At 67.0% G+C, this 44,073-nt stretch carries 35 protein-coding genes and 1 other annotated feature; of the genes, 10 read left to right on the top strand and 25 right to left on the bottom strand.

Going from position 1 to position 44,073, the window contains the following annotated elements; translation table 11 throughout:
* The coding region (locus Q4F91_RS04415) for a hypothetical protein (RefSeq protein ID WP_303334935.1) at positions 1-551 on the bottom strand (551 nt) is incomplete at its 3' end.
* A gap of 46 nt (positions 552-597) precedes the next feature.
* Between Q4F91_RS04415 and Q4F91_RS04410 the strand changes: the two genes are divergently transcribed.
* Positions 598-723, top strand: coding sequence for a hypothetical protein (locus Q4F91_RS04410; RefSeq protein ID WP_303334933.1), 126 nt, complete (start codon positions 598-600; stop codon positions 721-723).
* On the opposite strand, the gene Q4F91_RS04405 is transcribed toward Q4F91_RS04410, so the two are convergent.
* The 9 genes from Q4F91_RS04405 to Q4F91_RS04365 all read right to left on the bottom strand — a co-directional run bounded on the left by Q4F91_RS04405 (position 720) and on the right by Q4F91_RS04365 (position 14,233).
* Positions 720-863 carry a hypothetical protein gene (locus Q4F91_RS04405; protein ID WP_303334931.1) on the bottom strand — a complete coding sequence of 48 codons (144 nt, stop codon included), beginning with the start codon at positions 861-863 and terminating at the stop codon, positions 720-722. The two genes, Q4F91_RS04410 and Q4F91_RS04405, sit on opposite strands and share 4 nt — an antisense overlap.
* Positions 864-869: 6 nt before the next feature.
* Positions 870-4,202 carry a cellulose synthase subunit BcsC-related outer membrane protein gene (locus Q4F91_RS04400; protein ID WP_303334929.1) on the bottom strand — a complete coding sequence of 1,111 codons (3,333 nt, stop codon included), beginning with the start codon at positions 4,200-4,202 and terminating at the stop codon, positions 870-872.
* 5 nt (positions 4,203-4,207) lie between these two features.
* Entirely contained in the window at positions 4,208-5,425 is a 1,218-nt protein-coding gene (gene bcsZ, locus Q4F91_RS04395; protein WP_303334926.1) for a cellulose synthase complex periplasmic endoglucanase BcsZ, read from the bottom strand.
* A complete protein-coding gene (gene bcsB, locus Q4F91_RS04390; RefSeq protein ID WP_303334924.1) occupies positions 5,422-7,758 on the bottom strand; it encodes a cellulose biosynthesis cyclic di-GMP-binding regulatory protein BcsB in 2,337 nt (778 codons plus the stop codon). The genes bcsZ and bcsB overlap by 4 nt, the downstream gene beginning before the upstream one ends.
* Before the next feature lie 90 nt (positions 7,759-7,848).
* Entirely contained in the window at positions 7,849-10,515 is a 2,667-nt protein-coding gene (bcsA, locus tag Q4F91_RS04385; protein ID WP_303334923.1) for a UDP-forming cellulose synthase catalytic subunit, read from the bottom strand.
* Positions 10,512-11,261 carry a cellulose synthase operon protein YhjQ/BcsQ gene (locus Q4F91_RS04380; RefSeq protein WP_303334921.1) on the bottom strand — a complete coding sequence of 250 codons (750 nt, stop codon included), beginning with the start codon at positions 11,259-11,261 and terminating at the stop codon, positions 10,512-10,514. The genes bcsA and Q4F91_RS04380 overlap by 4 nt, the downstream gene beginning before the upstream one ends.
* Positions 11,258-11,473: a hypothetical protein gene (locus Q4F91_RS04375; RefSeq protein ID WP_303334919.1), complete on the bottom strand. Its 216-nt coding sequence runs from the start codon at positions 11,471-11,473 to the stop codon at positions 11,258-11,260. Before Q4F91_RS04375 ends, Q4F91_RS04380 begins: the two co-directional genes overlap by 4 nt.
* 72 nt (positions 11,474-11,545) lie before the next feature.
* Entirely contained in the window at positions 11,546-12,331 is a 786-nt protein-coding gene (locus Q4F91_RS04370; RefSeq protein WP_303334917.1) for an ABC transporter substrate-binding protein, read from the bottom strand.
* Between the two features lie 216 nt (positions 12,332-12,547).
* Positions 12,548-14,233 (bottom strand): diguanylate cyclase, encoded by a 1,686-nt coding sequence (locus Q4F91_RS04365; protein WP_303334915.1) that lies wholly within the window; start codon positions 14,231-14,233, stop codon positions 12,548-12,550.
* 1,973 nt (positions 14,234-16,206) lie between these two features.
* On the opposite strand from Q4F91_RS04365, the gene Q4F91_RS04360 reads away from it, so the two are divergent.
* On the top strand, positions 16,207-17,682 hold the full coding sequence (locus Q4F91_RS04360; RefSeq protein ID WP_303334913.1) for a flavocytochrome c: 1,476 nt from the start codon (positions 16,207-16,209) through the stop codon (positions 17,680-17,682).
* A gap of 93 nt (positions 17,683-17,775) precedes the next feature.
* Here the strand turns inward: Q4F91_RS04360 and Q4F91_RS04355 are convergent, their stop codons facing one another.
* Genes Q4F91_RS04355 through Q4F91_RS04345 form a run of 3 tightly spaced genes read right to left on the bottom strand, consistent with a single transcriptional unit; the run spans position 17,776 to position 21,627 of the window.
* The gene (locus tag Q4F91_RS04355; protein WP_303334911.1) at positions 17,776-18,393 is read right to left on the bottom strand and encodes a response regulator transcription factor; all 618 of its coding nucleotides are present in this window, start codon (positions 18,391-18,393) and stop codon (positions 17,776-17,778) included.
* The gene (locus tag Q4F91_RS04350; RefSeq protein ID WP_303334909.1) at positions 18,386-20,203 is read right to left on the bottom strand and encodes a sensor histidine kinase; all 1,818 of its coding nucleotides are present in this window, start codon (positions 20,201-20,203) and stop codon (positions 18,386-18,388) included. Before Q4F91_RS04350 ends, Q4F91_RS04355 begins: the two co-directional genes overlap by 8 nt.
* Positions 20,200-21,627: an FAD-dependent oxidoreductase gene (locus tag Q4F91_RS04345; RefSeq protein WP_303334907.1), complete on the bottom strand. Its 1,428-nt coding sequence runs from the start codon at positions 21,625-21,627 to the stop codon at positions 20,200-20,202. Before Q4F91_RS04345 ends, Q4F91_RS04350 begins: the two co-directional genes overlap by 4 nt.
* 299 nt (positions 21,628-21,926) lie before the next feature.
* On the opposite strand from Q4F91_RS04345, the gene Q4F91_RS04340 reads away from it, so the two are divergent.
* From Q4F91_RS04340 to Q4F91_RS04330, 3 genes are all read left to right on the top strand, one after another.
* Entirely contained in the window at positions 21,927-22,469 is a 543-nt protein-coding gene (locus Q4F91_RS04340) for a hypothetical protein (RefSeq protein WP_303334906.1), read from the top strand.
* Positions 22,470-22,474: 5 nt separating this feature from the next.
* Positions 22,475-23,560 carry a hypothetical protein gene (locus tag Q4F91_RS04335; protein WP_303334905.1) on the top strand — a complete coding sequence of 362 codons (1,086 nt, stop codon included), beginning with the start codon at positions 22,475-22,477 and terminating at the stop codon, positions 23,558-23,560.
* A 107-nt stretch (positions 23,561-23,667) separates the two neighbouring features.
* Positions 23,668-24,777: a metallophosphoesterase gene (locus tag Q4F91_RS04330; RefSeq protein ID WP_303334904.1), complete on the top strand. Its 1,110-nt coding sequence runs from the start codon at positions 23,668-23,670 to the stop codon at positions 24,775-24,777.
* 70 nt (positions 24,778-24,847) lie between these two features.
* Here the strand turns inward: Q4F91_RS04330 and hisIE are convergent, their stop codons facing one another.
* The 11 genes from hisIE to Q4F91_RS04275 all read right to left on the bottom strand — a co-directional run bounded on the left by hisIE (position 24,848) and on the right by Q4F91_RS04275 (position 36,525).
* The gene (gene hisIE / locus Q4F91_RS04325; RefSeq protein WP_303334903.1) at positions 24,848-25,468 is read right to left on the bottom strand and encodes a bifunctional phosphoribosyl-AMP cyclohydrolase/phosphoribosyl-ATP diphosphatase HisIE; all 621 of its coding nucleotides are present in this window, start codon (positions 25,466-25,468) and stop codon (positions 24,848-24,850) included.
* 2 nt (positions 25,469-25,470) lie between these two features.
* Complete coding sequence (gene hisF / locus Q4F91_RS04320) at positions 25,471-26,247, bottom strand: imidazole glycerol phosphate synthase subunit HisF (protein ID WP_303334902.1); 777 nt, start codon at positions 26,245-26,247, stop codon at positions 25,471-25,473.
* A gap of 172 nt (positions 26,248-26,419) precedes the next feature.
* Complete coding sequence (hisA, locus tag Q4F91_RS04315; protein ID WP_303334901.1) at positions 26,420-27,157, bottom strand: 1-(5-phosphoribosyl)-5-[(5-phosphoribosylamino)methylideneamino]imidazole-4-carboxamide isomerase; 738 nt, start codon at positions 27,155-27,157, stop codon at positions 26,420-26,422.
* 2 nt (positions 27,158-27,159) lie between these two features.
* The gene (gene hisH / locus Q4F91_RS04310; RefSeq protein WP_303334900.1) at positions 27,160-27,762 is read right to left on the bottom strand and encodes an imidazole glycerol phosphate synthase subunit HisH; all 603 of its coding nucleotides are present in this window, start codon (positions 27,760-27,762) and stop codon (positions 27,160-27,162) included.
* A gap of 2 nt (positions 27,763-27,764) precedes the next feature.
* Positions 27,765-28,850: a bifunctional histidinol-phosphatase/imidazoleglycerol-phosphate dehydratase HisB gene (hisB, locus tag Q4F91_RS04305; protein WP_303334899.1), complete on the bottom strand. Its 1,086-nt coding sequence runs from the start codon at positions 28,848-28,850 to the stop codon at positions 27,765-27,767.
* Positions 28,850-29,971, bottom strand: a complete 1,122-nt coding sequence (gene hisC / locus Q4F91_RS04300) for a histidinol-phosphate transaminase (RefSeq protein WP_303334898.1) — start codon at positions 29,969-29,971, stop codon at positions 28,850-28,852. Before hisC ends, hisB begins: the two co-directional genes overlap by 1 nt.
* Positions 29,971-31,287, bottom strand: coding sequence for a histidinol dehydrogenase (gene hisD, locus Q4F91_RS04295; RefSeq protein ID WP_303334897.1), 1,317 nt, complete (start codon positions 31,285-31,287; stop codon positions 29,971-29,973). Before hisD ends, hisC begins: the two co-directional genes overlap by 1 nt.
* A gap of 67 nt (positions 31,288-31,354) precedes the next feature.
* Positions 31,355-32,254, bottom strand: a complete 900-nt coding sequence (hisG, locus tag Q4F91_RS04290) for an ATP phosphoribosyltransferase (protein ID WP_303334896.1) — start codon at positions 32,252-32,254, stop codon at positions 31,355-31,357.
* A 75-nt stretch (positions 32,255-32,329) separates the two neighbouring features.
* Positions 32,330-32,490, bottom strand: a sequence feature (His leader region).
* Positions 32,491-32,791: 301 nt separating this feature from the next.
* On the bottom strand, positions 32,792-33,760 hold the full coding sequence (locus Q4F91_RS04285; protein ID WP_303334894.1) for a hypothetical protein: 969 nt from the start codon (positions 33,758-33,760) through the stop codon (positions 32,792-32,794).
* 263 nt (positions 33,761-34,023) lie between these two features.
* A complete protein-coding gene (locus Q4F91_RS04280) occupies positions 34,024-35,157 on the bottom strand; it encodes a hypothetical protein (RefSeq protein ID WP_303334892.1) in 1,134 nt (377 codons plus the stop codon).
* A gap of 138 nt (positions 35,158-35,295) precedes the next feature.
* On the bottom strand, positions 35,296-36,525 hold the full coding sequence (locus Q4F91_RS04275; RefSeq protein ID WP_303334890.1) for a hypothetical protein: 1,230 nt from the start codon (positions 36,523-36,525) through the stop codon (positions 35,296-35,298).
* 316 nt (positions 36,526-36,841) lie between these two features.
* Here Q4F91_RS04275 and yddG (Q4F91_RS04270) point away from each other — a divergent pair, with 316 nt between their 5' ends.
* The 4 genes from yddG (Q4F91_RS04270) to Q4F91_RS04255 all read left to right on the top strand — a co-directional run bounded on the left by yddG (Q4F91_RS04270) (position 36,842) and on the right by Q4F91_RS04255 (position 42,477).
* Positions 36,842-37,825, top strand: a complete 984-nt coding sequence (yddG, locus tag Q4F91_RS04270) for an aromatic amino acid DMT transporter YddG (RefSeq protein WP_303334888.1) — start codon at positions 36,842-36,844, stop codon at positions 37,823-37,825.
* Positions 37,826-38,031: 206 nt separating this feature from the next.
* On the top strand, positions 38,032-40,194 hold the full coding sequence (locus Q4F91_RS04265; RefSeq protein ID WP_303334887.1) for a flavocytochrome c: 2,163 nt from the start codon (positions 38,032-38,034) through the stop codon (positions 40,192-40,194).
* A 137-nt stretch (positions 40,195-40,331) separates the two neighbouring features.
* Entirely contained in the window at positions 40,332-41,288 is a 957-nt protein-coding gene (gene yddG, locus Q4F91_RS04260) for an aromatic amino acid DMT transporter YddG (protein WP_303334885.1), read from the top strand.
* 250 nt (positions 41,289-41,538) lie between these two features.
* Positions 41,539-42,477, top strand: coding sequence for an AEC family transporter (locus Q4F91_RS04255; protein WP_303334883.1), 939 nt, complete (start codon positions 41,539-41,541; stop codon positions 42,475-42,477).
* A 21-nt stretch (positions 42,478-42,498) separates the two neighbouring features.
* On the opposite strand, the gene Q4F91_RS04250 is transcribed toward Q4F91_RS04255, so the two are convergent.
* Entirely contained in the window at positions 42,499-43,419 is a 921-nt protein-coding gene (locus Q4F91_RS04250; protein WP_303334882.1) for a LysR family transcriptional regulator, read from the bottom strand.
* Positions 43,420-43,566: 147 nt separating this feature from the next.
* Between Q4F91_RS04250 and Q4F91_RS04245 the strand changes: the two genes are divergently transcribed.
* Positions 43,567-44,073 (top strand): DMT family transporter (locus tag Q4F91_RS04245; protein WP_303334879.1); only part of this gene is annotated, 507 nt, incomplete at its 3' end.

The following is a 44,073-nucleotide window of genomic DNA, read 5'->3' as shown; positions in this document are numbered from 1 at the left end:
TCGAGCGCACGGCGCTTGACGCTCTCGGCGGTGCGGCTCCCCGGGAAGATCTCGGGGGGAGTGAAGTCCCTCAGGTCGAGCCCGATGTGACGGAAGTCGGCGATCAGCTGCGTCTCGAGGTCCTGCTTGGCGATCGTCTTGTCGCGCTCGGGACCCGGGTCGATCAGACAGACCACCGTGCCGGGGCCGCCGGCGCACGCCGCGAGCACGGGCGTGGGGAGCGAGGTGGTAAGAAGCCTGTTCGCCACGAGGTTCGCGAGCAGACCCTGCACGCTGTCGGGCTGGTCAACGAGGCGGATCACCGCGGGCCAGGCGCCCTGCGGTGAGGCAAAGAGCATCCTCGTCACGGCGGCGAGTTCCTCGCCGTTGTCGGTCGAGGGCAGGAGCTCGAGCAGGATCGTGCGGTCCGTGAGCATCTCGACGCTGCCGCAGACCATGTGATCTCTGGAACTGCGGAGGCGCACATTCGCGCACCGGATGCACATCCACTTCGTGATGTCGCCGAACTTCAGCCGGTACCAGGAGGGAGCCTGAGCGGCGCCCGAGCACATGAGCCTGCGGAAGAACTCGCGGAAGCGGATGTCATCGGGATGCGTGATGCGCCCCCCGAACTCCTTTGCGCCGTCGAAGAGCTCGGTCGGCCCGAGCCCGAAGAGTGCCTTGAGTCCCTTTGAGACGTGGTACTTCTGCGAGGCAAAGTCGCCGAAGAAGTACTCGACCTAGGTCGCGTTCGACGGAACGCAGGCGCGGATGGCGGAGAGCTGTCCGCTTTCACGGGCGAGCGCCACGAGATCCCTCGCCGCGCCGAGTTCGTCGGCTCCGGCTCCGGAGAAGCTCTCAAGAAACCGTTTGACATTCTGCATCTGCGTTCACCACTCAGAGTAAGGAATCGGTGCGACCGGCGGGAGCGGAAGGTCCCCGGCCCAGTCATCAAGGTACCAGCGCAGCCAGAGCGTGGCCACGAGGGGCACGTACCCGTCGGCGTGCTGGTACTCGGCCTCGCCGCCCACGACGACGCGGCGGCTGAGGCGGTGTTCAAAGGCGCCGCGCAGCGTGAGCCCGATGCCGGTCGAGCTTTCCGCGGCGTCGCGCGCATAAAGGTCCTGGATCGCGGGCATTCCCGCGCGCAGCGGATAACGGTCACGCTCGGGCGACGTCGAGTGCGAGACACCGAGACGCCCCTCGAGTATCCACGACCAGTCGTCGGTGCGGCGTGCGTCGGAGAGGGAAAGCCCCGCCGAGAAATACCGCTCGGGCGAGAAGTATCCGCCCTGACCATAATAGTAGTCCGACAGGTCCTTCCCGAACCCCCAGTACATCACCGAGAGTCCCGCGGTCGTCTCGCGGTTCGGCAGATCCACGAGCCGGCGGTACCAGCCCGCCATCGCCTGCACGGCATGGTTGTCGGCGACGTTCTTGCCGTCGAGCTTTTCGTACGAGACGAAGGCCCAGAAGCCGTTCGCGCCGCCCTCGTCGTGCGACCACGAGAGGCGCCCGCCCGTGCGCATCACGCCGCCCCAGGTCCAGCCCGTGCCGGGGTCGCGCAGTCCCCCGTAGGAGAGGAGCGACGAGGTCTTCGGGCGCCGGTAGGCAATCACGGTCCAGCCCGAGGTGCCGGTCTGCCAGCTCCATGCGGCCGAGCCCGTGACGTTCGTCTCGCGGAACCCCATCGGAGTCGTGCCGATGTCGAAGGCGAAGCGGTCGTTTCTCCAGGCGACGGCGACGGATTCGCCGAGGTCGTGCCCGATGCCGGGATCGGTGCAGCCCGCGGCCCAGCAGGTGCCGACGGCCGTGGTCCACGGCGTGTTGAGCGTGAGGTCTCCGACGTTCCAGTACGCGGTGTCGGCGCGCAGCGTGAATTCGCCCTCGAGCGCGGGCATCCTCAGTTCCTTCATCCAGGTGAAGGTCGAGAGGTCGGAGTAGCCCGAGGTGCCCGAGTCGCGCGTGACTCTGAGGCCCGTCGTCACGACGGGCGTCTGCGCGAGCTGCAGCTCCGCGGCGCGCGATTTCAAGGACACCGTGAGCCAGCCGGCCTCGTTGTCATCGTCCTTCGTTCTCGTCGCGCGCGTGAAGGCCTCGGTCGAGTCCTTCTCCTCCATCGGGAGGAGCCCCGCGCTCACGAAGGCGAGGCGGTAGAGCGAGAGCGCGCGCTGCGGGTCGCTCTTCTCGAGCGCCATGGCCGCGGTCCTGAGCGCCATCGCGTTCTCCTCGGTGCGCGAGGAGAGGGCGCCGTCCTGAGCAGCCGCGTCGGCCGGGGCGCCGAGCACGAGCCACGCGGAGCGGTCCTCGCGCTCGAAAGCCTCGCCCGCGCGGGCATAGAGCGGACGCGCTGCGTCCATGCGGCCGGCCTCGGAAAGAAGATCGGCGAGCGTGACGAGACCGGCCGGGGTGAGTTCATCAAGCTCCTGCTCGTTCATGAGGGCGTCAAGCCGCGCGAGCGCGGCATCGCGCTCCGCCGGAGTGCCCGCCATCATCAGGCGGATCGTGTTCATGCGCGCCTCGCGCCCGAGGTCCGGGTCGGATTCGAGCGACTGCCACAGGCGCACGGCCTCGGTGCGGCATCCCGCGGCCTCCTGCCAGCGGGCGAGTTTGGCGACAAGCCAACCTTCCGTGGGCTGAATCGAGGCGAGCGTGTCCGCGGCGGCCGCGACATCGCCCTCTGCAGCGAGCGCGTCGGCACGCTCGAGTGTGAAGCCTTCCTCAAGCGAGCGAGCAAGGTCGGCGAGGCGCTCGGCGGACGAGAGCTCGCTCCCGAGCGCGGTCCAGCCGTCGGTGCGCGCGGCGGCGCCGCTGTGGCGGCCTGCGATCTCGGCGGCCTCCCTCGTGCGTCCGGCGTTCGAGAGGAAGAGCGCGTGCGGCCAGTCCCAGTCGGCGGCTTCCTCGGCCGAGAGCGTTCCCGCCTTCGGCGCCCAGCGCTCCCAGGTCTCAAGGGCCTTCTCCGTGTCTCCGGCGCGCAGGTGCGCGTCAGCGAGCGAATAGACCTCCCAGGGCGTGGGTGCGCGGATCGCGAAGGCGCGCTCCATGTATTCGGCCTCGCGGGCGGCGTCGCCCGCTGAAGCGGCGCGGCCGGCGTCGCGCGAGAACGATTCGGCCCGGGCCATGGCGATGTCGGCGGGAAGTTCCGCGAGGAGACGTGCGACACGGCGGCGCTCGGCCGCGGAGGCGTCTCCGCAGGCGGAGAGCGCCGCACGGAGGTGCGAGCGCACCTCGTCCCAGCGCTGCTGCGCGCGGGCGACGTTCGCGAGCCCGAGGTGCGCGTAGGGCAGGCCCGGCCGGTACGGCGCGGCCTCGCGGTAGGCGCGCGCCGCGGCGGCGTAGCGCCCGCGGGCGAGAAGTTCGTCGCCGCGGTCGACGCCGAGCCAGAAGAGCGCGCCGTTCAGGGACCTGCGCCAGTAGTCCGCCCGCGGATCGTCCGGGGCGAGCTCGAGCGCACGCCTGAGGCCCGTGGCGGACTTCGCGCGGGATCTGTTCTGATTGATGCCTGCGACCGCGTCCTCGACCATGCGCTCGAAGTTGTGCCGGTCGAGGATCGAGCGGCCGCGCTCGGCGAGGAGCGTCGCGCCCGAGTCGGCCGCGCGGGCGATGAGCGCCTCCATTTCGCGCCGGGCCTCGGCCTCGCGCGCGGGGAGCGCGAGCACCATCGTCCAGTACTCGAGCCCCGTGGCGTCCTCGGGCGGGCGTCCGCCGGTTCCGGCGAAGGCCTCCTCGAAGATCTTCACCGCGGCCTCGGTCTGGCCGGCGAGGAAGAGCATCCTCGCCTGCGAGATCTTCTCGGCCATGGGGCCGGTGGCGAGCGCCACCGCGGCGCGCGCCTGGCGGCAGTGCTCGTCCTTGCTGATCGCGCACACCGTGGCGACGAGCTCGGCGATGCGGTCCGGGTCCGCGGCCGGGTCGGCGAGCTCGAGGCGCACGGCCTCGAGCCTGAGGCCCGGGTCGTGCGGGCGCATGAGGAGCATGCGCCGCAGGGCATCGCGCTCGATGTCGATGCGGCCGATTGATCTTGCGCGTGCCGCCTGGTCCGTGAGCCAGGGGCGGGGTGCCACGGCGCGAGGCACGGCGTGGAACGAGGTCTCCGAGAGCGCAGCCGCCGCCTCTCCCGCCGTGATCGCCGTGATCACGGAGAGCGCGCACGCGAGCGCCGTCAGCCTGAGGGGCTGCCGGTGTTCAGGGGGGAGCGGGAGGAGGCGGGCGGATCTCGTCATGGTCTTCAGAGCTCCGCGCGCGGGAAGATGAGTTCGCCCGCGGCATCGAACGCGAAGCAGCCGCGGTCAAAGCCGAGGCCGAAGAGCGTGAGCATGCTGCGGTAGTAGGTGTCGCTGCCGAGCGGCTGGTACTCGAGCAGCGTCCGCGCGAAGGCGCCCGTTCTCGAGCGGCTGAGCCAGGGGAGCAGCGCCGCGGCGAAGGCGTCGGGACCCGGATCGGTCACGGAGAAGCGTTCGCCCTCGACGGCCGCCGGCGGCAGGCGCCTGGTCACAGTGATCTGCACCATGGGGTCGAGCGCCGCGCGGATCGTGCGGTGGTCGGGGTCCGCGGGCGAGATCATGCCTGCCCAGAGGTAGACGCGCACGGCGTCCCAGCTGCCTGCGGCGAGGTTCACGGGCACGATGCGGCCGTGGCCGTCGACGTCCGCCCAGTCGGGCGAGAGGCCGGCGCGCGAGCTCCTCACGATCACGCGCACGGCGGTCGCCGTGACGTGCTTCCAGGCCGGGTCCTCGGCTTCGAGCCGCCTCAGCACAAAGACAGGGAGGTAGCTCGGGTTCTGCCGCAGAAGTTTGTCATTCCGGAAACCGACGGCGCCGGGGGCAATCAGGCGCCCGATGCCGCGCACTTCGGCGGTCTGCCCGAGAAGGAGCCGCGCCATCGCCCGGCCCTTCTCCGTGTAGGCCGCGTCCTCCCAGAGGCGGCCGGCCTCGAGGAGCGAGTAGGCGATCCAGAGGTCCGCGTCAACGGCGTTGTTGCCGTCGATCACGTCCCAGCGCTCGGTCGTCTCCTTGGTCTTGGGATCGGTCTCGGTGATCCTTCCCCAGCGCCAGGCGGGGAGCGTTCTCGTGCAGTCGCCCGCGCAGAGGTTCGCCTCGGTCCAGGCGAGGATGCGCGCGAACCGCTCCTTGTCGCCCGCGGCGAGCGAGAGGAAGAGCGCGTAGGACTGCCCCTCCGAGGTGCTCGCCATCTCGGGCGAGGAGGCGTCGATGATGCGGCCCGACGGGTCCATCGCGGAGAGCGCGAACTCGTCCCAGATCGCGCGGCACGAGAAGCACGACTCGTGGAAGTGCGGCGTCGCGCCGGGGGCGGCATGCGCTGCGTGTTCCGCGGCGGACTCCGTCCGGGAAGCTTCAGCGGCCGGAGCGCTCCCGGCGGCAAGCGCGGGGCCGGCCGCGAGGAGACCTGAGAGGAGGAGGGGGAGAAGCCTGGTCTTCAGCATCATTTCTTCCCTCCCGCGGCGGGGGCGGCGAGTCTCGAGCGGATGCGGATGTGCATGAGCGCGTAGACCACGCAGCCGATCAGGATCGCGCAGAGGATGGCGCAGAGAATGAGGAGAACCGGATGCTCGAGCATCGCGTGCCAGACTCTCTGGTGCCAGGGGAGGCTGCCCACGTAGTAGGTGGGGGCCGTGTGATAGTTCTGCAGACCGTTTTCACCGAGGAGCGTCACCGCGCCCGAGGCGTCCATGAGCCTCGCGGGGTCGGAGATCGACTCGGAGAGGCGCACGAGGCCCTCGTCGTTGTTGCCGAGGAGCGCCACGACGGAGCGGCCCGGCGTGACCGGGCTCTCGAACCCGACGATCGCGGCGATCGGGCCGCGGGCACGGAAGTCAGTGACGCGGGATGCGGCGCGCCGCTCAGGGCTCGCCTGATCATCGTTGAGGCCGGCGCGGTTCGTCACGAGCCTGCGGGTCACGTCCTCGGTGAGGACGCCCGGCACCGCGTCGGTCGAGGCCGCGGCGACGGACTCGGGCAGGGGCCCGGTGACGAGGATGTCGCGGTCGGCGAGCGCGGCGGAATCGGGGGCGAGAATCACGTTCGCCTTCAAGGCCGCGGCGCCCGTGTTGGCCGAGATGCGCCCGACCGCTCCGAGCATCGTCTCGATCTCGGTGGCGGAGGGGGCCGCGGACATCGCGAGGACGGTCTCCGAGAGGTCCGCCATCTTTGAGAACGGGAAGCCCGAGCGCGTGAAGAGCCTCAGGTCCGGGAGCTCGGCGAAGTGATAGAAGCCCGTGAAGTCAATCTCCGAGCGCGGGTCGATGTCGAGCTGCGCCTCGAGCAGCGTCACCGTGCGGCAGTTCTCCTCGTTGCCGCCCTGGATCGAGAGGCCGAGCGCGTAGTCGAACTCAAGCGTGTTCACGGCGTCGAAGAAGAGCGTCGGGGCGTTGAGCGAGCGGAAGAGTTCGGCGATCGACTCGACGACGGGGATGCGTTCGATCGCGCGCACGGGCTCGACCGACGTGATCGGGATCGTGTCGGCGATGGCGCCGTTCACGCGGAAGCGGAGCTCCGCCGGGACGTTCTCCTCGGGCTTCGTCGTGCGGTAGTGGAGATCAACCGGGACGCTCGAGCGCGTCATCACGAAGAGGTCGGGCGGGAGCCGGAAGTTGAGCCGCACGGGCCAGGGCTGCACGCCGCGGCTCGTGAGCTGCCCCGGGTACTCGACGAGCTCGGAGAACTTGGTGGGCCGCGTCGTGTCGATCCACTTCGGCGCGTCCCAGGGCTCGCGCGGCAGGATCTCCGCGGCGCGCGTGACGAGCGCGCGGGGACCGGAGAGCACCGCGCGGGCGGTGGCGAGCGACTGCGCCGCGGTGATGAGCTCCTCCGTGGTGCGCCCCGAGATGACGAGCATTTTCGCCCACGGCGAGTACGGGGCGTCGGCGAGCGCGATCTCCGGTCCCTTCGGCTCGGGCCAGTCCTTCAGGAACTCAGGGCGCGAGTCCTTCGTCATGAAGACGACGAAGTGCCCCTCCGGGGGCTGGGCGTTGATCTTCACGGGGAAGCGCGAGCCGCGCCAGTCGGCGAGCGCGCCGAGCCAAGAGGTGACGACGGCCGCCGCGGAGAGCATCGGTCCGTCGGGGTTCTCGGGGAGCGCCACGGGCACGACCACCTGCGCCAGGTCGGCCGGGTCGATGAAGGGCGCGGGCAGCAGCCCGAGCTCGTCGGCCACGCGGATCTTCTGGTGCGCGAGCGTGAGGGTCGAGGAGTTGTCGACCGCAAGCCAGAGCGTGGGCGAGGTGGGCGTCGCGCAGACGTGCGCGTACTCGCCGACGAACTCGATCTCGATCGAGTTGTCATCCTTCAATTTCTTCGGGTCGAGCACGACCGTCGAGGTGTTCTGCTTGCCGAGGCCCTCCTTCGTGATGGGGATCGCTTCGGCGAGCTGGCCGTTCAGCCTCACGAGGACCTGCGAGCGGATCGGGAGCAGCGACGGCGAAGGCGTCCAGACGAGCTTGAGCTCGGCGCGCGTGATGATCTCGTCGCGGCGCATCACGAGCCGGAAGCTGCGCGTGGTGAAGACGCCCGTGAAGCGCATCGAGTCGGCGGGGCCGCCGAGGGCGAGCCTCGAGATGGGCGTGAAGGTCATCACGGGCGGCAGCGCCTCCTCGCGCAGGACGGGCGGCGCGAGCAGCGCCTCGTCAAGGCGCATGAAGGCCGGCCCCTGCGGTTCGGCCGGGGCGGCGGCATTTTCGGCGGGCGTGACGGGGGCTGTCGCGGCCGGGGCTGCCTCAATCCCAGTCGAGGCGAGGCCGAGCGCGAGCAGGGCGCCGAGCAATTTCTCCCTCAGCGCGCTCCGGGCCGGACAGACGGACTCTCTACAAAAACCTTTCACTTTTCTTCTCAGATCATTCTTGTTGTAATCGTGTCATATTTTCCTCCCGGGGACGATGCTCAGCGGGGCACCGAGCCTTCCGGGCGGCCTCGGAATCAGGTCCGAGACCGAGCGGATGCAGGAGGCGATGAAGCCGACGACGACCTTCGTGGTCCGCGGCAGATGATCGTACATGCCCTGGTAGCCGAGGAGCGAGAAGCGCAGCAGCAGCACGATGCTCTGCCAGAAGCTCCGCTCGGGCGGCTTGGGGTCGGCCCACGCGTCGGCGCGGGCGAAGGTGCATTCGGTGAAGCGCCGCTCCTCCGCGGGCGTCATCTCGAGGAGCTCGAGGCCGAGCCCCGCGCCGGCGGCGCGGCGCACGATGACCGGGAAGGTGTGGCTGATGCCGTCCTTCGAGAGGACGAGGCGCAGGCGGTCGTTCCTCATGAAGACGCCGGCGGCGGATTCGTCGAGCTTCACGCTCGCGCCCTGCTGCGAGAAGTCCGTGAGGGTCGCCGCCCAGGAGCGGCCGTCGGTGCCGAGGATCATCGCGGGCAGCTGCGTCCTCACGCGCGGGAAGCGGCGCTCCTGCACGGTCTCGATCGCCACGGCGATCGTGGCCCCGAGGATGACGAGGTTGTAGAAGGTCCAGCCGCCGTTGATCGCGAGCGACAGGTACTCGGGCGTCCCGGCCGAGAAGAAGGTGCTCTTCACCGCGAGCGCGAGGCCGAGGAGATTGAGCGCAATGAGGAACAGATAGGGCTTCGAGATCGCCCAGTCGATGTAGCGCTTCTCGACCATGCCGCCCTTGGCGGTGACGTTGAACTTGCCGTGCTTGGGCGCGAAGAGCGCGACGGTCGTCGGCAGCAGGATGTACCACGAGAGGATCGCCTCGTAGACGGTCGCGAGGAAGGGCGTGCGGTAGCCGCGCTGGATCACGCCCGTCGTGATCGTCGAGTGCACGAGGTGCGGGAAGACGAAGGCGAAGATCGACGCCGCGTCGGCCTGGATCACGTAGATGCCGAAGAGCAGGTAGGGGAGCGGCGCGAGGAGGAAGATGAGGCGCGGCAGGCCGTGCAGGAAGTGGATCATCGCGTTCAGGAAGCACATGCGCTGCCCGAACGAGAGCCCGCGCCCGAAGACCGGGTTGTCGAGGCGGAAGATCTGGATCATGCCGCGCGCCCAGCGGATGCGCTGACCGACGTGGCCCGAGAGCGTCTCGGTCGAGAGACCGGCGGCGAGCGGGATGCCGATGAAGGCCGAGCTCCAGCCGCGGCGGTTGAGCTTCAGGGACGTGTGCGCGTCCTCGGTGACGGTCTCGATGGCGATGCCGCCGACTTCGTCGAGCGCCTTGCGGCGCATCACCGCGCATGAGCCGCAGAACATCGTTGCGTTCCAGGCGTCGTTGCCCTTCTGGATGAAGTCGTGGAAGAGGGCGTTCTCCTCGGGCTCGCCCACCTCGAGGCCGAGGTTGCGCTCGAACGGATCCTCGGAATAGAAGTGGTGCGGCGTCTGCACGAGCGCGATCTTCGGGTCGCGCAGCATCCAGCCCACGGTCATCTGCAGGAACGAGCGCACCGGCACGTGGTCGCAGTCGAAGATCGCCACGAAGTCGCCGGAGACCTTCGTGAGCGCGTGGTTGATGTTGCCCGCCTTCGCGTGGTTGTGCTTCTCGCGGCGGATGTAGCCGGCGCCCGCCCCTGCGGCCCAGTCGCGGAACTCGTCGCGGCTGCCGTCGTCGAGGATCCAGACGTGGAGCTTCTCGCGCGGCCAGTCCATGGCGAGCGCGGCGTTGACCGTCGGGCGCACGACCTCGAGCGGCTCGTTGTAGCTCGGGATGAAGATGTCGACGTGCGGCCACGTGGAGCGGTCCGCCGGGCACGGCACCGGACGGCGCTCGAGCACCCAGAAGACCTGGAAGTCGCCGAGGAGCATCACCACCCACGCATAAGTCTCCGCCGCGACGAGCGTGAGCGAGAAGAAGGCCCCGGCAGGGGTGTCGAAGTTGAGGGTCTCCGAGTAGCGCCACCAGAGGTAGCGCGTCGAGACGAGGATCGAGAGCGTGATGAGGATGAGGAGCGAGAGGTGCGTGCGGATCCGTCGGAAGAAGAGCGCGATCGAGATCGTGAGCGTGAGGAACACGGTCTGGTTGCCGATCGAGAAGGGCTGCGTCACGCAGAGCGTGTAGAGGGTGAGGGCGAGCGCGAGGAGCACCGTGAGGACGAGCTTCTCCATCATCGTGAAGGGCTTCGTGCTCCCCGGCACGCCCGTGCGGCGCTGCACGGCCGGAATCGCGGCGAGCCGCCCCGAGACGTGCTCGAGGAGGTCGTGGAGCCGCGACTGCGAGCCTTCCCAGAGCTGCGTCACGAAGTTCCTCACCCGGGAGGAGATGCCCCTCACGATGTTCGAGGCGAACTCGGGCTCTGCGGCATGACGCACGAACCCCGTGCCGGCGCGGAAGACGAGGAGGAACGCGCTCTGCAGCACGATGCGCACCGGATCGAGCGGGCGGATGCGGGAGAAGTCGACCTGCGGGAACCAGTCGCGCGCGTCACGGCGCACGGCGTCCCAGGCCGGGCGCTCAAGCGGAAGGAATGCCCAGGCGAGTGTGAGCGCGACGAGGTTCACGAGGAAACTCAGGCGCGACGAGGCGGTATCCGCGAGACGCTGCACGTCCCGGTACCATCCGGCGAAGGCGGGAAAGCGGTCGGAGAGCGTCATTCAACCGTCCCTCCGGCGCGGGGTATCACCTTCACCGTCACCCAGCCGGCGAGCGCGGAGAGCGCGCGGGCGCTCGCGGCGCCGGGGATCGCCTGCACCACGGGCTGCTTCACGAGCGAAGCCTCGAGCGCGAGGTCGTCAAAGGGGATCATCACCGGTGCGATGCGGCCCTCGATCTGCGGCAGCGATGCGAGGAAGCGCGAGACCTCCTGCATCGACGGGCTCTCGGGGCGGACGCGGTTGAGCACGATGAATTCGCGCGGCGCGGGCACGTGGCGGGCGAGCCGCATCAGGCACCCGGCGTCGGGCTCCGCGACGGTGACGGTGAGGTCCGCGATCTCCGCGAAGACGAGGGTCGCCGCCGGATTGACGCCCGCCGGGCCGCCGTCGATCACGATGTCCGTGAAGTCCTCCATCGCCGCCTCGCGCAGGATGCGGATCGAGTGGCTCACCGACGGTCCCTCCGAGGCCTCCCCGGCGGGGAGCACATGGAGCGAATCGGTCGAGCGCCAGAGGTTCGTGAGCAGCGGCCGCTCCTTTCCGTCCGCGGCCCAGGCCGCGGCTGCGGCGAACCAGCCCTCCGGCTGCGGCAGCGGCAGGTTGAAGTAGAGCTCAAGCGGCGCGGCGGACGAGTGCGCCGAGAGCGCGAGCACCTTCGGGCGCGTGAGCGAGAGCCTCCAGGCGATCGACGCGGCGGTGAGGCTCGCGCCGGCGCCGGCGCGCAGGCCTTTGACCAGGATGATCATGATCCCCTCCCGTTCTCTTCAGGCTCCGCCTTGTCCGCGCCCTTGCCGGGGGTGGGAAGGTTGTCCCGGGCGACACGCAGCGCATCAGCGAAGAGCGGCCGGCTCGCGAGGAGCTCGGCCGTTTCATCGTCTGCGCTGGTGTTCTGGTAGCCCTCGGCGCTGAAGCCGTAGCGGCGGCAGAGCGAGAGGACGTCAGTCGGGATTTCCTTCATTTCGGGGAGTTCTTCGGGGAGTGAATGTTTTCTCTGTCGGCGGGGATCCTTGTTGTGCGGGTGCCCTGGGTGTCAGTAGCTGAGGAAGGAGAAGTACTTGCGAGCGAGTTTTTCGTAGGCGCCGCTTTCCTTGAGCTCCAGAATGGCCTCGTTGATCGGTCCGAGGAGCTGTTTCGCGTTGCGGCGCGCGACCGCGATCCTCGCTTCGGTGAGCTCGGGCGGGAGGTCGTCGCACCAGCCGCCGATCATGAGCGAGCGTCCCTCGGGGCTCCTCAGGATGTCGTAGCCGGGCAGGCCGTCGACGAAGAGCGCGTTCACCTCGCCCTCGAGGATCGCGTCGCTCATGTCGTCGTAGGTCTCGTAGGCGAGAACCTTCGCGCCCTTCGGTGCATAGGAGCGCGTCATCTCGTCGAACTGCAGCGACCCCTTCTGTGCGCCGATCACAAGCTCGGGCGCCATGGCCGGGGTGATCCGCGTGAACTCGGCGACGCGGGTGATGAAGAAGCTCCTCGAGCGGTAGTAGACGTCGGAGAACGCGTAGTCGGCCTGGCGCTCCGGCGACGACCCGAGCCCGGCGACGACGATCGAGACGTCGCCTGTCTTGAGTCCGGGCAGAAGCTCCTGGAAGCTCATCGGGCGGATTTCGCAGGGCCGTTCGAGCTCCGAGCAGATCGCGCGCGACACGTCGACGTCAAAGCCCGTGAGCTCTCCGTTCTCCACCCAGGCGAAGGGCTCGTAGTCGGCTTCGACCGCGATCACGACGGGCGCGTCGGCGTCCGCGCCGGTTCCGAGGAGAAACCAGCCTGCGGTGACGGCGCACAGGGCGGCGATGGTGACGAGGATGAGAGGACGGCGCATTGCTTGCTCCGAAAAGGGTTCTTGGGGTCAGAGGGTTCTGTCAGATCTGACGGGGTGCGGCTCCCGGGAGGGATGCGGGCATGCCGGACTGCGGCCGTGATGCTCAGAAAATTATAGTCTCAACAGTAGCTTGTCGTTTCCTAAATACTTTTCCTCAGGGGGTGCTTTGTCTCTGTGTGATTCCGGGGACTCAGGGTGTATACGGAAAGAGACACTTCAGAGCAGAGGGATGCGTCTCAGGCGCGGCGCCTCCGTGGGGGCGTTCGATGCGTCCGGCGGCGCGGGCGGCTCCCCGGGATCCTCCGGGTCCGCGATGTCGCTGAAGTGCTCGACGCGGTCGCGGCCGTTGCGCTTGGCGCGGTAGAGCGCGCGGTCCGCCTCGTCGATGAGCGCCGGGATGGGCTTCGCGTCGTCCTCGGCGGGAATGCTTGAGCAGCCGATCGACACGGTGAGCGGATCCGTCACGGGACCGTCCGCGCGCAGGCCCGTCCCGCGGGAGATCGTGCGGACCGCGCAGAGAAGCGACTCGGCGATCAGATCGAGCGTGGTCGGGGTCACGTCCGGGCAGAGCACGACGAATTCCTCGCCGCCGTAGCGATAGACGCGGCAGCGGGGCGGCAGGTTGTGCTCCACGACCATGGCGAGCGAGCGCAGCACGCGGTCGCCGAAGATGTGCCCCTTCGAGTCGTTGATGAGCTTGAAGCGGTCGAGGTCGAGCATCAGCACGCCGAACCCTGCGGGTGCGCGCGGCGTGCGGGCCGTGGCCTCGTCGAGCGCGCGGCGGTTCGCGATGCCCGTGAGGGCGTCGAGCGACGCAACGTGAAGGAGTCTGCGGCAGTCCGAAGAGAGCTCCACGCTTTGCTCATGGTCCTCGGTGAACTTGCGAAAGAGCGTCCAGATCCAGCCCGAGAGCTCGTTGAACTCGACGAGCGGCACGGAGATGCGCTTCTCCGGGACCTTCTGGCTCAGGCGGAAGTCCGCGATCGCCTTCGAGATCTGAGTGAGTGGCTTCAGGATCATCAGGAAGCCGAGCAGGCAGATCGCCACCATCATGAAGACGGCCGCGAAGAAGAGATAGAAGACGGGGCCCGTGCGTTCGGCGAGCTCGGTGATGAAGTTCACGTCGTCGAGCAGTTCCCGGGTCTCGATGACCTCGAAGGTGCGCGCGATCTCGGCGCGGCTGCGGTTGAGCTCGTCGATGCTCGCGGCGAAGGCTGCCTTCGCGGCGTCGAGACGGTTGATGTGCTCGATCAGCTCGGTGTGCGCGGCCTGAAACTTGCCGCACACCTCGGTGAGCCGCGGGCTGGTGCCCGCGTCCGGGCAGAGCGGCATGAGGATGACGTGGAGACGCTCGGTGTGCTCGCGCAGCCCCTTCACGTCGGCGTCGATGACGACGTGGCGGTCATTGTCCGTGAACTCCACGGGAAAGTCGCTCGAGGTGCTCTCGGCGAGCTGATGAATCATGAGGCCGAGTCCGAGGTAGAGCTTCCAGCGGTTGTAGACGTCGTCGTGGCCCGCGCTGATCCTGATCCGGTCCTGCCAGGCCTCACCGAGTTGATTGAGGAACTGATGGCGTTCCTTCATCTCCTCCTCAACGAGGCCGATCGAGGATTCCGAAAGAAGCGCCGTCGCGGCGAGGTAGGACTCGCGGGCCCGCGAGAGACTCGGCGTCGTGGCGAACGTGTTGAGCGAGAAGCGCAGGTTCTCGAGGTTCGCGTAGTTGCGCTGGGCCGTGAGGATGCGCTGAACGGCCTCGCGGCCGAGCTCCTCGGAGTGGCTGCCGATGTCAAGGTTGATATGGACGAGCAAACCGATCGCGATCGTGAGCAGCACGATCACGGGCACGAAGAGCGTGAGCAGGAAAGTGCGCAGACTGAGCGTCTGCGCGGCGTCGCGTTTCACTGCCTGGGTTTGCTCGGACATGGCGGGCGAGGGATTTAAATCAGGGCCTGCGGGATGTCCCGGGGGAGCATTCGGCGGGCCTTTGGCTGGCCGGGGAGAACTGCAGGTGTGCTGCAGGGGGAGAATGTGTTCTTTACGGAATCGTCAGTCCGTCCGGGGATGCCGGACGCGGAGGAATCATCGTGAGAACGCCGACTCCGGGGGCGGAAGGTCAAATGTTCCGTCCGGCCATCGAGGGTGAAGCGTCACGCCGCGGTGGAGATGTGCGGGATACCCGGCCCGGCAGGGAACGACCGGGAGAACGGGGCGGCCGAGGGCGCTCCGGGCACGGGGCAGTTTCTTGGGAGGGGGAGTCATGGGTGGATATTCCGTTTGCTGTGCGTTGTGACGCATTTTAAAGACTCAGGGGCATTATGCGCAACACTGTTACAAATCCGTTTTCCCGTGCGGATCGGATTTGTGCCCGATTCTGTCGAAATGATGCTGTTTACAGTATCCCGCGCGCACGCTGAATGAGAATCTGTAAAGTTCTGTAAAGTATCGCACAAAAGACATTCCAGACTGGGTGCGGTATATTGGATTGGAAGTCAACGCTGTATTTTATATTTACATTTTTCTGTTCCGATAAGGTTTGCAGAATTGAAATAACAGCTTGTATACAAAGGGATTTTTATGCGATGCCCGAGAATGCGTCATGCGAGGGCGGCTGCTGACATCTATCGTCTCGCTGTAGCGGCGGGTGCTGTGAGAGGCTCAGGGACCGTTCCGGCACGGCTTGATGCGGGTTCATCTCAACGGCGGTCCTCGTCCTCCCGACGGAGCACCGGGGAGGGATCAGCGTGAAAAAGGGGTGCCGTCTGTGACTGCCGGGCAACCGACCGGGTGCGGTTCCGCTTGCCGCGGGACCTGGGCGCTGCGGCCTCTGCGGTGGGAATTTAGTGACATCGTGACAGCCTCGGGAGGAAAAGCACGGGACGAGGTCCGGGCGCCGGGTGCGGCAGGCGCACCGCGGACTGCCTCTGAGAGGGAGTGGTTGTCGGGCAGTTCCATGGGCTGCCCGGACCTCGTTCAAGAGCGAAGGCCTGATCGTCACAGCTGCCGCAGATCCGCTCTCATCGGGGAGGGGGAGAAATTTATCTCGCAGAATGAATGTCAGCATGCCTGTGGGAGGGAGATTCATCTTTTCAGCGCCTCATCCGGAAGAGCGGTCCGCCGGGGCGGATGCCGGGAAGCTTCGTGAGCGTTCCTGCGCACAGCCTCCGTCCGGAAAGGACGGTGTCAGAGGGTGATGCAGGCATCTGTCAGGTGGGTCGGGCGGTTCCGAGGAAAGGCGCTGCAATTCTATCGAGCCGGAACGGGGGAATGACGTTTCAGGATGTTCCTGAAATCTGTAAACCGTCCGGATAAATCGATTTTCATAGGAAATCAAAGTATCTGATGGAACGGAACGGTCTGTAGACATTGGAGATCGGGATGGAGGGAATGAATGTTTGAATATGTAACAAAATGAGAGGAATGAGAGTGGCGGTGAAGGAGGTGAGTGGGGAAGGTCGGGGAAATTTTCAGTTTACACAGGAATCGGCTCAGGTCCGCTGATGCCGGCGGGTTGTCGGGAAGGTTCCGGCTGAACGGAGCCCTTTCATAGGTGTGCCGCCGGGCAAGGGAGGGATTTGAATTATTTTAATGGAGCCGGGGACACAGTCGATACTGGAGGGATAACTATGTTTACTCCTCCCGGAGGCGGCACCGCATCAACCAGCGGCCGGGCATTTCCCGACGGAGAGCGTTCCAGCCCCTCCGCCGCCCCGGTGACTCGGGCGGATGAGCCCCGCCCCCGGTATGTCACCAAAGGACTAGACGGAACTGTAACCATCGAATATTGCTCAAAATTCTTCCTGATTCGAGAATGATCCCCATCGACCGGCGCTTCAGACGCCGGCCCGAAGGAACATTCATGAAAAGGAGAAACAATCATGACGCTCAACAGACGCCGTTTCCTCGCGGGTTCCGTCGGCACCACGGCCGCGGCCGCGATCACCGCGATCCCCGCCGTTGCCAACGCGACCGCGCAGAAGGTCGCCAAGTGGGACAAGACCGTTGAGATGGTGGTGATCGGCGCGGGCGGCGCCGGTCTCGCGACGGCCGTCTCCGCGGCTGAGCACGGCATCAAGGACATCATCATCCTTGAGAAGATGGCCTTCATCGGCGGCAACACCGCCGTCGCCACGGGCGCCTTCAACACGTCCGACCCGGCCCAGAAGGAGCAGGGCATTGAGGACAGCCCCGAGCTGCACGCCGAGCAGACGCTGAAGGGCGGCGACTACCGCGCCAACCCCGAGCTCGTGCGCACTCTCACCTACAACTCCTACGAGACCCTTGAGTGGCTCGAGAAGAAGGGCGTCCGATTCCAGCCGAAGATCCTCCAGGTCTACGGCGCGCTCTGGCCGCGCTCCCACGCCACCGAGGCGAGCAAGGGCAGCGACTACATCCGCGTGCTCTCGACCGAGGCGAAGAAGCAGGGCACCGAGATCGTCACGAACGCCCGCGTCGTTGACATCATCCGCGAGGAGCCCCTCGCCGGCCGTGTGATCGGCGTCGAGTACGTCGACCGCGCCGGCAAGCACATCTTCATCCGTGCCACCAAGGCCGTCGTGGCCTGCGCCGGCGGCTTCGGCGCGAACCGCGAGATGCGCTCGCTCCACGACCCGCGCATGTACAACCTCACGACGACGAACGTCGAGGGCACCTCCACGGGCGAAGTGCTCGTGATGATGCAGGACATCGGCGCCGAGGTCACCGGCATGGACCACATCCAGTGCAACCCCGGCTGCCCTCCGGGCCGCAAGCTGCGCGTCAACATGTTCTCGTGGCCGCAGAACATGATCATGGTCGGCTATGACGGCAAGCGCTTCATTGCCGAGGACTCCCGCCGCGACCAGATGCGTGACGCGATCCTTTCGCTGCCGAAGCAGACCGCCTTCTGCATCCAGGACGACTACGGCCAGAGCCTCAACAACAAGGGCCATCAGAAGGACAACCACCGCGCGCTCGAGACGGGCGACGCCTGGCGCGCCGACACGCTCGAGGAACTTGCGAAGAAGGCGGGCATTGACCCGGCCAACCTCGTCAAGACCGTCGAGGAATACAACAAGGGCTGCGACGCCGGCAAGGATCCGGGCGGCAAGAAGCCGCGCAACCTCCGCCGCATCGAGAAGGCGCCCTTCTGGGCGGGCTTCGCCGGCATGTCCGTGCACCACACCATGGGCGGCGCGGTCATCAACAAGGACACGCAGGTGATCGACCGTCACGGCAAGGTGATTCCGGGCCTCCACGCGGTCGGTGAGATCACCGGCGGCATCCACGGCAGCAACCGTCTCGGCGGCAACGCCATCGCCGACATCTTCACCTTCGGCCGCCTGACCGGCATCGCGATCGCCGCCGGCAAGTGACCTGAAGCCTGAGGTTTTCTCCTCTGTGTCTGCTTTCCCGTCCGTGCATCCAGCTCTCCTGGGGTACACGGGCGGGATTTTTTTTCACTCCGCTCAGAACTCGCCGATGAGCCTGAGCATGTCGGCGAAGTCCGCCGTCGTGCGGGCGTTGAGCTTGAAGCGCGCGGCGGCACGGTGCACCTTCACCGTGTGCTCGGTGACGCCGAGCTCGGCGGCGATCTGCTTGTTGAGGAGTCCCCGGGCAACGAGGCGGCTCACGTCCTGCTCGCGCGGCGTGAGCCGGTCGAACCGGGCCCGGGCATCGTCAATCTCGCGGTCGTGCTCCCGCCGTGAGGCGTTCTCGGCGAGCGCCCGCTCGACGCTCGCGCGCAGCTTCTCGCCCTCGACGGGCTTCTGCAGAAAGTCGCTCGCGCCGCGGTGGAGCGCGTTCACCGCCATCTCGACATTGCCGTGGCCGGTGAGGAAGATGATCGGAAGGCCGATCGACTGCTCGGTCATCACCTCCTGGAGCTGCAGACCGTCCATCTCGGGCATTTTCACGTCGAGAATGACGCAGCCCTCGACCGAGGGGTCATCGTTCTCGAGGAACTCGAGCGCGCTCGCGTACTCGGCGACGTTGTAGCCCATCATCCTCAGCATGAAGGCCTCGGACTCGCGGAAGGCGGGGTTGTCGTCGACGATGCGGACGACGGAGAAGTTTTTCCTAGGCATTTGATGTCTTTCCGGGAATCATGAGGCGGACGGCGAGGCCGCCCGCAGGACTGCGGCTGAAGTCGATGCGCCCGCCGTTCTGCTCGAGGATGTTCCGCACGACCATCAGCCCGAGGCCGAGACCGCTCTCCTTGAGGCTCATCATCGGCCGGCCGAGCTTCTCGAGCGTCTCGTCGTCCGCTCCCGGGCCGTTGTCCGAGACGACGATGCTCCAGAGGGAGGCACCCTCCGCCGGGGGCTCGAGACGGATCTCCACCATCGGGCCGCGGGCGTCGGTCGTCCTGCGACTCGCCTCCGCGGCGTTCTTCAGCACGTTGTAGACGCAGAGCTCCGCGCCCTTGGGGTCGATTGACGCGGGGGCCTCGGGCGGGATCTCCCCAACCAGAATCCCGCAGGCCTCGAGCGACGCGGAGCGGTAGGTGGCTACCGCCCGCCGTATGACCTGCGCGAGGTCCGAGTGCGCCGCTGGCATGTCGCCGCTCTGCTTTGCGTAGCGGCGCACGAAATTGATGGTCTCGGAGGCGGAGACCGCCTGGCCCTCTATCTTGTCGAGCACGGATTCGATGAGCGGGACATCGGGCTTCCCGGCGTTCTTCAGGTGGAACCTCAGACCCGTGCAGTAGTTGGCGATGGCGCCGAGCGGCTGCTTCAGTTCATGGGCGATGAGGCCAGAGAGCTGATGGATGACGCCCGCGCGCTCCAGGGCTGAGAGCTCCGCGCGGCTTTCCTTCGCCGCCCGGTCGAGCTCCCTCATCGTGTCGATCGCCTCGCGCAGCGACGCCGTGCGCGTGTAGACGAGGCGGTTCACTCGGGCAATGTGCCAAAGGAGGGCGAGCAGCAGGGCGCCCGCGAGCAGTATCTCGGTCGAGAAACGCCGCCAGAGCGCCGGGACGGACCATTCCTGCAGCCAGGCGTAGGAGCCGAGCGCGAGCGTCCGGGAGAGTTCGTCGGCCTCGGTGAAGTCGCTCCCGAGGAACCACTTCTGCCCGTTGACGGCGGGCATCGTGTAGAGCGTGCTCGCGAATGACGTGACGATTGCCGGGGGCGTCCCGGGCATGGAGGCGAGCACGATGCCCGGATAGAGCGGGGTCGAGTGCCAGCAGCCGCTCACGGGATCCGTCACCGCGTCAACGGCCCGCAGCGCCCCCGCCGGGATGACGCCCTCCCTTTCGAGGCGCTCGAGCTCGCAGAGCCGCAGGATGCCCGCGTCCACGGATCCCGCGAGCAGCGCCGAGGCGACGCCGGGATGGCGCCAGCCCGCGGGTTTCACCTCGGCGAGGCTCTTCTCCTCCAGGCCGGCCTTTCGCAGCAGGCCGAGGAAGGCGAGGTACTCGCTCGTCTGCGCGGTGGCCGCGACGGCCACGGTCCGGTTCCTGAGGTCCCGGATGCCGCGGATGCGGTCGTCGTCCGCACGGGTGACGATGAGGCCGGCGATCGACTTCGTCGGATCCGTGGTGTACTCGGGCGTCCTCACAGCCACGGCGGATGCGCCGTAGTCAAGGTGCGCGGCCCAGTACCGCACGGCCGACGAGACGAAGAAGCTGAGTTCCCGCTCCTTGAGCGCGACGGTGTTTCCGACGGGGAGTTCCTCCACCTCGATCTTCAGCCTGGGATGGCGGGCGCGCAGGACCTCGAGCGTGGGCCCGAGCGTGTGCGGCCAGAACTCGGGCTCGAAGGTGTCGAAGAGCCCGATGCGGATGACCTTGTCCTGCGCCGTCGCGGACGAGTCGGATGCCTCGGTGAGCGCCGGAGAGAATGCAAGGGCAAGCGCGCAGGCAAGGCCTCCGAGTCGTTGGAGCGGCGTCTTCATGGCCTTGCCTCCGCGGCCGACGCGCCGGCGATCCGGCCCACGGTGACGGCCGAGGCGAGACCGTTCCCGCCGAGCCGGCACTTGCCGTGGAGTCCGCCGATGATCGCGCCGGCGGCCCAGAGCCCGGGTATGACTTCACCCTCCCCGCCGCGCCGGTAGACGGCGCCGTCGGCGCGGATGTGGAGCCCCCCGAGCGTCTCGTGGACGTGCATCTCGACATGCACGGCCCAGAACGGAGGGTCGCGCAACGGCATCAGCTTCAGGGCGCCTGAGGACGCGGACGAGGCCGATGACGGATCGGCGACCTCACGGTTGTAGCTCTCGATCGTCTCCTCGAGCGCCGCGGGCGGGACGCCGATTTTCCGGGCGAGGTCCGCGGGGCTCCCGCCCTTGAAGACCGTGCCGTCCTCGATCCCCTTCCAGAGATCCTTCTGGATGTCCATCTGGGAGGAGAGCACCGTGGCGTTGTCGCCCACCTCAAAGACGGGCGGCTTTGCGTCACGCATGAAGGCCTCGAGCAGCCGGTCGCGCGGGGAGTCCTCGTTCACGAAGCGCTTCCCCGTGCTGTCGACGTAGATGAAGCGCGCGGCATCGAGGTGCAGGTAGCCCTGGGTTTGGATCCTTCCGGGCGGGCGCGGCACGCACTGGATGTTCCCGAGCCCGATCACGTCGGCGCCCGCCGCCATTGCGGCGAGGAGCGCATCGCCCCTCGCGCCCGGCTGGTTGTCGGTTGCGAGCCCCCTGAGCTCGGGCGCGTATTTCGCTACGAGCTCGAGGTTCGCGGCAAAGCCGCCCGCGGCGAGCACGACGCCCCGGCGGGCGCTCCAGATGATCTGCTTTTCCTCGGCATCGCGCACCGTGACGCCGGTGACACGGCCCTCGGAGAGCGTGAGACTCTCGAAGCGCTGCCCGAAGAGGATGCGCACGCCGCGGCGCTTCGCCTCGCGGTAGAGCGTCTCGACGTAGCCCGTGTGCACGGGCTGCCAGCAGCGCGTCCAGAGCGAGCTCGAGTAAATCGGCTCGGGCTCGAAGTTCATGCCCATGGCGGCGAGCCACCGCAGCGTGTCCGGCGCCGCCTCGATCATGGCGCGCACGAGAGGGAGCTCGATCTCGGCGTCGCCCGCGGAGCGAACGGTGTCGGCGAAGTGCCGGTCGACCGAGTCGCCGGGCGTCGGCCGCCCGTCGGGGCCCGAGGACGAGGCGAAGAGCCCGCGGTCCGAGTGCATGTTGAGTCCGATGCCGCTGCCCTTGTCGAGCACGACGACGTCGGCGCCCTTCTCGGCGGCTGCCACCGCGGCGGCGAGCCCGGCGTTGCCTCCGCCGATGATCACCACGTCCGCGCTCTCCCGCTCCGGGCCTCCGCAGCCGGTGAGCACGGTCGGAATCACGGCGCAGCCTCCGGCGATGAGCCCGGCGGCGAGCATTCTTCGTTTTGATTTCTGAGGCACTTCGGGTATGGTCTCTCTGAAGCCTGCGGACCCGCACCGGAACCGCTGAGGGCGAAGAATCAAGTCTAAGAAAATTCGTGGCTCCGCGAAAGATTTACGGAACATTCGGGAATGCCCGGGATCCATCACGGCGGGCCGCGCGGCCTGACGGCGGGCCCCTCGTGCAGTTAAAATGACGCGCCCGCACGTGCGAACGGCGGAAAAAGACACAAAAAACAGGACCGATTTCCCACAGGAAACCCCCGGCCCCGAGAGGCCCGGAAGAAGAGAGAAACATGAAAATCAAGAAGATCATCCGCACCGAGGATCCCGACGACATCAAGTCGGGCTTTGCCGCGACGGTGTGGGACATCGTCAAGATGTCCTCCCTCATCGCGGGCGGCGTCGGCTTTGCCTCGGCGTTCCTCGTCCTCAACAAGTTCTTCACGATGGCCGAGGGCGGCTGGACCGATGCCCTCTGGGTCTGCGCGGTGATCTTCGTGCTCCTCTTCGCCGGCCTCTGGTACCCGGTCCGCGAGACGGTCGCGCTCGCCCGCAAGAAGGACGAGGACAAGGTCTGCCACGACGTCCCGGACTCCGCGCTCGTCTCCGTGGTGCTGCCGCAGTACGCGTTCACCTTCTCCACCGTCTTCTTCTTCCTCGTGACGGTGGACTACACGACGATGCTGCTCAATCCGTACATCGTCGGCGACAAGCTCCTCGACTACCCCGGCGCCATCTTCTTCTTCTACGGCGTCGCCCCGGCGGTGATCTGCAACGTGCTCTTCGGCGGCTTCCAGCGCTCCCGCGTGAAGAAGCTCTTCCGCTACGAGGCGTAATTCCGATGAGCAGTCCCGCCCTCTCAACCCGCATCCGCCGGGCGGGCGGGATTCTTATTTCCGAGGCCGCGACGAACGGCGAGCGCTCGTCCGCCCTCGCGGCCTTCTCGCAGTTCAGGCAGGAGCTCCTGCCGATGCTCGAGGCCTTCCGCAGGAAGCTCGAGGGTGACCTCAAGTGCCTCGGACTCACGGGCCGGGTGGTCTGGAGGCTCAAGAACGTCGCCTCGACCGAGCGCAAGCTCCGCCGCTCGCGCGGCCTGATGATCCCGGATCTCCACGACATCGCCGGCCTGCGCGTGATCCTGCCGACCACGGATGACGCCCGGCGCTTCTCCGAGGCGATGAAGGAGAAGTTCACCGCCGACGGCTGGCGCTTCCGGGAGAAGACGCTCCGCGACTACACGCGCAGTCCCAAGCCCGACGGCTACCGGAGCATCCACCGCACCTACCACGTCTTCCGCACCGAGGAGGCGGTTCTTCCGGGGAAGTCCCGGCTTCCGCTCGACTTCATGCTCCGCGCGGAGCTCCAGATCCGCTCCGAAGCCGAGCACGCCTGGGCGACCGGCGTCGAGACGATCGGCTTTCTCACGGGGCACCGGCTCAAGTCAGGCGAGGGCCCGGAGATCTGGAAGCGGTTCCTGCTGCTTTCGGCCACGCTCTTCGCACGCCTCGAAGGCACGATGCTGCCTGAGTCCTGCGCGCGCATCCCGCGCGACGAACTCGCGCGCGATGTCCGGCTCCGGGCGCACGCGCTCCGCATCTTCGACCTGATGCCGCAGTACACGGTGGAGCGGGACCGGGTGTTCGCCGCGGACCGCCTCCCCGACGGGCACGACCTGCAGCTCATTGAGCTTGATCTCAAAAGCCGCACCACCGCCCTCACGTCCTTCCCCGCGGACGATGCCGCATCGGCCGAGTCCTGCTGCCTGTCGCAGGAGACGCCTCACGGCAGCCTCCCGGATCCGGACCGGTTCGTGCTCCTCGCGCGTTCGGGCGGCATGAAGGAGACGCGCGAGACCTACCCGGCGATGTTTCTCGACTCCTCGGCCTTCCGCAGGACGCTCGAGGCGGCCATAAAGCGCTTCATCTGAGACTTTCGGGACATTTCCGGCGAGTCCGCGGCAAGTCGGCCGGCCGCGGCGGCTGATAGCATTTCCACTCAGGAATTCCTTCAACCGCTCCGAGGACACAAACTGCCATGCGGATGATGTTCGTGATGCTCGGCGTCTACATAGCGCTCAACGCCTGGGTGTGCTGGCTCGTCGTGAGAAGTCTCGCGGGGCTGCCGCTCGTCGTCCGCATCCTCGCCGGCCTCCTCTTCCTCGCGCTCGCCTTCGCCTTCCCGCTCTTTGAGTTCGCGCACCGCCGCATTCCGATGAGCCTCACGCAGGCTGGCTACTGGATCGCCACCGGCTGGCCCACCTTCGTCTTCTACACGGCGATCGCCTACGCGGTGCTCTGGCTCCTCTGCCGCCTGGGACTTCCGCTCCTCGACGCGGTCCCGTGGGCGAGGATCGCCACGGCGGCGGGGCTCGCCGCAGCGGTGCTCATCTGCGGCTACGTCAACTTCACCATTCCCGCGGTGAGGGAGATCACGGTCGACCTCTCCGCAGGCGCGGCGAACCCGCGCACGATCCGCGTCGCGGCGGTGAGCGACCTGCACCTCGGCTACGGCATCACGCGGGAGCGCCTCGAGGGCTGGGTACGCCGCATCAACGAGGGCGCGCCCGAGGCGGTGCTCGTGAGCGGCGACCTGATCGACATGGCGATGCGGCCCCTCGACGAGACGCAAATGGACGAGGCGCTCCGCGGGCTGCGCGCCCCGAAGGGCGTCTGGATGGCCCCGGGCAACCACGAGCACTACAGCGGGCTCGCGGGCGCCGCGGACTTCGCGAAGCGCTCGAACATCCGGCTCCTCATCGACGAGGCTGAGGAACTCGCCCCCGGCCTCACGATCGTCGGCCGCGACGACCGCAGGAACCCGGCGAGAAGCGCCCCCGCGGCTCTCCTTGACCGCGTGCCCGAGGGAAACGCCGTCGTCGTGCTTGACCATCAGCCGCATGCCGTAGATGTCGAGCGGACCGCAGCCGCGGCGCCGGCCGGCAGAACCTTCGCCTTCTACGGGCACACCCATGACGGTCAGGTCTGGCCCTTCAACCACGTGCTCGGCCTCTTCGGGCTGCTCCCCACGGGCATGAACAAGGTGGGCGGAATCGACGCCTTCGTCTCCTCGGGGCTCGGCCTCTGGGGCGGCCCCTTCCGCGTCGCGACGACGGGCGAGATCCTCTTCATCACGATCCGCTGGTGACTCCAAAGAGAAGGCCCGCCGGTGAATCACGGGCGGGCCTCCTGGATCATGGACTTCAGGTGAAGTCAGATCACTTCTTCGCTTCGCGGGCGCTGTGGCGGTCGCGGAGGATGCCGATCACGTCGGCGAGCTCGAGGTTCGCGTCCTGAAGCAGCACGAGGAGGTGGTAGACGAGGTCGGCGGCCTCGTTCTTGAGTTCTTCGCTGTCGTGCACCGTGGCGGCGAGCGCCGTCTCGACGCCTTCCTCGCCCACCTTCTGCGCGATGCGCTTCGTGCCGCGGGCGTAGAGGCTCGCGGTGTAGGAGGAGGCCGGGTCGGCGTTCTTGCGCGAGCCGAGGAGCACCTCGAGGTCACGCAGGAACTGCCACTTCGCCTCGAGCGGGCCGAAGCAGCTCTGGGAGCCCGTGTGGCAGGTCGGCCCCTCGGCGTTGACGAGCACAAGCAGCGTGTCGCTGTCGCAGTCGGTGCCGATGTCCACGAGGTTGAGCCAGTTGCCCGAGGTCTCGCCCTTCGTCCAGAGGCGGTTCTTCGTGCGCGAGAAGAAGGTGACCTTCTTCGTCGTGAGCGTCACCTCGAGGGCGTCGCGGTTCATGTAACCGAGCATCAGGACCTGGCCGGAGGTGGCGTCCTCGATGATGGCGGGCATCATTCCGCCGGTCTTCTCCCAGTCGAGGGAGTCAATCTGTTCCATTGTCAGCATGTTCTGGCCTCAATACCGTTCTCGGCGAGATAACGCTTGAGTTCGCCGATGTTGATGATCTGTTTGTGGAAGACGGAGGCGGCGAGCGCTCCGTCGACGTGCGCCTCGCGGAAGGCGTCAAGGAAGTGAACCATCTCGCCCGCGCCGCCGCTCGCGATCAGCGGCACGCGGCAGGCCGCGCGCACGAGCTTGAGCTGCTCGATGTCGTAGCCCTTGCGGACGCCGTCCTGGTTCATCATGTTGAGAACGATCTCGCCGGCGCCGCGGCGCTGGACTTCCTTCACCCAGTCGATGGTCTGCCACTCGGTCTTGCGGGTGCGCTTCTCGTCGCCCGTGAACTGGTTGACCCAGTAGCGGCCGCTCTCCGCGTCGTGCCACGTGTCGATGCCGACGACGACGCACTGCACGCCGAAGCGGTCCGCGAGCCTCGAGATGAGGGTCGGGTCCGAGAGGGCGGGGGAGTTGATGGAGATCTTGTCCGCGCCGAAGGCGAGGAGCTTTCCGGCGTCCTCGACCGTGCGGATGCCGCCCGCGACGCAGAACGGGATGTCGATCGCCTCGGCGACGCGCGAGATCCAGCTCTTGTCGACGGTGCGGCCGTCCGAGGACGCGGTGATGTCGTAGAAGACGAGTTCGTCCGCGCCTTCCTCGGCGTAGCGCCGGGCGAGCGGCACGATGTCGCCGATGATCTCGTGATCACGGAAGCGCACGCCCTTGACGACCTGTCCGTCACGGACGTCGAGACAGGGGATGATTCTCTTGGCGAGCATTGAGACTCCTGAGGGGATTCTGTGAAATTCCGGGAACTTCCGCGGCGGGCATGCATTTTACGCGCCTGACCGGGCGGGGCTCCGAAAGGTAAAAGGTTGACTGGCCGGACGGCGGCGCTCCGGGATCCTTCCCCCGGGAGCGCACGCCTTCATCTATCGTCCGCCGGGCGTTTCAGGGACGCTTCCAGCAGTCGATCGCCTCCTTCGCGGTGAACTTTCCGTCAAGGAGCGCGCGGCCGACGATGACGCCCGTGACGCCTGAGCCCTTGAGGCCCTCGATGTCCGAGAGCCCGCCGATGCCGCCCGAGGCCTGGAAGCCGATCGCGGGGAACTCCGCCGCGAGCCCGCGGTAGAGCTCGGCGTTGGGACCGGCGAGCGTGCCGTCGCGCGAGATGTCCGTGCAGAGCACGTGCTTCAGGCCCACGGGCTCGTAGGCGCGGATCAGGTCCTCGATGAGAACGCCCGAGTCCTCCTGCCAGCCGCTCACGGCGATCTTCCTCGCGCCCGTCCCGTCGATGCGGACGTCAAGCGCAAGCACGATCGCCTCGGCGCCGAAGCGGCGCATCCAGCCCTGGACCATCTCCGGGTTCTTCACGGCGCAGGAGCCCACGACGACGCGCGAGGCGCCCGCGGCGAGAAGGGCCTCGACGTCGGCTTCGCTTCGAACGCCGCCGCCCGTCTGGACGGGGATCGAGAGGCCGCCGAGGAGCTTTTTCAGCAGCGGGATCTGGCGCTTCGCCGGATCCTTCGCGCCCGTGAGGTCGACGATGTGCAGGAGCTCGGCGCCGGCGGCCTCGTAGGCCTGCAGACGCTCGAGCGCCTCGTCGCCGTAGTCGCGCGACGCGCCGTAATCGCCCTGGTGCAGTCGCACGACGCGGCCGTCGAGAAGGTCAATCGCGGGGATGATCATTTTCAGTCGACTCCAAGGAAGTTTGCGAGAAGCTTCGCGCCCGTCTTGCCCGAGCGCTCGGGATGGAACTGCACGCCCATGAAGTTGTCCCTCGCCGCGGCGGCCGTGAAGGGCTCGCCGTACTCGGCCGAGGCGATCGTGCAGGGGTTCACCGGCATCGCGTAGCTGTGGACGAAGTAGAACCAGTCGCCCGCGGGAATGCCCTTGAAGAGGAGCTTCGCCTGCGGGGCGTCGGTCGGGTAGACGCGGTTCCAGCCCATGTGGGGGAGCGGGAGGTCGCCGACCTTGAGCTCCCGCACGTCGGCCGGGATGAGGTTGAGGAGATCCACGCCCCCTGTCTCCTCGCTCTGCCGGCCGAGGAGCTGCTCGCCGAGGCAGATGCCGAGCACGGGCTGCGTGGCGGCGCGGATGAGCTCGGGGAGCCCGCGGGCGTTGAGTTCATCCATGGCGGCGCGGGCGGTGCCGACGCCCGGCAGGAAGATGCGGTCCGCGGCGCGGATCGCCTCCGGGTCACGGGTGATGTTCGGCTCGAACCCGAGGCGCTTCACCGCATTGGCGAGCGAGGTGAGGTTGGCCGTGCCGGTGTCGAGAATGACGACGCGCATGATCAGAGGACTCCTTTCGAGGAGGGCAGCTCCGCGCCCTCGACGCGCACGGCGTCGCGCAGGCTGCGGCCGAAGGCCTTGAAGAGGCTCTCGGCGATGTGGTGGTCGTTGCCGCCCTTCGCCTTGAGGTTGAGCGTGATCGCCATCGCGTAGGAGAGCGAGCGGAAGAAGTGCTCGACCATCTCGGTCGAGAGGTCGCCCACCTTGCGGTGTTTGAACTTCGCGCTGAAGGTGAGGTACGGACGCCCGGAGATGTCGAGGGCGCAGCGGCAGAGCGACTCGTCCATCGGGAGCAGGAACCCGAAGCGGCGGATGCCGCGCTTGTCGCCGAGCGCGAGGCGGAGCGCCTCACCCAGAGCGAGGCCCACGTCCTCGACGGTGTGGTGGTCGTCGATCTCGAGGTCGCCCTTGCAGAGGACCTTGAGGCGGATGCCGCCGTGCACGGCGATCTGGTCGAGCATGTGGTCGAAGAACCCGATGCCGGTGGAGATCTCGTTCTCGCCCGAGCGGTCGAGCCAAGCCTCGACGGTGATGTCCGTCTCCTTCGTTTTCCTCACCACCTTCGCGTGACGGTCACGCGGACCAGGGGCGGGAAGGGTTTTGAGCAGCCGCTCGGTGATCGCGGCCCAGGACTCGCCATCGGGACCGACGCGCAGTCCCGTGAGGCCCATGTTCTCGGCGAGCTTGAGGTCCGTCTCGCGGTCGCCGATCACGTAGCTGTTCGCCGCGTCAATGGCGCCGGGGACGAGGAACTTCTTCACGAGACCCGTGCGGGGCTTGCGGCATTCGCAGCCGTCGCCGGGCATGTGCGGGCAGATGAGCACCTCGGAGAAGGGCACGCCCTGGCTCGTGAGGATCTGCATCATCAGGCTGTGCGGGCCCGTGAAGGTCTTCTCGGGGAAGCTCTTGGTGCCGAGCCCGTCCTGGTTGGACACCATGACGAGCTTCCAGCCGGCCTCGGAGAGGGTCTTCAGCGCCGGGAGCACGCCCTCGACGAAGCGCATTTTCTCGAAGGCGTCCACCTGGAAGTCCTCGGGCTCCTCGAGGATCGTGCCGTCGCGGTCGACGAAAAGGATGCGGTCAGCCATCAGCGTTCTCCGAGGACTTCGCGAAGTTTTTCAATGAGCTCGGCATTCTCCTCGAGCGTGCCGACGGTGATGCGGATGCAGTTCGTGAGCGTGGGCTGCCGTCCCTGGTCGCGCACGATGATGCCGCTGTCCCAGAGCGCCTTGAAGACGGCCGGGCCGTCGGTGAACTTCACGAGGACGAAGTTCGAGCTGCTGTCGCGGACCTCCTCGACGCCCCTGATCGTGAGGAGCTTCTGGGCGAGGTCGGCGCGGCGCTTGATCGTGCCCTGCACGCGGCGCTGCATCGCGGAGATGCCGCCCATCGAGAGCGCCTGCGCGGCGATGTCGGAGACGGGCGTCGGGATCGGATAGGGGGCGATCACCTTCTTCAACATCCCGATCACCTCGGGCGAGGAGATCAGGAAGCCGCAGCGGATGCCGGCGAGCGCGAAGGCCTTCGAGAGCGTGCGGATGATGACGACGTGCGGCGCCATGGCGATCTGCGGGATGTTCGTCGACTCGGGCGCGAACTCGATGTAGGCCTCGTCGATCACAAGGATCGCGCGGCCGCGGGTGATCTCAACGAGCTCCTCGACGGTGTCGGGGGAGAGCAGGCCGCCGGTCGGGTTGTTGGGCGAGCAGGCGAAGACCACCTGGACGGTCGGGTCGGCGACGAGCGTCTCGGCGAGCTTCGCCGTGTCCGGGGCCCAGTTGTTCTCGGGGCTGGTCGTGAGGTTCACGACGCGCACGTTCGTGGTCTCGGCGCACACCGAGTACATGCCGTACGTGGGCGGGAACTGCACGATGGCGTCGCGGCCCGGCACGCAGAAGGTGCGCACGAGGAGGTCGATGCCCTCGTCGCCGCCGCGCGTGACGAGGATCTGATCCTTGCCGACGCCGGCGTAGCGGGCATAGCGCTCGACCACTTCCTCGGGCTGGGCGTCCGGGTAGCGGTTGAGGATCTTCTGCTCGATGTCGTAGGGGACGGCCTCGGCGGACTCGTTGGCATTGAGCCAGATGTCACCGCGGCCGCCCGCGGCCTCGACGATGCGGCGGGCGGACTGGTAGGGCGTGAGCGCCTGAACCTCGGCCCGGGCGAGAAGCCCGGGGTTCAGCGCGATTTCCTGGGTCTTCTGTGCCATCAGGCCTTCTCCTTCTCCTGGCGGGCCATGCGGACGAGCACGGCGTTCCTGTGCGCATCAAGCTGCTCCTCGTGGGCGAGGAGCGCAATCGTCTTCGCGAGACCGCTGAAGCCCTGCGGGGTCATCTCCTGCACGGTCATGCGCTTCATGAAGTCGGCGAGGCCGAGGCTCGAGTAGGCCGCGGCGTAGCCGTAGGTCGGCAGAACGTGGTTCGTGCCGGTGGCGTAGTCGCCGCCCGACTCGGGGGACCATTCGCCGAGGAACACCGAGCCGGCGTTCTGGATCTGGGGGACGAGCGAGCGCGCGTCCTTCGTCTGAATGATGAGGTGCTCGGGCGCGTAGCGGTTCGAGACGGCGCAGGCCTCGTCCAAGTCCTTCACGACGATCAGGCGGCTCGCGGAGAGCGACTTCACGGCGATGTCCTTGCGGGGGAGCTCGGCGAGCTGCTTCGCGCACTCCTTCGCGACCGCCTCGGCCAGGGCCCTGGCCGGGGTGAGGAGCACGACCTGGGAGTCGGGACCGTGCTCGGCCTGGGAGAGGAGGTCGGAGGCGACGAAGGCCGGATCGGCCTCGGCGTCGGCGATCACGAGCACCTCGGAGGGGCCGGCCGGCATGTCGATCGCGGCGCCGTCGGCGCGGCAGCTCACCTGGCGCTTGGCCTCGGTGACGAACGCGTTGCCCGGCCCGAAGATCTTCGAGACCGAGGGGATGGTCTCCGTGCCGAAGGCCATCGCGGCGACGGCCTGGGCGCCGCCCACCTGGTAGATGTGGTCAATGCCGCAGAGCTTCGCGGCGCAGAGGATCGGGTCGGCGACCGGCGGGGGCGAGCAGAGGATGACCTTCGAGCAGCCGGCGATCTTCGCCGGGATGCCGAGCATCAGCACGGTCGAGAAGAGCGGGGCCGTGCCGCCCGGGATGTAGAGGCCGACGGCCTCGATCGGGCGCGTGAGCTGCTCGCACTTCACGCCCGGCATCGTCTCGACGACGACCGGGGCGAGCTTCTCGGCGGAGTGGAACTTCTCGATGTTGGAGGCGGCCTCTTGAAGAGCAGCGCGGAACTCCGGCGTGGCGCGGTTCCAGGCGGCCTCGACCTCCTCGGCCGAGACGCGGAAGTTCTTCACCTCGCAGCGGTCGAACTTCGCGCTGTACTCTCGCAGCGCCGCGTCGCCGTTCTCGGCGACGTTGTTGACGATCGCGGTGACGATCTCGGAGATCTTGCCGCCGGCGGCGACGGCCGGGCGGCGCAGGATGTCATCGCGCTCGGTCTCGTTGAGGGCATCCCACTCGATGATGTCGTTGAAGGAAAGTTCGGTCATTTGTGCAACTCCACTCAAATAAAAAATCTTCTGTCGTGTGACTGCTTGAATTCGGTCGGGGCGTCCCTTACTCCATCATCTTCTCGATCGGGAGCACGAGGATCGCGGAGGCGCCGAGCTTCTTGAGCGCTTCCATCGTCTCCCAGAAGAGCTCCTCGGAGGAGACCATGTGAAGCGCGACGCGGCTGTCGTCGCCGGTGAGCGGCAGGATCGTCGGGTGCTCGACGCCGGGAAGGAGCGCCGTGATCTCGTCCAACCTCGCCTTCGGGGCGTGCAGCATGATGTACTTGCACTCGCGGGCGCGGGCCACACCCTGCATGCGCACGAGCAGGCGCTTGACGAGATCCTCGCGCTCCTCGCCCATCGAGTCGGCGCGGGCGATGAGGCAGGCCTTGGAGCGGTAGATCACCTCGACCTCCTTCAGGCCGTTCGCCTCGAGCGTGGCGCCCGAGCTCACGAGGTCGCAGATCGCGTCGGCGAGGCCGGCGCGGGGCGCCACCTCGACGGAGCCCGTGAGCAGGCAGGGCTTGAAGCTGAGGCCGCGCTCGTCAAAGCAGCGCTTCAAAAGGTGCGGGTAGGACGTGGCGATGCGCTTGCCGTCCATGCACTCGATGCCGGTCCACTCCTCGTCGGTCGGAATGGCGAGCGAGAGGCGGCAGCCGCCGAAGTCGAAGCGCTTCAGCATGCGGTAGCGCGGCTCCTCGCCCTGGCTGCGGCGCGCGAGGGTGGTCTCCTCAAGCACGTTCTCGCCGATGATGCCGAGGTCAACGACGCCGTCCATCACGAGGCCGGGGATGTCGTCGTCGCGCACGCGCAGGATCTCGATGGGCATGTTCTCGGCGACGGCGAGCAGGCGCTGCTGGTGGAAGCGCACCTTGATGCCGCAGCTCGCAAAGAGCGCCGCGGAGTCCTCGGAGAGTCGCCCGGACTTCTGCATGGCGACGCGCAGACGGTTGTTTTCGATCATTTTGGGGTGTCCTTTGAGAATTTGCTTTCGGGTTGCTGAAGGGGTTCGCTTTCAGCCGTCCCATCGGTTCTTCGAAGCAAAAGGCCTCCGGAAGCTCATTTCTTCCGGAGGCCTTCTCACAATTCTTTGAAGCTCTGAAGCATCCTTTTCTTCTCGCTTCTGCCGCCGCCCGGAAGATCCTGAGTTCTTCCAAGCGCCTTCGCCTGAAAGACTCCTTTCAGGGATGGTGATGGTGACGGCGGAAAGCGGCGATGAACATTTTGCTGTGTGCTCCAGAGGAGGAAATTCGGTTCGTCCGAGCCCGCGGGACCCTTCCCGGAAGCTCAGTGCGCTTCATCATGCCACAAACCGGCGGGTTTGACAAAGATGACCCCGGACGGCGGGCCGCGGTGATGCTCAGAGGCAACCCGCTCAGGGTGTTTCACCTAGTGGACGGTAAAGCGGACGGCGGGCGGGTCGAAAAGCAAGGCCCTCCGGATTGCTCCGGAGGGCCCTGGATACTTCTGGAGGTGCCCCGTCAGAGGCGTCCTTCAATGATTAGAGCTTCGAGAAGCGCTTGCCGAACTGACGCAGAGCGGCGAACTCGGCGGCGGTCTCGGACGTGTCGCCGTCCCAGCGGAAGAGCTCCGTGAACGGATCGGCGCGGTTCGAGCCCATCAGCTGGCCGTGCAGGCTCGAGAGGCCTTCGCCGACGGCATCGTCCTCATGGATCCACGCGACCGACGCGTTGCCCGGGAGGCGCTTGATGCGCAGCAGGCCCGGGAAGCGGGCGGCGAGAGCGGCGCAGTAGCGCTCGAGCGAACCCTGCGTCGAGCGGATGAAGAGCTCATGGTGATCGATGTAGTAGTCGAGGTCGGTCTTGACCGCGATGCGGCGGACGATCTCAAGCACCTCGGCGGTCTCGGCCTCGGAGAGGCCCTCGCGGATGCGGATGCGCCAGATGTGGAAGCCTTCGGGGGCGAGCTGACGCTCGAGGCCGAAGCGGTGGATGAGTTCGCGCACGACCTTCGGGAGCTTCCAGCCGGAGTCGCCGGTGGCGACGTCGTCGGCGACGACGCGGGCGAGACGCATGGCGTTGAGGACGAACTGCTCACGGGCGGCGCCGTTGCGGGCGGCGAGGGTCGGGAGCATGACCTTCAGGAAGACCGGGAGGAGCTCACGGCTGCCTTCCGGGGCGCTCTCAAGCGCGGCCTCGAAGGCGGCTTCGGCGGCGGCCGGGGATTCGGCCGTCAGCAGCTCGCAGGCCTTCTGCCAGAGGGCGGGAAGGGCGGCGACGACTTCGCAGCAGTCCTTGTCGCAGCCAAGCACGAAGCGGAGCGCGGCGATCTTGCACTTGTCGCAGTTGCCGAGCAGATCGAGCTCAGCGACGACGGCGAGCGCGTCACGGAAGGTGATGTCGGAAAGGGCCGAGGCCTTCCTCGGGAGCTTCTGGGCGGCAGCCGCGAGGAGCGCGCCGAGCTCAGCCTCGGTGGTGTTCTGATCGGGAGTGGTGCAGGCTTCAGTCATTGGTCCTGGTTTCCTTCTATTAGTTGTATGTGCTTGCGGGGATCTCCGTTCCCTCGACGTAGAGGGATTGAGACCTTTTATCAGGATACCCGAGGCCCGGTAATTTATGAATCCTACTTTTCCCGGGGTTGACAGAATCATTTTTTGCTCGGGAAAAATCGGCCCGGCGTGTCGCGGACTGACCGGGCCGGTGCCTGAGGAAAGGAACGGGCGCCGGACCTGTCGGTTCCGACGCCCGCCCCGGCTCCCTGCCGGGGCCGGGTTCAGACTGCCCTGAGTGCCTCAAGCTCGGCCTCGTCGCCGCGTTTCCCGGCTTCGGTCCCGATCAGCCGGGCGAGCGGATCCGCCGCGTCGGTGTGGACCAGCCGGTCGTGCCGGCAAGTGATCACGCGCTTCCCGGAGATCGGCAGCCCGCAGCCGTGGTTGCAGTGCCAGGGGTGACCGCTCTTTACGCTCGCCATTTCCACGGTGATGAGCGAGGGGAAGTGCAGGGCAAGCGCGCAGGCGAGCCGGTTCGCGCGGCCGCTCTCGGAGCAGAGGATCAGGTTGCCCGTGTCGTCCTCGCCCGTCCAGGTGTAGGAGAGCCCGTTGCGGATGACGAACCGGCTGAGTTCCTCCGTCACCTCCCCGGCCTTCTCCACGGGGAGCTCCTCGGCGAGTCGGATGCACCAGGCGGGGTACCCCGAGGGCGTCTCGGGCAGGAGCTCCGCCGAGAACCCGCGGAGGCTCACCTCGCGCTCGGCGCGACGAAGAAGCTCCACGCCCGGCGCGTCCGTCGTCGGCACGGAGGCGATCACGCGGGCCATGTCCAGGACGTTCCTCGTGAAGCAGCGGCGCTCCGGGACGGTCGGCTTCTCGGCGTCCCTGATCCGGGCCTTCCCCCGGCCCGTGTCGACGGGTTTGCCGAGGACAGGGAGGCGCTGCTCCAGGATGCGTTCCTCGAGGGCGGAGGTCATCTCGAGCGCGAGCGCGGCGAAGATCTCGGGCGCGGGCGCTGGCGCGGCGGCGAGCGCCCTGCCGAAGTCCTCCTCGGCCGCCTTCGCCGCCGCCAGGGCCTCTTCCTCGGCCGCCCGTTCCTTCTCGGTGGGCCAGTACGGCTCGACCGCATGAATGGCGAGCGAGAGCCGCACGGCATAGGCCTGCCAGAGGCTGGAAAGCGCCGCCTCGGCGGGGCGCAGGTATCCGAAGCCGTCGTCATCTGCGGCCGTGTCGAAGGCCGCGGGGACGAGTCCGCGGACGGCGGCGACGATCGTGGCGTCCGGCCGGTTCGAGCGGATGAGCGCCGCGGTGAGCGAGAGAAGATCCGGGGCGGTGATGTCAGTCGCGTCCGCCGCTTTGCGGGGGAGCACTTCCATGGCGACGGCGATGACGCCGGCGAGCGTGGTCTGAGTGGTCATGGTATTCAAGTCCTTCATTCATCGGGTTCCCCGGCCGGCCGTCTCCGCGTCTGACCGGGGTTCCCTTCAGTTCGTTCAGAAATTTGAGTCCGGGGTTCCGGCCCCCCGCCCTCAGCTGCGAAGCCGTGGGCCTGCGGATCACCGGCGGCTCACACGTCCGTCAGGCTCTTCAGACTCTTCCTCCCGGTCCTCCGATTCCGGGTCGAAGCCGTCGTCGTCCTCTTCGTACTCTTCGTCCTCGTACTCCTCGTCGTCTTCATCCTCCTCTTCCTCGAGGTCATTCCTGATGGCGCCGATGTACTCACACTCGTCTCTCATTTCCTCGTCAATCTTCCAGAGCCTGTCGGTAAGCTCCTCACAGATCTTGGGATCCGTGTCGGCGAGGTATTTCATCGCGAGCTTGGTGGAGTCCCGGCGCGTCAGGAGATGTTCGACCAGCTCGCAGATGCGCTCCGGATCGTCCCCGAGGAACTCGATCACTTTCTCGGTCGGGAGATGGACGTTGATGTTGTTGAGCGCCCGACGGACGATCGGCGAGGGATCGGCGGCGGCGATGAGCCCGAGATCGCTGAAGTCCTCACTCACGGCGGCGGCGAAGATCCTGCGGACGGCGCTGCGCGGATCGCGTGCCAGATATGGCAGGTTCGTGTAGTTCTCCGCCAGGATCTCGGCGGCCCTGAGGATCGCCTTCCGCGAGGTGATGCGCACCGAGATCTCGCGGTTGAAGAGAAGCGTGAACTCAGGGGCGTCCTCCTCGCTGTTGCCGGGCAGATGATCCCGTGCCTCGAGAATCGCCTCGGCGAGCACGGCGGTGGCCCAGGGACTCATTTGTCCGAGCTCGAGCGTGCTCCTCGCGGCATCCAGAACATCCTCGTCCCTGAGCGCTTCGGAGAGCTTCCTGCGGCCGGACGGGCTGCGGGTGAGGAGCTCAATGGCGCGGCGGGCGCTGACCACGCGCAATCGGACGGAGCAGCAGCGGTCCTCGAGCAGCGCCTCCCAGCTTTCCTCGTCGAGCGGACCGAAGGTCGCCTGACGGCGGTGGCAGTGATCCGGGTCTCGGGCGAGCTCGATCCAGGCCTCGGTCCCGGCGGTGTCGGTGACGACCGGAGCGTACGGCGTCATCCCAGGCAGAACGCCGCCGGTCTCGCGCTGCCACCTGTCCTCGGGAAGTCCCTCGCTGAGATCCGTCTCCATCAGTCCGAGGAGTTCATCGAGCTCCTCGTCCTCGATCCCCACGCTGATGCCGCGGTAGCAGAGGGCCGTGCCCGGCTGAATGTTGTACTCGGCCTCCTCGACCGCGCTCTGAGGGACCCAGAGGCCGGCGTAGATGTCACCGGACTGGTTTGCATAGCTGGTCAGCTTCGTCATGTCTTTCTCCTTGTCTCTCTGACTCCGGTCGGTGAGGGGATCGTGACCTCCGCCCGGGGTCGCTCACAGGTTCATTGCGTCACTCTTCAGTATCATTATACATGTAACTCGGCAGAATGCAAATTCCTTTCCCCAGGGCGAAGGAATTTCTTTTCCTATTTCGAAAAAATTTCGCCCGGGATTTCCGGAGTCCGGACTGGCTCCGGAGGACCTCCTCTTTCTAGGTGGAAGTGACTACACTTCGATCCACCGCGATCCGGGACAGGCCCGGGCGCCGCAACGGTTCAGGTCCCCGAAGAACTTTTCCTTCTCCGTCATGTCAAGCGATCCGGCGCGCAGCGCCACTCTCATCGGTCTTCTCGCCCCCGTCTGCTGGGGCATGGGCGTCTCGCTAGTGCGGGGCATCGCCGAGGGCTTCGGCCTCGCCCAGGGCCAGACGCTTCTTTATTTAGTGGCGATCACCTGCCTCTTTTTCACCGTCGGGATCCCGAAGCTCTCGACGATCGACAGGCGGTACCTCTTCATCGGGCTGCCGACGGCGAGTTCCTCGTCGCTCTGCTTCTGTCTCGCGATCTTCTTCTCCACGGGCGGCAAGCAGACGATGGAGGTGGCGATGGTCAACTACCTCTGGCCCGCGCTCGTGCTGCTCTTCGCCGTGCTCTTCAACGGCGTGCGCACGCGCTGGTGGATCGTGCCGGGAGTGGCGGTCGCCTTCGCCGGCATCGTCCACATACTCGCGGGCGAGGAGGGCTTCTCCGTCGCCGGCTTCCTCGGGCGCCTCGCCGAGCACCCGGTGAGCTACATCTTCGCGGTCGGCTCGGCGCTCACCTGGTCGGCCTTCTCGAGCATGACCCGCGCCTGGGGCGGCAATACGAACATCTCGACCATGATCTTCATGATCAACGCGACCGTCTTCGGCACCTTCTGGCTCCTCGGCTTCGGCACCGAGGCCGTGGGCGAGCCCACGGGCCACGGCATCGTGAGCGTGATCCTCGGCGGCATCGCCGTGGGCGGCTCCTACGCCGCCTGGACGTACGGCGTCGCGAAGGGCAACGTCGCCGTCCTCGCGCTTGTCTCCTACTTCACGCCGGTGCTCTCCTGCCTTTTCGCCGTCGTGTGGATCGGCGCCGTGCTCGACACCACATTCTGGGAGGGCGTCGCGCTCGTCGTGGCCGGGTCGCTCCTCTGCTGGGACGCCACCGGCCGCGGCATGAAGGCCCTGAGAAAGCTCGAGCAGGAAGGCCGCACCTCGGCCGCGAACGAGCTCTGGCGCAAGGCGATGCACCGCGGGAAGGCCTGACATCCGTCTGACTTCAGTTCCTTCCGGACGGGAGGGAAGTTTCTTTCTCTGAAAGGAAAATCTTTAAGTAGTTAAAGGTTTTTCCTTGAACTGTGGGGTATATCGTAAATCCCCCTTTGCCGAGCCGCGGCAGATTTCGGGTCACACAACCCGACGGGAGAGACCGCGGCCAGGGCAATGCATCACTGCAAATCAAGGAGAGAAACATGAAGACCACTCATGTCGCCGTTTCCACGGCCGTCGGCCTTGCGCTCGGCGCAATGTGCATCGCGGCTTCCGCCGCCACCTATCACGAGACCGTCGCGGGCCACAACGGCCCGGTCGTCGTTGACGTAACCGTCGACAACGGAAAGGTCACCGCCGTCAAGGTCGTCGAGAACAAGGAGACCCAGGGCATCGGCTCGCTCGCGGTCGAGCAGATCCCGGCCGCCGTCGTGAAGGCCGGCAATGCCAAGGTCGACACCGTCACGGGCGCCACCGTTTCGTCAAAGGCGATCCTGCTCGCCGTCCAGAACGCGCTTGACAAGGCCGCCGGCAAGGCCCCGGCCAAGGCGCAGTTCAAGCCGGGCACCTACAAGGCCGCTGCCTACGGCAACAACGGCTACCTCAACGTCGAGGTCACCGTCTCGGCCGACCGCATCACCGACATCAAGGTCCCGGGTCACAACGAGACCCGTTTCATGGGCGCCATGGCGATCGATCAGCTCACGAAGCAGGTCATTGACCACCAGACCCTCAACGTTGACGCCATCGCCGGCGCGACCGTGACGAGCGGCGCCTTCAAGAAGGCCGTGGGCGACGCGGTCGCGCAGAGCGGCGTCAACCTTGCCGCCCTCCAGGCTCCGGTTCCCGTGCAGGGCGAGAAGTTCGCCGGCACGAAGGAGGAGAAGTACGACCTCGTGATCGTCGGCTCGGGCGGCGCCGGTCTCTCCGCGGCCGTCACGGCCACCGAGAACGGCAAGTACCGCGTCGTCGTGCTCGAGAAGATGCCCGTGATCGGCGGCAACACGCTGCGCTGCGCGAGCGCCTTCAACGCCGCCGACCCGGACCGCCAGAAGGCCCTGCCGATGACGGAGACCCTCAAGGACGCCGTCGTCAAGGCGATCAGCGAGAAGCCCGTCAGTGAGGATCACGCCAAGCTCATCGCCGACGTGAAGGCGAAGTACGAGGCCTATCTCAAGTCCGGCAGCAAGTCGCTCTTCGACTGCCCCGAGTGGCACGCCCTGCAGACCTACAACGGCGGCGACAAGGTTGGCCTCATTCCGCTCATCCGCACCTACTCCGAGAACGTGCTCCCGACGCTCCAGTGGATGGAGACCCTCGGCACGCCGGTCCTTGACCGCGTGAGCCAGGGCGCCGGCGCGCTCTGGCAGCGCACGCACCAGGTGAACGCTCCGGCCGGCACCGGCCTCGTCGGCCCGCTCTATGAGGCGGCCGTCAAGCAGGGCGCCAAGATCATCACCGGCATGAAGGCCGAGGAACTCATCGTTCGCGACGGCAAGGTCGTGGGCGTCCGCGCCACCGACACGCTCGGCAATGACTACCGCTTCATCGGCGGCCACGGCGTCATCCTTGCCACGGGCGGCTACAGCCAGAACAAGGAACTCCGTCAGAAGTCCTCGCCGGTCCTCACGCCCGACATGGTGTCGACCAACCAGCCCGGCGCCACTGGCGACGGCATCATCATGGCCGAGAAGATCGGCGCCGACACGACCGGCATGAACTACGTCCAGGTCTATCCGCTCGCCACCCCGGGCACCGGCACCCTCCAGGGCCGCGCCCGCAAGATGAGCGGCCTTGACGACGTGATCGATGTGAACAAGAACGGCGAGCGCTTCGTGAAGGAGGACGCCCGCCGCGACGAGTTCGTCGCCGCCATCAAGAAGCAGCCCGACGGCATGTGCTACGACATCAACGATTCCTCCATCGTGCAGAAGTTCAACAGCTTCGCCGAGGAGGTCGAGGTGCTCGTGAAGATCGGCCGCATCTACAAGGGCGAGACGCTCGCCGACCTCGCCGGCCAGCTCGGCATGCCGGCCGCCAACCTTGAGAAGACGGTCGCCGAGTACAACAAGATGGTCGAGGACAAGAACGATCCGAAGTTCGGCCGCAAGCTCTTCGACCGCAAGATCGAGAAGGGCCCGTTCTATGCGACGCCCCGCGCTCCCTCGATTCACCACACCATGGGCGGTCTGCTGATCAACCCGAAGGCTCAGGTGGTCGACACCAAGGGCAACGTGATCCCGGGTCTCTACGCCGCGGGTGAAGTCGCCGGCGGCATCCATGGCTCGAACCGTCTCGGCGGAAACGCCACGGCGGACGTGATCACGTTCGGCCGCATCGCTGCGAAGAGCGCGCTCGGTCTCTGATGACTGAAGCCTGAGTCCTCCCCGGAGGACTCGCAGCCTGAATGAGGCATCGCGGGTGACCGCGGTGCCTCATTTTTTGGGAAGCGCTAGACTCCGCAGACCTGCAGTACCTTCAACCTCATCCCATCCCCGGAATCATGACCATCGAGGCCTCTCAGCGCGCCACTCTCATCGGACTCCTCGCCCCCGTCTGCTGGGGCATGGGCGTCGCGCTCGTGCGCGGCATCGCCGAGGGCTTCGGTCTTGCACAGGGGCAGACGCTCCTCTACACGGTCTCTGTCATCTGCCTCTTCCTCGTCGTGGGCATCCCGAAGCTCTCGACCGTCGACCGCCGCTATCTCTTCCTCGGGATGCCGATGGCGAACATCTCCTCGCTCTGCTTCTGCCTTGCGATCTTCTTCTCCGCGGGCGGCAAGCAGACGATGGAGGTCGGGATGGTCAACTACCTCTGGCCCGCGCTCACGCTCCTCTTCGCCGTGCTCTTCAATGGGGTTCGGACCCGCTGGTGGATCGTGCCGGGCGTGCTCCTCGCCTTCGCCGGCATCATCCACATCCTCGCGGGCGAGGAGGGCTTCTCGGCCGCGGGGTTCGCGGCGAGACTCGCCGAGCATTCCTTGAGCTACATCCTCGCGCTCGGTGCCGCGCTCTCCTGGGCCGCCTTTTCGAGCATGACGAAGGCCTGGGGCGGGAACTCGAACCTCGCCACCATCGTCTTCGCGATCGACCTCGCGATCTACGCCACGCTCTGGGCGCTCGGCATCGGCACCGAGGCGATCGGCGAGTCGAGCGGCCACGGCATCGTGAGCGTCATCTTCGGCGGCATCGCGATCGGCGGAGCGTACGCCGCCTGGTCGCACGGCGTCGCCAAGGGCAACGTCACGCTCCTTGCGCTCGCCTCCTACTTCACCCCGGTCCTCTCCTGTCTCTTCGCGGTGATCTGGATCGGCGCGGAGCTAGACGCCACCTTCTGGACGGGCGTCGCCATGGTGGTCGCGGGGTCGCTCCTCTGCTGGGACGCCACCGACCGCGGCGTGCGGGCGCTTAAAAAGCGCGAGGCGCTTCAGAGGGCTGCCGGGGGCGAAAAGGAAATCTGATCGGGCTCAAGGGAAAACCTTTCGCTCGCGAAACTATGCTTTCCGGGAATCCTCTGCAGCGGTGGATCCCGGAACATTTCCCGTTCGTTCCCCGGATGAGACTTTTCTGAGCGGGCCGGGTCTGTCCTGAGTAACTTCTCTCATGAGAAGCATTGGAAAGGCGTGTCCCCCGGGCGTATCCTCAGTTGATTCACCCCTCAGATTCAACCCAGACCGAGCCCAGGAGGCGGCTCAAGAGAAGGAGTACCCCGTGGAAAGCGTCCTCACCGTCCTTCCCGACTTTGCGATCATCCTGCTCGGCTTTGTGCTCGCGAAGTTCAAGCCCTTTCCCAGGTCCTTCTGGGGCGGCATCGAGGTGCTCGTCTTCAATGTGCTCCTGCCGCCGATGCTCTTTCTCTCGGTGGCCAATTCGCACTTCTCGTTCGCGGGGTCGGCGAAGTTCCTCGCGGCCGGGCTCGGTGCGATGGCCCTTGCGGTGCTCACCTCCTGGTGCATCCGCTACGTCGTCAAGGCCGACCCGATCACGCACGCCTCGCTCTTTCAGTGCGGCTTCCGCTACAACGCCTACATCGGCTTTCCGCTCTGCATGCGTTTCTGCGGCGACGAGGGCATGTCGCTCCTCGCGCTCCTGATGTCCGTCTGGGTGCCGATCTCGAACACGCTCTCCGTCGCGGTGCTCGCCACCGCGGTCGCGGCCCGCACGGGCGGAGGGGCGCCGGACAAGAGGAAGCTTCTCGTCACGACCTGCAAGGCGGTCTTCAAGAACCCGCTCATCATCGCCACGATGCTCGGCTTCCTCTTCAACATGAGCGGGCTTGAGATGCCGCGGATCGGCGTGGATTTCCTCAGGCACCTCTCCAACGCCTCGCTCTCGATGGGGCTCCTGACGATCGGCGCGGCCTTGAAGATCGGCGCCATCCGCGAGAACCTCTCCCTCATCGCCGCCACGTCGCTGCAGCGCCTCGTCATCGTGCCGCTCCTCGGCGCGCTCTGCGTCTGGTTCTTCGGCGTCACAGGGGCGGCCGCGGGCGTGGTGCTCCTTTTCGCCGCCTCGCCCACGGCACAGTCCTGCTACGTGATGACCGCCGCCATGGGCGGCAACGCGCCGCCGGTCGCGGCGGTGACGACCGCGCAGACGCTGCTCTCGATCTTCACGCTCTCGGCGCTCATCCTCATCTGGTTCGCCTGACGGAGCGGATTTCCCGTCCGCTCATTCCTTCGTGAGAGCACGGAGGAAGGCGGGGACGTCCGGGTCGAGACTCAGCTTGCCGCGCAGTTCCTCGCCGAAGACCTCGAGGAACGTCCGGGTCGCCGCGCCGAGCATGGCTCCGGGCTCCGCGATCAGCAGGAGCCTTCTCCTGGGCAGACCGCTCACGTGCCGCACGGCCACGCGGTAGTTGAGCCTCCCGAGGATCAACTCGGGGAGGATCCCGGTGCCGATCCCGGCTTCCACCATGGCGAGGAGCGCATAGTCGTCGAACGTCCGGAACCGGACGTCAGGCGTGAGATTCCGCTCCTCAAAGAGTCGGCTGATCTCGGCGTCGCGCCCTTTCTCGAGCAGGATGAAGGGCTCGCGCGCGAGTTCCTCGGGCCGTACGGTCGGCTGCTCGGCAAGCGGGTGGCTCTCCGGGAGGATCGCGAGCAGCCGGTCATCATGGAGCGGAAGCGCCGCGAACTTCCCCGCAGTCGGCTCGGCGACGAAGCCGAAGTCGACGCGCCCCTCGGTCACCCAGCGCTCGATCTCGGTGTAGTCGCCCATCAGGATCTCGAACTCAATGCCCGGGTGCGCCCGCCCGAAGGCGGCGATCACGGGCGGGAGCCAGAAGGTCGCAATGCTCGAGATCGCACCGATCCGGACGCTGCCGGTCTCGACTCCGCGGATCGACGCGGCCTCGGCCTTCACGGCGGCGTCCTCGGCGCAGAGACGCCGGATGCGCGGCAAGAGCCTCAGGCAGTCGTCGGTCGGAACGACCCCTCGTCGGCCGCGGTCAAGGAGCCTGATTCCAAGATCGCGCTCAAGGTCGAGGATCATGCGGCTCGCGGCGGACTGAGTGCAGAAGCAGCTCTTCGCGGCGCGGGTTAGGCTCCCCGTGTCGACGGCGGCGATGAGCGCCCGGTACTTAGTGAGCATGGACGGGGTACCTCAGGTATGAGTAAATCGAATGCCTGCCATTCTAAACATTCGTTTTACTTCTGACCGGGGGAGGAATAACCTCGGAGAGATGGAGGTTCCGTGAGGGACCTCTTTCCATCTGTGTCACCGCCCCGGCTTTCCCCGATGCATTTCCCCGCGCTCTGCTACATCCTCTCGCTCGTCATCTTCGGATTCAACGGCATCGTCGCCTCGTACATTGAACTCCCGACCGAGCAGCTGGTGCTCGTGCGCTTTGCGATCGGCATCCTCATTCTCGGGCCGGTCGCGCTGCGCGTGGCCCGGAAAGGGAATGGGTATCCGAGGCGCGGTCTCGTCTTCTCCTTCCTCGCCGGGCTCGCGATGGGCGGGAGCACCCTGCTTCTCTTTGACGCCTACCGGCGCGTGGGCGTCTCGCTCGCCTCGGTGCTCTACTACTTCGGGCCGGTGATCGTGATGACCATTGCGGCCCTCTGGGGGCGCGAGCGGATCCGCCTCGTCCACTGGGCCGCGCTCATCCTGAGCTTCGCCGGTCTTGTGCTCACGGTCGCCGAGAGCATCAGCGGCGTGCCCGACACGACGGGCCTCATCGAAGGAGGGGCGTCGGCCTTCTGCTACGCCGCGATGGTGCTCCTCGCTCAGCGCGCCGAGGGC

The sequence above is a fragment of the Sutterella sp. genome, assembly GCF_030539355.1.
In the GTDB taxonomy this organism is placed as follows: Bacteria; Pseudomonadota; Gammaproteobacteria; order Burkholderiales; family Burkholderiaceae_F; genus Sutterella.
The sequence above is the reverse complement of the archived record's forward strand: the minus strand, read 5'-3'. Positions and strand labels throughout refer to the sequence as shown.

Coding starts and splice junctions, on each gene's coding strand:
- Q4F91_RS04370 (WP_303334917.1), bottom strand. CDS start 12,331: ATGCGCCGTCCTCTCATCCTCGTCACCATCGCCGCCCTGTGCGCCGTC.
- hisA (WP_303334901.1), bottom strand. CDS start 27,157: ATGATCATCCCCGCGATTGACCTTCTCGACGGCCGCGTCGTGCGACTG.
- bcsA (WP_303334923.1), bottom strand. CDS start 10,515: ATGACGCTCTCCGACCGCTTTCCCGCCTTCGCCGGATGGTACCGGGAC.
- hisIE (WP_303334903.1), bottom strand. CDS start 25,468: ATGGAACAGATTGACTCCCTCGACTGGGAGAAGACCGGCGGAATGATG.
- yddG (WP_303334885.1), top strand. CDS start 40,332: ATGACCATCGAGGCCTCTCAGCGCGCCACTCTCATCGGACTCCTCGCC.
- Q4F91_RS04285 (WP_303334894.1), bottom strand. CDS start 33,760: ATGACTGAAGCCTGCACCACTCCCGATCAGAACACCACCGAGGCTGAG.
- hisH (WP_303334900.1), bottom strand. CDS start 27,762: ATGCGCGTCGTCATTCTCGACACCGGCACGGCCAACCTCACCTCGCTC.
- Q4F91_RS04410 (WP_303334933.1), top strand. CDS start 598: ATGCGCCCCCCGAACTCCTTTGCGCCGTCGAAGAGCTCGGTCGGCCCG.
- Q4F91_RS04340 (WP_303334906.1), top strand. CDS start 21,927: ATGAAAATCAAGAAGATCATCCGCACCGAGGATCCCGACGACATCAAG.
- Q4F91_RS04250 (WP_303334882.1), bottom strand. CDS start 43,419: ATGCTCACTAAGTACCGGGCGCTCATCGCCGCCGTCGACACGGGGAGC.
- Q4F91_RS04345 (WP_303334907.1), bottom strand. CDS start 21,627: ATGCTCGCCGCCGGGCTCATCGCCGGAGGCTGCGCCGTGATTCCGACC.
- hisC (WP_303334898.1), bottom strand. CDS start 29,971: ATGGCACAGAAGACCCAGGAAATCGCGCTGAACCCCGGGCTTCTCGCC.
- Q4F91_RS04280 (WP_303334892.1), bottom strand. CDS start 35,157: ATGACCACTCAGACCACGCTCGCCGGCGTCATCGCCGTCGCCATGGAA.
- Q4F91_RS04375 (WP_303334919.1), bottom strand. CDS start 11,473: ATGAAGGAAATCCCGACTGACGTCCTCTCGCTCTGCCGCCGCTACGGC.
- bcsZ (WP_303334926.1), bottom strand. CDS start 5,425: ATGATGCTGAAGACCAGGCTTCTCCCCCTCCTCCTCTCAGGTCTCCTC.
- Q4F91_RS04330 (WP_303334904.1), top strand. CDS start 23,668: ATGCGGATGATGTTCGTGATGCTCGGCGTCTACATAGCGCTCAACGCC.
- Q4F91_RS04350 (WP_303334909.1), bottom strand. CDS start 20,203: ATGAAGACGCCGCTCCAACGACTCGGAGGCCTTGCCTGCGCGCTTGCC.
- Q4F91_RS04380 (WP_303334921.1), bottom strand. CDS start 11,261: ATGATCATCCTGGTCAAAGGCCTGCGCGCCGGCGCCGGCGCGAGCCTC.
- Q4F91_RS04400 (WP_303334929.1), bottom strand. CDS start 4,202: ATGACGAGATCCGCCCGCCTCCTCCCGCTCCCCCCTGAACACCGGCAG.
- hisB (WP_303334899.1), bottom strand. CDS start 28,850: ATGGCTGACCGCATCCTTTTCGTCGACCGCGACGGCACGATCCTCGAG.
- Q4F91_RS04335 (WP_303334905.1), top strand. CDS start 22,475: ATGAGCAGTCCCGCCCTCTCAACCCGCATCCGCCGGGCGGGCGGGATT.
- Q4F91_RS04355 (WP_303334911.1), bottom strand. CDS start 18,393: ATGCCTAGGAAAAACTTCTCCGTCGTCCGCATCGTCGACGACAACCCC.
- hisD (WP_303334897.1), bottom strand. CDS start 31,287: ATGACCGAACTTTCCTTCAACGACATCATCGAGTGGGATGCCCTCAAC.
- hisG (WP_303334896.1), bottom strand. CDS start 32,254: ATGATCGAAAACAACCGTCTGCGCGTCGCCATGCAGAAGTCCGGGCGA.
- Q4F91_RS04275 (WP_303334890.1), bottom strand. CDS start 36,525: ATGACGAAGCTGACCAGCTATGCAAACCAGTCCGGTGACATCTACGCC.
- Q4F91_RS04360 (WP_303334913.1), top strand. CDS start 16,207: ATGACGCTCAACAGACGCCGTTTCCTCGCGGGTTCCGTCGGCACCACG.
- Q4F91_RS04405 (WP_303334931.1), bottom strand. CDS start 863: ATGCAGAATGTCAAACGGTTTCTTGAGAGCTTCTCCGGAGCCGGAGCC.
- hisF (WP_303334902.1), bottom strand. CDS start 26,247: ATGCTCGCCAAGAGAATCATCCCCTGTCTCGACGTCCGTGACGGACAG.
- yddG (WP_303334888.1), top strand. CDS start 36,842: ATGTCAAGCGATCCGGCGCGCAGCGCCACTCTCATCGGTCTTCTCGCC.
- Q4F91_RS04265 (WP_303334887.1), top strand. CDS start 38,032: ATGAAGACCACTCATGTCGCCGTTTCCACGGCCGTCGGCCTTGCGCTC.